Annotated in this window: 42 protein-coding genes, 1 other RNA gene and 2 pseudogenes (2 of these 45 cut by a window edge); 25 read left to right on the forward strand and 20 right to left on the reverse strand. The window is 55.3% G+C overall.

Annotated features, from left to right (window positions below; genetic code table 11):
• On the reverse strand, positions 1 to 1842 hold the 5' portion of the coding sequence (ftsH, locus tag BFP90_RS17710; protein WP_057725015.1) for an ATP-dependent zinc metalloprotease FtsH. 69 nt of this gene lie to the left of the window's left edge; 1842 of the gene's 1911 nt are visible here — the first part of the coding sequence; it begins with the start codon at positions 1840 to 1842; its stop codon lies beyond the left edge, outside the window.
• A 200-nt stretch (positions 1843 to 2042) separates the two neighbouring features.
• Complete coding sequence (gene rlmE, locus BFP90_RS17715; RefSeq protein ID WP_065892263.1) at positions 2043 to 2693, reverse strand: 23S rRNA (uridine(2552)-2'-O)-methyltransferase RlmE; 651 nt, start codon at positions 2691 to 2693, stop codon at positions 2043 to 2045.
• A gap of 105 nt (positions 2694 to 2798) precedes the next feature.
• Here rlmE and BFP90_RS17720 point away from each other — a divergent pair, with 105 nt between their 5' ends.
• Positions 2799 to 3107, forward strand: coding sequence for a YhbY family RNA-binding protein (locus BFP90_RS17720; RefSeq protein ID WP_003176146.1), 309 nt, complete (start codon positions 2799 to 2801; stop codon positions 3105 to 3107).
• Positions 3108 to 3116: 9 nt separating this feature from the next.
• Here the strand turns inward: BFP90_RS17720 and BFP90_RS17725 are convergent, their stop codons facing one another.
• From BFP90_RS17725 to grpE, 8 genes are all read right to left on the reverse strand, one after another.
• The gene (locus BFP90_RS17725; RefSeq protein ID WP_065892262.1) at positions 3117 to 3521 is read right to left on the reverse strand and encodes an MFS transporter; all 405 of its coding nucleotides are present in this window, start codon (positions 3519 to 3521) and stop codon (positions 3117 to 3119) included.
• Positions 3522 to 3549: 28 nt separating this feature from the next.
• Positions 3550 to 4026: a transcription elongation factor GreA gene (gene greA / locus BFP90_RS17730; protein ID WP_057725061.1), complete on the reverse strand. Its 477-nt coding sequence runs from the start codon at positions 4024 to 4026 to the stop codon at positions 3550 to 3552.
• 2 nt (positions 4027 to 4028) lie between these two features.
• Positions 4029 to 7250, reverse strand: coding sequence for a carbamoyl-phosphate synthase large subunit (gene carB / locus BFP90_RS17735; RefSeq protein WP_065883937.1), 3222 nt, complete (start codon positions 7248 to 7250; stop codon positions 4029 to 4031).
• Between the two features lie 105 nt (positions 7251 to 7355).
• Entirely contained in the window at positions 7356 to 8492 is a 1137-nt protein-coding gene (gene carA, locus BFP90_RS17740) for a glutamine-hydrolyzing carbamoyl-phosphate synthase small subunit (protein ID WP_057725011.1), read from the reverse strand.
• Between the two features lie 258 nt (positions 8493 to 8750).
• Complete coding sequence (gene dapB / locus BFP90_RS17745; protein ID WP_057725010.1) at positions 8751 to 9557, reverse strand: 4-hydroxy-tetrahydrodipicolinate reductase; 807 nt, start codon at positions 9555 to 9557, stop codon at positions 8751 to 8753.
• A gap of 10 nt (positions 9558 to 9567) precedes the next feature.
• Positions 9568 to 10692, reverse strand: coding sequence for a molecular chaperone DnaJ (gene dnaJ, locus BFP90_RS17750; protein WP_065883934.1), 1125 nt, complete (start codon positions 10690 to 10692; stop codon positions 9568 to 9570).
• Positions 10693 to 11010: 318 nt separating this feature from the next.
• Positions 11011 to 12927 carry a molecular chaperone DnaK gene (gene dnaK, locus BFP90_RS17755; protein WP_065883933.1) on the reverse strand — a complete coding sequence of 639 codons (1917 nt, stop codon included), beginning with the start codon at positions 12925 to 12927 and terminating at the stop codon, positions 11011 to 11013.
• Positions 12928 to 13029: 102 nt separating this feature from the next.
• On the reverse strand, positions 13030 to 13590 hold the full coding sequence (grpE, locus tag BFP90_RS17760) for a nucleotide exchange factor GrpE (protein WP_065883931.1): 561 nt from the start codon (positions 13588 to 13590) through the stop codon (positions 13030 to 13032).
• A 254-nt stretch (positions 13591 to 13844) separates the two neighbouring features.
• On the opposite strand from grpE, the gene recN reads away from it, so the two are divergent.
• On the forward strand, positions 13845 to 15518 hold the full coding sequence (gene recN, locus BFP90_RS17765; protein WP_065897592.1) for a DNA repair protein RecN: 1674 nt from the start codon (positions 13845 to 13847) through the stop codon (positions 15516 to 15518).
• A gap of 85 nt (positions 15519 to 15603) precedes the next feature.
• Here recN and fur read toward each other — a convergent pair whose 3' ends face one another.
• Positions 15604 to 16008: a ferric iron uptake transcriptional regulator gene (gene fur, locus BFP90_RS17770; RefSeq protein ID WP_003194220.1), complete on the reverse strand. Its 405-nt coding sequence runs from the start codon at positions 16006 to 16008 to the stop codon at positions 15604 to 15606.
• A gap of 98 nt (positions 16009 to 16106) precedes the next feature.
• On the opposite strand from fur, the gene BFP90_RS17775 reads away from it, so the two are divergent.
• A complete protein-coding gene (locus tag BFP90_RS17775) occupies positions 16107 to 16634 on the forward strand; it encodes an outer membrane protein assembly factor BamE (protein ID WP_057725005.1) in 528 nt (175 codons plus the stop codon).
• A gap of 56 nt (positions 16635 to 16690) precedes the next feature.
• Here BFP90_RS17775 and BFP90_RS17780 read toward each other — a convergent pair whose 3' ends face one another.
• Positions 16691 to 16993 carry an RnfH family protein gene (locus BFP90_RS17780; RefSeq protein WP_065897593.1) on the reverse strand — a complete coding sequence of 101 codons (303 nt, stop codon included), beginning with the start codon at positions 16991 to 16993 and terminating at the stop codon, positions 16691 to 16693.
• On the reverse strand, positions 16986 to 17420 hold the full coding sequence (locus BFP90_RS17785; RefSeq protein ID WP_065883925.1) for a type II toxin-antitoxin system RatA family toxin: 435 nt from the start codon (positions 17418 to 17420) through the stop codon (positions 16986 to 16988). Before BFP90_RS17785 ends, BFP90_RS17780 begins: the two co-directional genes overlap by 8 nt.
• Before the next feature lie 169 nt (positions 17421 to 17589).
• Here BFP90_RS17785 and smpB point away from each other — a divergent pair, with 169 nt between their 5' ends.
• Positions 17590 to 18072 (forward strand): SsrA-binding protein SmpB, encoded by a 483-nt coding sequence (gene smpB, locus BFP90_RS17790; RefSeq protein ID WP_003235073.1) that lies wholly within the window; start codon positions 17590 to 17592, stop codon positions 18070 to 18072.
• Between the two features lie 37 nt (positions 18073 to 18109).
• Here the strand turns inward: smpB and BFP90_RS17795 are convergent, their stop codons facing one another.
• On the reverse strand, positions 18110 to 18877 hold the full coding sequence (locus BFP90_RS17795) for a GntR family transcriptional regulator (RefSeq protein ID WP_065897594.1): 768 nt from the start codon (positions 18875 to 18877) through the stop codon (positions 18110 to 18112).
• Between the two features lie 251 nt (positions 18878 to 19128).
• Between BFP90_RS17795 and BFP90_RS17800 the strand changes: the two genes are divergently transcribed.
• The 8 genes from BFP90_RS17800 (at position 19129) to BFP90_RS17835 (ending at position 32788) form a co-directional block, all read left to right on the forward strand.
• Positions 19129 to 20823, forward strand: a complete 1695-nt coding sequence (locus tag BFP90_RS17800; RefSeq protein ID WP_065897595.1) for a lactate permease LctP family transporter — start codon at positions 19129 to 19131, stop codon at positions 20821 to 20823.
• A gap of 70 nt (positions 20824 to 20893) precedes the next feature.
• A complete protein-coding gene (locus tag BFP90_RS17805; RefSeq protein WP_065897596.1) occupies positions 20894 to 23704 on the forward strand; it encodes an FAD-binding and (Fe-S)-binding domain-containing protein in 2811 nt (936 codons plus the stop codon).
• Between the two features lie 137 nt (positions 23705 to 23841).
• Positions 23842 to 24120: a hypothetical protein gene (locus BFP90_RS17810; protein WP_065897597.1), complete on the forward strand. Its 279-nt coding sequence runs from the start codon at positions 23842 to 23844 to the stop codon at positions 24118 to 24120.
• A 93-nt stretch (positions 24121 to 24213) separates the two neighbouring features.
• Positions 24214 to 24610, forward strand: a transfer-messenger RNA (tmRNA) gene (gene ssrA / locus BFP90_RS17815).
• Positions 24611 to 24783: 173 nt separating this feature from the next.
• Positions 24784 to 25989: a tyrosine-type recombinase/integrase gene (locus BFP90_RS17820; protein ID WP_065897598.1), complete on the forward strand. Its 1206-nt coding sequence runs from the start codon at positions 24784 to 24786 to the stop codon at positions 25987 to 25989.
• Positions 25990 to 26129: 140 nt separating this feature from the next.
• Positions 26130 to 31037 carry a DEAD/DEAH box helicase gene (locus BFP90_RS17825; RefSeq protein WP_065897599.1) on the forward strand — a complete coding sequence of 1636 codons (4908 nt, stop codon included), beginning with the start codon at positions 26130 to 26132 and terminating at the stop codon, positions 31035 to 31037.
• A 480-nt stretch (positions 31038 to 31517) separates the two neighbouring features.
• Positions 31518 to 31733: a helix-turn-helix transcriptional regulator gene (locus BFP90_RS17830; protein WP_065897600.1), complete on the forward strand. Its 216-nt coding sequence runs from the start codon at positions 31518 to 31520 to the stop codon at positions 31731 to 31733.
• Entirely contained in the window at positions 31733 to 32788 is a 1056-nt protein-coding gene (locus BFP90_RS17835; protein ID WP_065897601.1) for an AAA family ATPase, read from the forward strand. The genes BFP90_RS17830 and BFP90_RS17835 overlap by 1 nt, the downstream gene beginning before the upstream one ends.
• A 178-nt stretch (positions 32789 to 32966) precedes the next feature.
• On the opposite strand, the gene BFP90_RS17840 is transcribed toward BFP90_RS17835, so the two are convergent.
• Positions 32967 to 33542, reverse strand: a complete 576-nt coding sequence (locus tag BFP90_RS17840) for a recombinase family protein (protein WP_065897602.1) — start codon at positions 33540 to 33542, stop codon at positions 32967 to 32969.
• A 227-nt stretch (positions 33543 to 33769) separates the two neighbouring features.
• On the opposite strand from BFP90_RS17840, the gene BFP90_RS17845 reads away from it, so the two are divergent.
• Entirely contained in the window at positions 33770 to 34753 is a 984-nt protein-coding gene (locus BFP90_RS17845) for an integrase (RefSeq protein ID WP_065897603.1), read from the forward strand.
• Between the two features lie 527 nt (positions 34754 to 35280).
• Positions 35281 to 35646, forward strand: a complete 366-nt coding sequence (locus BFP90_RS17850) for a hypothetical protein (protein ID WP_065897604.1) — start codon at positions 35281 to 35283, stop codon at positions 35644 to 35646.
• Between the two features lie 379 nt (positions 35647 to 36025).
• On the opposite strand, the gene mobI is transcribed toward BFP90_RS17850, so the two are convergent.
• Positions 36026 to 36487, reverse strand: coding sequence for a conjugative transfer protein MobI(A/C) (gene mobI / locus BFP90_RS17855; protein WP_065897648.1), 462 nt, complete (start codon positions 36485 to 36487; stop codon positions 36026 to 36028).
• Positions 36488 to 36902: 415 nt separating this feature from the next.
• Positions 36903 to 38273 carry a hypothetical protein gene (locus BFP90_RS17865; protein ID WP_256097483.1) on the reverse strand — a complete coding sequence of 457 codons (1371 nt, stop codon included), beginning with the start codon at positions 38271 to 38273 and terminating at the stop codon, positions 36903 to 36905.
• 492 nt (positions 38274 to 38765) lie between these two features.
• Between BFP90_RS17865 and BFP90_RS17870 the strand changes: the two genes are divergently transcribed.
• Positions 38766 to 40166 carry a J domain-containing protein gene (locus BFP90_RS17870; RefSeq protein WP_065897606.1) on the forward strand — a complete coding sequence of 467 codons (1401 nt, stop codon included), beginning with the start codon at positions 38766 to 38768 and terminating at the stop codon, positions 40164 to 40166.
• A 1048-nt stretch (positions 40167 to 41214) separates the two neighbouring features.
• Here the strand turns inward: BFP90_RS17870 and BFP90_RS28415 are convergent.
• Positions 41215 to 42579, reverse strand: coding sequence for a hypothetical protein (locus BFP90_RS28415; protein ID WP_141688983.1), 1365 nt, complete (start codon positions 42577 to 42579; stop codon positions 41215 to 41217).
• Between the two features lie 643 nt (positions 42580 to 43222).
• On the opposite strand from BFP90_RS28415, the gene BFP90_RS29260 reads away from it, so the two are divergent.
• The gene (locus BFP90_RS29260) at positions 43223 to 43543 is read left to right on the forward strand and encodes a hypothetical protein (RefSeq protein ID WP_242461034.1); all 321 of its coding nucleotides are present in this window, start codon (positions 43223 to 43225) and stop codon (positions 43541 to 43543) included.
• 671 nt (positions 43544 to 44214) lie between these two features.
• Here the strand turns inward: BFP90_RS29260 and BFP90_RS17890 are convergent.
• Complete coding sequence (locus BFP90_RS17890) at positions 44215 to 45480, reverse strand: HEPN domain-containing protein (RefSeq protein WP_065897609.1); 1266 nt, start codon at positions 45478 to 45480, stop codon at positions 44215 to 44217.
• A 1249-nt stretch (positions 45481 to 46729) separates the two neighbouring features.
• Between BFP90_RS17890 and BFP90_RS17895 the strand changes: the two are divergent.
• From BFP90_RS17895 to BFP90_RS17915, 5 genes and pseudogenes are all read left to right on the forward strand, one after another.
• Positions 46730 to 47103: pseudogene (locus BFP90_RS17895) on the forward strand (integrase); the annotation flags it as partial.
• Positions 47100 to 47375: pseudogene (locus tag BFP90_RS29265) on the forward strand (hypothetical protein). The pseudogenes BFP90_RS17895 and BFP90_RS29265, both read left to right, overlap by 4 nt.
• Positions 47376 to 47688: 313 nt before the next feature.
• On the forward strand, positions 47689 to 49464 hold the full coding sequence (locus BFP90_RS17900; protein WP_065897610.1) for a DUF262 domain-containing protein: 1776 nt from the start codon (positions 47689 to 47691) through the stop codon (positions 49462 to 49464).
• Positions 49465 to 50025: 561 nt separating this feature from the next.
• Entirely contained in the window at positions 50026 to 50796 is a 771-nt protein-coding gene (locus tag BFP90_RS17910; RefSeq protein ID WP_065897612.1) for a hypothetical protein, read from the forward strand.
• Positions 50797 to 50925: 129 nt separating this feature from the next.
• Positions 50926 to 51774, forward strand: a complete 849-nt coding sequence (locus tag BFP90_RS17915) for a hypothetical protein (RefSeq protein ID WP_065897613.1) — start codon at positions 50926 to 50928, stop codon at positions 51772 to 51774.
• A 151-nt stretch (positions 51775 to 51925) separates the two neighbouring features.
• Here the strand turns inward: BFP90_RS17915 and BFP90_RS17920 are convergent, their stop codons facing one another.
• Positions 51926 to 52630, reverse strand: coding sequence for a hypothetical protein (locus BFP90_RS17920; RefSeq protein WP_065897614.1), 705 nt, complete (start codon positions 52628 to 52630; stop codon positions 51926 to 51928).
• 903 nt (positions 52631 to 53533) lie between these two features.
• On the opposite strand from BFP90_RS17920, the gene BFP90_RS17925 reads away from it, so the two are divergent.
• The 4 genes from BFP90_RS17925 to BFP90_RS17940 all read left to right on the forward strand — a co-directional run.
• A complete protein-coding gene (locus BFP90_RS17925; RefSeq protein ID WP_065897615.1) occupies positions 53534 to 53794 on the forward strand; it encodes a DUF6124 family protein in 261 nt (86 codons plus the stop codon).
• A gap of 263 nt (positions 53795 to 54057) precedes the next feature.
• Positions 54058 to 55056, forward strand: a complete 999-nt coding sequence (gene moaA, locus BFP90_RS17930) for a GTP 3',8-cyclase MoaA (RefSeq protein ID WP_065897616.1) — start codon at positions 54058 to 54060, stop codon at positions 55054 to 55056.
• Between the two features lie 224 nt (positions 55057 to 55280).
• Positions 55281 to 56177 carry a LysR family transcriptional regulator gene (locus BFP90_RS17935; RefSeq protein ID WP_065897617.1) on the forward strand — a complete coding sequence of 299 codons (897 nt, stop codon included), beginning with the start codon at positions 55281 to 55283 and terminating at the stop codon, positions 56175 to 56177.
• A gap of 140 nt (positions 56178 to 56317) precedes the next feature.
• Positions 56318 to 57671, forward strand: partial view of an ArnT family glycosyltransferase gene (locus tag BFP90_RS17940; protein WP_065883868.1) — the 5' portion only. Its footprint extends 86 nt past the window's final position; the window shows 1354 of its 1440 coding nt (coding positions 1-1354); the start codon lies at positions 56318 to 56320; its stop codon lies off the right edge, out of view.

Here is a 57671-nt window from a genome sequence, read left to right on the forward strand (position 1 = left end):
TGAGGTACCTGAACCACCTTCCCAATCGCGAGGCTCACGAGGCGTACGCCCCGCCATGATGTCGTCGATCTGATCGGCATCAATAGTCTCGTATTTCATCAGCGCATCAGCCATCGCGTCCAGCTTGTCGCGGTTGTCGGTGAGGATCTGCTTGGCCGTGCCGTAGCACTGGTCAATGATGCTGCGCACCTCGGAGTCGATCAGCTTGGCTGTCTCGCCCGAAAAACTGGCACTTTGACCGCCACCGCCACGCCCCAGGAATACTTCGCCTTCTTCCTCGGCATACATCAACGGACCGAGTTTCTCCGACAGGCCCCACTTGGTCACCATATTCCGGGCGATCTGACTGGCGCGCATGATGTCGTTGGAAGCGCCGGTGGTGACACCGTCGAAGCCCAACGTCATCTCTTCCGCAATCCGACCGCCGTACAGCGAACAGATCTGGCTGATCAGCGCACGCTTGGAGAGGCTGTAACGATCCTCTTCCGGCAGGAACATGGTCACGCCCAAGGCACGACCACGTGGAATGATCGAGACCTTGTAGACCGGGTCATGCTCAGGCACAACCCGACCCACGATAGCGTGACCGGCTTCGTGATACGCGGTGTTCTGCTTTTCCTTCTCGGACATGACCATGGATTTGCGCTCTGCGCCCATCATGATCTTGTCCTTGGCCAATTCGAACTCTTTCATTTCAACGATGCGCTTGCCGGTACGGGCTGCGAACAACGAAGCCTCGTTGACCAGGTTGGCCAAATCAGCACCGGAGAAGCCTGGCGTACCACGGGCAATCACGGCCGGGGCCACGTCGTCGCCCATTGGCACTTTACGCATGTGGACCTTGAGGATCTGTTCGCGACCGCGGATGTCCGGCAAGCCTACCACCACCTGGCGGTCGAAACGGCCAGGACGCAGCAGCGCAGGGTCCAGTACGTCAGGACGGTTGGTTGCAGCGATGACGATGATGCCGTCATTCATCTCGAAACCGTCCATCTCCACCAGCAACTGGTTGAGGGTCTGCTCACGCTCGTCATGACCGCCGCCCATGCCGGCGCCACGATGGCGACCCACGGCATCGATTTCGTCGATGAAGATGATGCATGGCGCGTGTTTCTTGGCCTGTTCGAACATATCGCGAACACGGCTGGCACCGACACCGACGAACATCTCGACAAAGTCAGAACCGGAAATGGTGAAGAACGGCACCTTGGCTTCGCCGGCAATCGCCTTGGCCAACAAGGTTTTACCGGTACCCGGCGGACCGACCATCAGTACGCCACGAGGAATGCGTCCGCCCAGGCGCTGGAACTTGCCCGGATCACGCAGGAACTCGACCAGCTCACCGACTTCTTCCTTGGCTTCGTCGCAACCGGCGACGTCCGCCAGGGTGGTTTTCACCTGGTCCTCGGAGAGCAGGCGTGCCTTGCTCTTGCCGAAGCTCATCGGCCCGCCCTTGCCTCCGGCACCCCCTTGCATCTGGCGCATGAAGAACATGAACACGGCGATAATCACCAGGATCGGGAAGCTGGCTACCAGGAGCTGGGTCCAGATGCTCTGCTGCTCAGGCTGCTTGCCTTCCACAACGACCTTGTTGTCCACCAGGTCGCCGATCAGACCGTTGTCCTGAATGGCCGGACGAATGGTCTTGAAGCTGTCGCCATCAATACGCTTGCCGGTAATCACGTAGCCATCAACCGCCACGCGCTCGACCTTGCCATCCTTAACTTGCTGGATGAAGTCGGAATAGTTGAGGGTCTGCGGCTCGTTAGGGCTGGAGAAGTTGTTCATCACCGTCACCAGGACAGCCGCGATGATCAACCACAGGATCAGATTCTTTGCCATATCGTTCAATTAACTACCCTCTGAAGCAAGCTCCGCTACTGGCGCGCGCTTCGCATGATATTCACCGGCCTAACTTACTACATTACCTACACCACTGGCAGGCGCCGTCTGTAACCCTTTGTGAAACTTTGACTACACAATAATCGTAAAGCTTCATGACGAAAGCGATATAAAAAAACCTATCGCCCTCCTCGAATCTCTCAAAAACGCTCTTCGCTCGCCGCACCTTCAACGCCGCGAAAGCCGCGACAGAGCAGGTATTGCTCCCGGGACCTGTCCCGGGAAGAGTCGGGCTTGCGTGTTTGCACCTTGTCGAACAGCTTGCGGATGTTCTTGTGGTACTCGTCAAACCCTTCGCCCTGGAAGACTTTCACCAGGAAATCACCACCAGGACGCAGTACCCGACCCGCCAGGTCCAGCGCCAATTCACACAGGAACATGGCACGCGGCATATCGACGGCCGGTAATCCACTCATATTGGGGGCCATGTCGGAAATCACAAGGTCTACCTGCGAATTTCCCACCGCCTCAAGAATCTCTGCGAGCACGGTGTCCTGGGTGAAATCACCATGAACAAAGGTCACATCCGGGATGCTGTCCATCTCCAGGATGTCTGAAGCGATCAAGCGGCCCTGCCCACCAATCAGACGACTGGTCACCTGGGACCAGCCACCCGGGGCCGCGCCCAGGTCAATAACGCTCATGCCGGGACGGATCAATTTGTCCTTGTCCTGGATCTCCAGCAATTTGTAGCTGGCCCGGGAACGGTAGCCGTCCTTCTGCGCCTTTTTGACGTAAGGATCGTTGAAATGCTCTTGTAGCCACTTAAGGCTGGTTTTGGAACGGGCCACGGGCCACCTCGAAAATAAAACGGGTCGTGATTAACTGGGCGGTCCCGGACTCGCTCGGGTAAACTGGCCGCCGCTTTTTACAAGATCAGACGCAGGGGTCAGATTATGCCGCTCACTCAAGAGCAGAAGAAACAGTACAAATCCATTGGCCACCATCTGAAACCAGTTCTGATTGTGGCAGACAACGGTTTGACTGAAGGTGTGTTAGCCGAATTCGAACGCGCACTCAATGATCATGAACTGATCAAGATCAAGGTCAATATCCTTGATCGCGAAGCGCGCCTGGCCGCCGTTGCAGAACTGTGCAAGGTGGGCAAGGCGGACCTGGTTCAGGTTATCGGCAAGATGGCGCTGCTGTATCGCAAGAATTTCAGCGTCAACAAGCAACTGTCGAACGTTCATCGCTTCAAATGATGACAAGGGTCAGGGGCGTGCTTCGCGCGCCCCGCCACTCCATCCCGGTGCGGGCTGTATAACCAGCACCAGGCCGGAGAACCCTAGCACAAGATAGCTGAATAGCTGCCAGCGCAACGCTTGCGGCAGCCAGACATGCACGACGCAATACATTGCGCACGCATACAGCGCCATCAATAGCAGTTGGCCGCGAATATCCCGCCACAAACTCCCCAAGCCTTCAGCCTTGACCAGCACTAATGCCTGGAGGGTCACGCACGCCGCCGCAAAAGCCACCAGCAACGCACTGAGCAATTCGTCGATCTCATCGATCAGCAGCGGCGCCAGGCCAATCAAACCCAGCGCTGGCAGCACGCCAATGTGCAACAACCACAGGCCACCCACCCAAAGCATCTGGGAGAGCTGCCAAAGCATGGCGCCCGCACGAAGCGGGCGCCGTCTTTCAGATGTGACGAACTTCAACAATCTCGTACTCGATCACGCCGCCGGGGGTTTTCACAGACACCACGTCCCCTTCTTCCTTGGCGATCAAGGCACGGGCAAGCGGTGAACCGACGGAGATCTTGCCGAGTTTGAAGTCAGCCTCGTCTTCGCCCACGATGTGATAAACAACGCGCTCATCGGTCTCGACGTTGGCGATTTCCACCGTGGTGCCAAAAATCACCTTGCCGGTATGCGGGATGGTCGTGACGTCGATGATCACCGCATTCTGCATGCGGCCTTCGATATCACGGATCCGCGCCTCGACCATACCCTGCTGCTCGCGAGCAGCGTGGTATTCGGCGTTTTCCTTCAAGTCACCCAACTCGCGGGCCGTACCGATGTCCTGGCTCAGCTTTGGACGTACGACTTTGGTCAGATGGGCGTGCTCTTCTTCCAGGGCGCGAGCGCCCTGAACGGTCATCGGGTATTTGGTTATGCTCATGCCTTCAATCCTGCGTGTAGATCCTGCAAGCGACGCACGGTCTTTTCCGGACCGAACTTGAGCGCTTCGCAGATGGCTTCGCCAGCAGCAATGGTGGTGGTGCAGTAGATCTTGTGCTGCAAGGCATTACGACGAATGGAGTAGGAGTCCGCGATCGACTGGCGACCTTCGGTGGTGTTGATGATCAGGGTGACTTCGTCATTCTTGATCATGTCGACCACGTGCGGACGGCCCTCCGTCACTTTATTCACGCGGCGTACTTTCAGGCCGGCAGCCTCGATCAGCTTGGCGGTCCCGGCGGTAGCCACGACTTCAAAGCCCAAGTTGATCAGATCACGGGCCACACCCGCAACCAGTGGCTTGTCGTCATCGCGCACGCTGATAAACGCAGTACCACCGGTCGGCAGCACTTCGCTGGCGCCCATCTGGGCCTTGGCGAAGGCTTCGCCGAAGGTGTCACCCACGCCCATCACTTCACCGGTGGACTTCATTTCCGGGCCCAGGATCGGGTCCACGCCAGGGAATTTGGCGAATGGGAACACCGCCTCTTTCACGCTGTAAAAGTTCGGAATGATTTCCTTGGTGAAGCCGATTTCCTTCAGGGTCTTACCGGCCATCACGCGCGCAGCGATCATGGCCAGGGACACACCGATGCACTTGGACACGAACGGTACGGTACGCGAAGCGCGCGGGTTGACTTCGATGACGTAGATGTCTTCGCCCTGCAGCGCCAACTGCACGTTCATCAGGCCGACCACGCCCAGCTCCAGGGCCATTTTCTTGACCTGTTCGCGCATCTCGTCCTGGATGTGCGCCGGCAGCGAGTACGGCGGCAGCGAGCACGCGGAGTCACCGGAGTGAACGCCCGCCTGTTCGATGTGCTGCATGATCGCGCCGATCACCACGTCGGTACCGTCGCACACCGCGTCCACGTCCATTTCGATGGCGCAGTTGAGGAAGTGGTCGAGCAGCACCGGGCTGTCGTTGGAGACTTTCACCGCATCACGCAGGTAGCGCTTGAGCTCTTCTTCTTCGTAGACGATTTCCATCGCGCGGCCGCCCAGTACGTAGGACGGACGCACCACCAGCGGGTAGCCGATCTTGCTGGCTGCACGGATCGCTTCGTCTTCGCTGCGCACGGTGGCGTTCGGCGGCTGACGCAGGTTCAGGCGCTCGACCATCTGCTGGAAGCGCTCACGGTCTTCTGCACGGTCGATGGCATCCGGGCTGGTACCGATGATCGGCACGCCAGCGGCTTCCAGGGCACGCGCCAGTTTCAGCGGGGTTTGGCCGCCGTACTGGACGATCACGCCTTTGGGTTTCTCGACGCGGCAGATTTCCAGTACGTCTTCCAGTGTCACCGGCTCGAAGTACAGACGGTCGGACGTGTCGTAGTCAGTGGAAACCGTTTCCGGGTTGCAGTTGACCATGATGGTCTCGTACCCGTCTTCGCGCAGGGCGAGGGCGGCGTGTACGCAGCAATAGTCAAACTCGATGCCCTGGCCGATACGGTTCGGGCCGCCACCGAGGATGATGATCTTGTCGCGGCCCGACGGCGCGGCTTCGCACTCTTCCTCATAGGTGGAGTACATGTACGCAGTGTCGGTGGCGAACTCGGCGGCGCAGGTGTCAACGCGCTTGTAGACCGGGAAGATATCCAGCTTGTGGCGATGGGTACGCAGGTTTTTCTCGGTCACACCCAGCAGCTTGGCCAGACGCTGATCGGAGAAGCCTTTGCGCTTGAGGCGGAACATCAGGTCGCGGTCGATGGACGACAGGCCGAGGGTCTTGACCTTCTCTTCTTCCTTGATCAGGTCTTCGATCTGCACCAGGAACCACGGGTCGATCATGTTCATGCCGAAGATATCTTCGACGCTCAGGCCGGCACGGAAGGCGTCAGCCACGTACCAGATACGCTCGGCGCCCGGTACGGTCAGCTCGCGCTTGAGGATGCTCATGCTTTCCGGGTTGCTCAGGTCGAGCTTCTCGTCCAGGCCGCACACACCGACTTCCAGGCCGCGCAGGGCTTTCTGCAGGGATTCCTGGAACGTACGGCCAATGGCCATGACTTCACCGACCGACTTCATCTGAGTGGTCAGGCGCGCATCGGCCTTGGCGAATTTCTCGAAGGCAAAGCGCGGCAGCTTGGTCACGACGTAGTCGATAGACGGCTCGAAAGACGCCGGCATGGCGCCGCCGGTGATTTCGTTTTGCAACTCATCCAGGGTGTAACCGATCGCCAGCTTGGCCGCGATACGCGCAATCGGGAAGCCGGTGGCTTTCGATGCCAGCGCCGAAGAACGCGATACACGCGGGTTCATCTCGATCACGACCATGCGGCCGGTATCCGGGCAGATGCCGAACTGAACGTTGGAACCACCGGTTTCCACGCCGATTTCACGCAGTACCGCCAACGAGGCGTTACGCATGATCTGGTATTCCTTGTCCGTCAAGGTCTGCGCCGGCGCAACGGTGATCGAGTCACCGGTGTGCACGCCCATCGGGTCGAAGTTTTCGATGGAGCAGACGATAATGCAGTTGTCCTTCTTATCGCGGACAACCTCCATCTCGTATTCTTTCCAGCCGATCAGGGATTCGTCGATCAGCAGCTCTTTGGTCGGCGACAGGTCCAGACCGCGGGCGCAGATTTCTTCGAACTCTTCACGGTTGTAGGCGATGCCACCACCGGTGCCGCCCATGGTGAAGGACGGACGGATAATGCACGGGAAGCCCAGCTTTTCGAGAACCGCGTTGGCCTCTTCCATGCTGTGGGCGATACCGGAGCGCGGGCAATCAAGGCCGATGGACTTCATCGCCTTGTCGAAACGCGAACGGTCTTCAGCCTTGTCGATGGTGTCAGCGTTGGCACCGATCATCTCGACGCCGAACTTCTCCAGGACGCCTTCGCGCTCCAGGTCCAGGGCGCAGTTCAGTGCGGTCTGGCCGCCCATGGTTGGCAACAGCGCGTCCGGACGCTCTTTCTCGATGATCTTGGCAACGGTCTGCCATTTGATCGGTTCGATGTAGGTGGCATCGGCCATGGCCGGGTCGGTCATGATGGTGGCCGGGTTGGAGTTCACCAGGATGACGCGGTAACCCTCCTCGCGCAGGGCTTTACAGGCCTGGGCGCCGGAGTAGTCGAATTCGCAGGCCTGGCCGATCACGATCGGGCCAGCGCCGAGAATCAGGATGCTTTTTATGTCTGTACGTTTTGGCATGGGTTTGTCACTCAAATCCGCAGGTCAGTCGGCAAGCCGTCTTGAACATTCTTTGAAGAGCCTGCGGGGGCCACCGAAATTCGGGACCACCCGCAGGCCGCTCAGTCAGCGTCGCTTGGCCATCTCATTGATGAAACGGTCGAACAGCGGCGCTACGTCGTTCGGGCCCGGGCTGGCTTCAGGGTGACCCTGGAAGCTGAACGCGCTCTTGTCGGTGCGCTCGATGCCTTGCAGGGAACCGTCGAACAGCGACTTGTGAATCGCGCGCACGTTCGAAGGCAGGCTCGCTTCATCCACCGCAAAACCGTGGTTCTGGCTGGTGATCATGACAACGCCGGTGTCCAGGTCCTGCACGGGGTGGTTGGCACCGTGGTGACCGTGGCCCATCTTCAGGGTCTTGGCGCCCGAGGCCAGGGCCAGCAACTGGTGGCCCAGGCAGATACCGAATACCGGGATCTCGGTTTCCAGCACGTCCTTGATCGCCTGGATCGCGTAGTCGCATGGCTCCGGGTCACCAGGGCCGTTGGACAGGAACACGCCGTCCGGTTGCAGGGCGAGTACATCGCTGGCCGGGGTTTGCGCCGGCACCACGGTTACGCGGCAGCCACGCTCAACCAGCATGCGCAGGATGTTGTACTTCACGCCGTAGTCGTAGGCCACAACGTGATAAGGCAAGTCCGCGGCCTCGATAGTCGCGTGGCTGTCGGTCTTCAGGTCCCAGACAGTGGAGCGCCATTCGTACTTCTCTTTGACGCTGACGACTTTCGCCAGGTCCATGCCTTTCAGGCCAGGGAACCCTTGCGCTGCGGCAATCGCGGCCTCTTCGGAGATATTCTCACCGACCATGATGCAGCCGTTCTGCGAGCCTTTTTCACGCAGGATGCGCGTGAGGCGGCGCGTATCGATACCGGCGATCGCCACAACGTTGTTGGCTTTCAGGTAATCGGACAGCGACATCGTGTTACGCCAGTTGCTCGCAACCAGTGGCAGGTCACGAATCACCAGACCGGCCGACCAGACACGATCAGACTCGGCGTCTTCCGGTGTAGTACCGGTGTTGCCGATGTGCGGATAGGTCAGGGTAACGATCTGTTGGGCGTAGGAAGGATCGGTAAGGATTTCCTGATAGCCGGTCATGGCGGTGTTGAACACCACCTCACCAACGGTTTGACCGTCGGCTCCAATGGCTTCGCCGCGAAAAATGCTGCCATCAGCAAGGGCGAGTATGGCTGGCTTAGTCAAGAAGACCTCCCGTAAATAAAGCCTGAAAGGGCGATCGCAGGTTGCAAAAAAGCGGAGTGACGTATGGACACGTCACCCCGCTTCTTCACTGAATTATTCTGCGCGCTTTTAGTGGACACACTAAAGCTGTAGCTTACAGAAAAAGGCTTTTTTGGTCCACCGCTAATGAGCCTGAAAGGCAGGGGAATGCGACAGGGCGTCGCTTAGCGGGTAAAACGGGGCCCAAGCATAAGCTTGAGGCCCTGTTTAAGCTACCGATTAGTGCAGGTCGAGCACATCACGCATGTCGTACAGGCCAGGCTCGCGCCCTTCCAGCCAAAGCGCAGCGCGCACCGCGCCCTTGGCAAACGTCATGCGACTGGAAGCCTTGTGCGTGATTTCCAGGCGTTCGCCCTCAGTGGCAAACAGCACAGTGTGATCGCCGACCACATCACCACCGCGTACGGTGGCAAAACCAATGGTGTCGCGCGCACGGGCACCGGTGTGCCCTTCACGGCCATACACCGCCACTTTGGACAGGTCACGCCCCAACGCATCGGCGATGGCCTCGCCCATCCGCAAGGCAGTCCCGGACGGCGCATCGATCTTGTGGCGATGATGGGTTTCGATAATCTCGATATCCGCCTCATCACCCAACACGCGAGCCGCCATATCCAGCAGCTTGAGGGACAGATTCACGCCTACGCTGAAGTTCGCCGCAAAGACGATCGGGATATCCTTGCCCGCCTGAGCCAGCAACTGCTTCTGCTCCACCGTCAAACCGGTGGTACCGATCACCATCGCCTTGCCTGCCTTGCGACAGAACGCCAGGTTTTCCAGCATCACCTCCGGCAGCGTGAAATCGATCAACACGTCGAACTCGTCGGCCACCTGCGCCAGATGACCGGACAACGAGACGCCGATACGGCCCAGTGAGGCCAACTCACCCGCGTCCGCACCGATCAACGTGCTGCCCGGACGCACGATCGCCGCGGTCAGCCCGGACGCCGGCGAGCGCTGCTGCACGGCTTCGACCAGCGTCTTGCCCATGCGCCCGGCAGCGCCCATTACGGCTATACGTCGCATACTCAATTCCTTACAGGTCGCCGAAGAAGCGCTTCACACCATCGAAAAAGCCCGTGGTTTTCGGCGAGTGAGAGTCATCACCTTCCAACGAACTGCGGAACTCTTCAAGCAGCTCACGCTGACGGCGATTCAGGTTGACCGGCGTTTCTACCGCTACGCGACACATCAGGTCGCCGGCCCCGCCACCGCGCACCGGCGCAACGCCTTTGCCACGGATACGGAACTGCTTGCCGGTCTGCGTACCCTCTGGAATCTTGAGCTTGACCCGACCGTCCAGCGTCGGGATTTCCAACTCACCACCCAGGGCCGCGTCGACAAAGCTGATCGGCACTTCACAGAACAGATGCTTGCCATCACGCTGGAAGATCGAGTGCTCGCGCACATTGATCACCACGTACAGGTCGCCCGTAGGCCCACCCTGAGTACCAGCTTCCCCTTCACCCGACAGACGAATGCGGTCGCCGGTATCCACGCCCGCCGGCACTTTCACCGACAGCGTCTTGTACTCTTCGACGCGACCTTCGCCATGGCAGGAATCACACGGGTCGGAAATGATCTTGCCCTGGCCATGGCAACGCGGGCAGGTTTGCTGCACCGAGAAGAAGCCCTGCTGCATCCGCACCTGGCCGATACCGCCGCAGGTCGGGCAGGTGATGGGCGAAGAGCCCTTCTTGGCACCCGAGCCGTCGCACGGTTTGCAGTTGACCAGCGTCGGTACACGGATGTTAACGCTGGTGCCGCGCACGGCTTCTTCCAGGTTCAGCTCCAGGGTATAGCGCAGGTCGCTGCCACGCTGGGCCCCGCCACGCTGGCCCCCACGGCCGCCACCAAAGAAATCACTGAACACGTCACCGAAAATATCGGAGAAGTTCTGACCACCAAAACCGGCACCGCCGCCACCCATGCTCGGGTCGACGCCGGCATGCCCATACTGGTCGTAGGCTGCACGCTTGTTGGGATCAGACAGACATTCGTAGGCCTCATTGGCCTCTTTGAACATTTCTTCGGATTCTTTGCTATCCGGATTACGGTCCGGGTGGTGCTTCATCGCCAGGCGACGGTAAGCCTTTTTCAGGTCCGCCTCGCTAGCCCCGCGCTCCACACCCAATACTTCGTAATAGTCACGCTTTGCCATAAGTCTTTGCACTCTTAAGGACGTTCAGCCAGACCCTCCTGAGCCTCGCCAAACTCGTTGAGCCCCAATGCAGGCCCGGACCCAACTCACGTCAATTCAACGATCCTGGTCATTACTACTTTTTAGCCGGCCACCCGACTAAAAACGCGGTATTTACTGCTCGGAAAGCAGGAGCATTCCCGGCCACACCGCCAGCACCCGAACGCTGTCGCATACTGTAAAAATTCGCATACCCCAGACACGCCAACGCGGGAGCAAGCTCCCGCGCGGCGACATCCTACCAGTCACCGCTTGTGAGCGGTCAACCGGGCGACCAAGTTACTTCTGGTCTTTGACTTCTTCGAACTCGGCATCGACAACATCGTCGTGCTTGGCTTCAGGCTCTGCTTGCTGCGCAGCACCTTCAGCCGGCTGGCCTTGTTCGGCGTACATTTTCTGGGCCACTGGCGCGGACACCTTCGACAGCTCCTCAACCTTGGCTTCGATAGCGGCCTTGTCGTCGCCTTTGATAGCGGCTTCCAGGGCAACTACAGCGGCTTCGATTGCAGTTTTCTCTTCGGCAGTCACCTTGTCGCCAGCATCAGCGACCATTTTGCGCGTCGAGTGAACCAGCGCGTCACCCTGGTTACGGGCACCCGCCAACTCGGCAAACTTGGCGTCCGCATCAGCGTTGGCTTCAGCATCACGAATCATCTGTTGAATTTCTTCATCAGACAGGCCGGAGTTGGCCTTGATGGTGATCTTCTGCTCTTTGCCGGTCGCCTTGTCTTTCGCGCCAACGTGCAGGATACCGTTGGCGTCGATGTCGAAGGTCACTTCGATCTGTGGCACGCCACGTGGGGCTGGTGGAATCTCGGCCAGGTCAAACTTGCCCAGGGATTTGTTCTGCGCAGCTTGCTTGCGCTCGCCTTGCAGCACGTGAATGGTCACGGCGCCCTGGTTGTCGTCGGCAGTCGAGAACACCTGGGATTTCTTGGTAGGAATCGTGGTGTTTTTCTCGATCAGCGCGGTCATCACGCCACCCATGGTTTCGATACCCAGAGTCAGCGGGCTGACGTCCAGCAGCAGCACGTCTTTCACGTCACCGGCCAATACCGCGCCCTGGATAGCAGCACCCATGGCAACCGCTTCGTCCGGGTTCACGTCTTTACGTGCTTCTTTACCGAAGAACTCGGTGACTTTCTGCTGCACCAGCGGCATACGGGTCTGGCCACCGACCAGGATCACGTCATTGATCGCGCCAACGTCGATACCGGCGTCTTTCAGTGCAATGCGGCATGGCTCGATGGTGCGCTGAACCAGGTCTTCAACCAGTGCTTCCAACTTGGCGCGCGAGATCTTCACGTTCAAGTGCTTAGGACCGGTAGCGTCTGCAGTGATGTACGGCAGGTTCACGTCGGTGGACATGCTCGACGACAGTTCGATCTTGGCTTTCTCAGCGGCTTCTTTCAGGCGCTGCATCGCCAGCGGGTCACCCTTGAGGTTCATGCCGCTTTCTTTCTTGAATTCGTCAACGAGGTAGTCGATCAGACGAATGTCGAAGTCTTCACCACCCAGGAACGTGTCGCCGTTGGTGGCCAACACTTCGAACTGGTGCTCGCCGTCAACTTCCGCGATCTCGATGACGGAGACGTCGAAAGTACCACCGCCCAGGTCATAAACGATCACAGTGTGGTCGCCTTTGGCCTTGTCCATACCGTAGGCCAGGGCCGCTGCGGTAGGTTCGTTAATGATACGTTTTACGTCAAGACCCGCGATGCGGCCGGCGTCTTTGGTTGCCTGGCGCTGGCTGTCGTTGAAGTAGGCCGGAACAGTGATGACCGCTTCGGTCACGGTTTCACCGAGGTAGTCTTCGGCAGTCTTCTTCATCTTTTTCAAGACTTCAGCCGAGATCTGCGGCGCGGACATCTTGTTGCCGTTCACTTCAACCCAGGCGTCACCGTTGTCGGCCTTGGCGATTTTGTAAGGCACCATCTTGATGTCTTTCTGTACGACTTCTTCGTCGAACTTACGACCGATCAGACGCTTCACCGCGTACAGGGTGTTGTGCGGGTTGGTAACGGCCTGACGCTTGGCCGACTGACCAACCAGGATCTCGCCATCGTTGGCGTAAGCGATGATCGACGGCGTGGTACGCGCGCCTTCAGCGTTTTCGATAACTTTGGCCTTGCCGTTTTCCATGACCGAGACGCACGAGTTGGTGGTCCCCAGGTCGATACCGATAATCTTGCCCATGTTTGACTCTCCCGAAACTTGAATTTGGTTGCCGCAGCAGTTGTGGCTAACTGCGGTAGCACTTAATCGCTTGACTTATAAATGGGGGCCTTGCGGCGGATTTCAAGCCTGCTCATCAATAGAAGGCGAAACGGGTGCGGGAGCCTTGCTCACCACCACCATCGCCGGGCGCAACAAGCGACCGTTGAGCAGATAACCCTTCTGGAATACCTTCAATACGCTGTTGGGCTCCAGGTCGTGGCTTTCCTGCATCGCCATCGCCTGGTGGTGCTCCGCGTTGAACGGCTCACCGCCGAGTGGATCGATGGCTTCCAACTGATAACGCTTCAGGGTGTCCTGGAACATTTTCAGGGTCAGTTCGATCCCCTCGCGCATCGGGCGGATGTTTTCGTCATCCGGATTGGACAATTCAAGGCCACGCTCCAGGCTGTCAATAATCGGCAGCAGGTCGTTGGCGAATTTTTCCAAGGCGAATTTGTGAGCCTTTTCTACGTCCTGCTCGGCACGGCGGCGGACGTTCTGCAGATCGGCGGCAACACGCAACGACTGATCCTGCGCTGCGGCCAATTGCTCTTCGAGCACTTGCACACGAGTACCCAGCTCATCACCGGCAGCCGAATTGGCGTCTGGCGTTTGCGTATCCTGCGTCTGTTCGTCAGCCATAGCTTTCTCCTTTCAAAATCATGCGCGAACTCAACTCGCGCTTCTGTTCCGGTATATGGGGCCACAATTTTCAGGTTCAAGGGCGCGGACGTTACCAAAAGTCTTTCGCATGTCTCGGATCATTTCCTGCCCCTACATTCCTTATTGAGCTAAAAAAAGCACCCGATCAAGCAAATCGAGCTAAGCGCCAGGATTGTCAGCCTCAAACAAAACACTGTATAAATAACCAGACCTAAAGCCTGGGAGCGGCCGTCATGCTCGTGCACCTGTCCGTACATAACTACGCCATCGTTGAACATCTGGATCTCGAACTGGATCGCGGCATGAGCGTAATCACAGGCGAGACCGGCGCCGGCAAGTCGATCATGCTCGACGCCCTGGGCCTGACGCTCGGGGACCGCGCCGACAGTGGCGTGGTGCGCCCCGGCGCCGACAAGGCCGACATCCTGGCCACATTCGATCTGGCGGATATTCCCGAGGCCGAGGCCTGGCTGGCCGAGCGCGACCTCAATAACGAAGGGCCGTGCATCCTGCGCCGGGTGATCACCGCCGAAGGACGCTCACGCGGCTACATCAACGGCACGCCCTGCCCCCTTGGCGACTTGAAAGCCCTGGGTGAACTGTTGATTGATATCCACAGCCAGCATGAGCACCAGTCCCTGCTGAAAACCGACACCCATCGCCGCTTGCTGGATGAGTACGCCGGCGCCACCGAACTTGCCCGCCAGGTCCACCTGGCCGCGCAACGCTGGCGCCAGACGCGCCAGGAACTGGAACGCCTTTCCAATTCCGGCGACGAGCAACGCGCTCGCCACCAACTGCTCAGCTATCAACTCGAAGAGCTTGAAAGCCTGGGCCTGGGCGAGACCGAACTGGAACAGCTTGAACAGGAACACAAGAACCTGACCAACGCCGAGACGCTGCTGGGTATCTGTCGCCAGGTGATCGAGCAATGCAGCGAAAGTGATTCCGGCAATGTGCTTAACGCACTGACCGCGAGCCTCAATCGCCTGTCCAGCGTGACTAACGCCTCCGGCTCACTGAGTGAAGCCACCACCCTGCTGACCAGCGCGCAGATCCAGGTGGAGGAAGCGGTGGGTGAATTGAACCGCTTCCTCGATCATTTCGATGCCGACCCGGCGCGCCTGCAGGTAATAGAAGAGCGCCTGGACACTATCTACACCCTGGCGCGCAAACATCGAATCCAGCCAACCGAAGTGGCGGCAATGCAACAAAAGCTGCTGGATGAAATCGAGACCCTGAACGCGAACGACGAGTCCATTGAGCGCCTCGGCGAAGAACTCGCCTCCTTCGCCCGCCATTATCAGGAAAAGGCTCGTGAGCTGAGCGACCTTCGCCAACAGGCCGCTACCCGCCTGGCCGGTGCCGTGGAACAGGAAATCCAGCGCCTGGGCATGCCCGGCGGCCGCTTCACTATCGAGCTGCACGCCAATACCAGCCATGAACTGCAACCCCACGGACTGGAACAGGTGGAGCTGCTGGTCAGCGCCAACCCGGGGCAACCGCTCAAAGCCCTGGCAAAAGTCGCCTCCGGCGGTGAGCTGTCACGGATCAGCCTGGCGATCCAGGTCATCACGGCGCAAACCTCGCGCGTACCGACTCTGGTGTTCGATGAAGTGGACGTGGGCATTGGCGGACCGACTGCCGAAATTGTTGGCCAGTTGTTGCGCCGCCTGGGCGATCGGGGCCAGGTGCTGACGGTGACCCACTTACCGCAAGTGGCGGCCCAGGGGCATCAGCATTTGTTCGTGCACAAAGTGCGGGGCAGCGATGCGACGCGCACGGCCGTGTCCAAGCTGAACAAGTCGGAGCGCGTGGAAGAAGTGGCGCGGATGCTCGGCGGTATTGATTTGACCAAGGAGTCCCTGGCGCACGCGAAGAAGATGGTCGTAGCAGCGAAGGCCTGAGCGAGCATTTTCCCTCTTATATAAAGCACGAAGGCGACCCTGGGGTCGCCTTCGATCGTTGCGCAGAGCAAATCTGCGTCGTTTTTTACTTTTTCTTACGGATGTACAGCACCAGATTATGGTCGACCAAATCGAAGCCATGCTCCTCAGCGATCTTATGCTGCAGCGCTTCGATCTCAGGGCTGGTGAACTCGATAACCTCATTGGTATCCAGGTCAACCATGTGGTCGTGATGCCCGCCGTCGGCCAATTCAAACACTGCATGACCGCCGTCGAAATTATGACGAACCACCAGCCCTGCGGCTTCAAACTGGGTCAGGACACGGTAAACCGTGGCCAGGCCGACGTCTTCATTAGACTCCATCAGCGCCTTGTAAACGTCCTCGGCACTCATGTGGCGTTGCTCAGCAGAATCGAGCATTTGTAGAATCTTGACTCGGGGCAGAGTCACTTTGAGACCGGCTTTGCGTAGTTCGCTATTTTCAACCATGGTTAGCTTTCTCGCGGATGCTGCTTCGCAGCTTCTCTTAATACGGGTATGATCGGCGTTTACGTTGTCCCAGCCAAGATAGTGGAAGTCGCCCACCGATGCAAAACACCAAGCTCTTGCTAACCAGTTTCACCTTTGTGGGACTGCTCGCACTCGCCGGTTGTTCATTCCCCGGGGTTTACAAAATCGACATCCAGCAGGGCAATGTCGTCACGCAGGACATGATAGACCAGTTACGTCCGGGAATGACCCGACGGCAAGTAAGGTTTATCATGGGCAATCCCCTGCTGACCGACACTTTCCATGCCGATCGCTGGGATTATCTCTACAGCCTCCAGCCTGGCGGCGGTGAGCGCCAGCAGGAGCGCGTCAGTGTCATTTTCAATGGCAATGACCAGCTTGTCAGCCTGTCCGGTGACTTCATGCCCGGCGTAAGCCGCGATGAAGCGCTGTTGGGCAAGGACAGCGGCACCAGCGTGACCGCCCCTGCGCAGGAAGCCGAGAAGCCGAAATCCGAGGTGCCGGCCAAGCCAGGCTCCTTGCTGGACCAGATCCAGAAAGACGTCGATGGCGTGGAAACCGTGCCTGTCCCGACGCCACAGCCTCTGGACACCAGCCCGCAGTAACAAAGCAACACTCAACAAAAAGCCCGGCATGCCGGGCTTTTTGTTGTCTGAAGGATTTATGAGTTTTGCTGCCTGGTCTTCGCCGCCCTGGCCGCACGCTGCCGGCGTATTTCCTTGGGATCTGCCAGCAACGGCCGGTAGATCTCAATTCGATCACCTGGCTGCACAACACGCGCATCAGGGTCCGAAACCACCTTGCCGAAGATCCCCAGCGGGCAGTCAGCCAGCATGCATTGCGGAAACTGCTCAGCCATTCCCGACATTTGCACCGCCGCCCTCAGGCTCGTGCCCGCCGGAACCTTCACCTGCAATAAAACCTGGCGATCAACGGCGGCATGCACCACTTCAATCTCAACCATGCAGTTGCTTGGCCCGCTGGCAGAACGCATCCACCAGCGTATTCGCCGCCTGATTGAACAAAGGCCCCAATGTCGCGCGGACGATCGGCCCCGCGTAATCGAACGACAGATCCAGGCTGATCTTGCAGGCCTTGTCCGTCAGCGCCTTGAATACCCAGACCCCATGCAACTGGGTGAACGGGCCTTCCTGCAGATTCATCTCGATGGATTTTCCAGGCACCAGCACATTGCGCGTAACAAAATGCTGGCTAAGCCCACCCTTGGCTACGCCGACGCTGGCAACCATGTACCCGTCATCGCCCTCCAAAACCTCGGCAGTGGAGCACCACGGCAGGAATTCCGGGTAACGCGCGACGTCGTTGACCAGGTCATAGAGCGCCTGTGCGGGATACGGCAGCAGGGCCGAACGTTGAATATGCGTCGTCATGTGAGCGTTATTTCCACAGCTGAGCGGGCAAACATCGCGAAACAACAGCCAGATCCGCGAGAGAAAAAAACCAGAGAACTGCCCGCATTGTCCGGGATTCGTCCAACACGCTCAAGCACGCAGGTTGACCGTAGCCGACACGCTCGCAACTCCCTATAATGCCGCCCCTATGGCTAAACAAAAGAAACACCCAACAGGGACCATCGCGCAAAATAAAAAGGCGCGACACGATTACTTCATCGAACATCGGTTCGAGGCTGGTCTGGTCCTGGCCGGCTGGGAAGTAAAAAGTCTGCGTGCCAGCAAGCTGCAGCTGGTCGACAGCTATGTGCTGCTCAAGGATGGCGAGGCGTGGCTGCTGGGCAGTCATATCACCCCGCTGACCACCGCGAGCACTCATGTAATTGCCGACCCGGTGCGCACGCGCAAGCTGCTGCTCAATGCCCGCGAGCTGGAAAAACTCGCTGCGGCAGTGCAACAGAAAGGCTACGCCTGCATCTGCTTGTCCTGGTACTGGAGCAAGCACCTGGTCAAGTGCGAAATTGCGCTGGGCAAGGGCAAGAAGGAATACGACAAACGCGACACCGAACGCGAGCGCGACTCCAATCGCGAATTGCATCGCGCGGTGCGTAACAAAGGCAAGGAAGACTAACCTTGTGACGATGCAGCTTCGGGCGACTCGCCCGAGGCTACATGCCTTTACGTCGCTCCGCCCGAGCCACGCGCTGAACCTCCTGACGAACCTCCTCCAGCACTTCCTGCACATACAGCAGGTGACGCGTTGAGATATCCCGCGCCTGCTCGGCCCGCCCTTCAATAATTGCCAGGTACAAATCGCGATGCTGGCTGATCAGCATGTCGCGGGTCTCGGTGCGCTGTTGATACATGCCGCCAATGTTTGTCACCACGTTACGCTTGAGCAGATCAAACAGCCCGCGAATGGTATGCAGAAGCACGGCGTTATGACTGGCTTCGGCAATGGCCAGGTGAAACCGCGCATCTGCCGCGCCCTCCTCCACTCGACTCACCTCATCGACGCGCGCGTAGCAATCCTGCAACGCCTCGAACGCCGCCGTCAGCCGCTCACGGTCCACTTCCGTTGCCCGCAATGCCGCGTAATAAGCACAGGAAGCCTCAAGCGTCTGGCGAAATTCCAGCAAGTCCCGCTGCGCTTCAGGATTGTTTTCCAGCAGATGCAACAAAGGGTCACTGAAGGTTGACCCCAGGGATTCCACCACATAGTTGCCACCGCCCTGACGACTGACCAACAACCCTTTGGCCGCCAGCTTCTGAATCGCTTCTCGCAGCGACGGGCGCGACACACCAAATTGTTCAGCCAATGCGCGCTCGGCCGGCAAGCGCTCGCCCGACTTCAGCGTGCCCTCAAGGATCATGCCCTCGAGCTGCTCGACAATATCGTCAGACAAACGGCGCTGACGCACCTGATCAAACCCCATAACCCGCTCTCCACCATCCCGACCACGCGCCGGGCTCTCTATTCTGGCCTATCGCCGCGCTCCCGGCACCTATCAGAACGCCTCGGATTATCCCGATCAGAACGCCGCACACCCACTCGTACGACCAAAGTTTCCTGGGCGGCAAATTGACACACCCCTGCCAAGCCTCTTAATCTAGCCCACAGCGACTGTAAATTGGTATTACCAATTATCCAGAGCGTATAAACAACAACAATCAGGGGCCACCCCATATGCAAACCTGGCAACAGCTCTACAGCCCTCTTGGCAGTCTCGGTGTATCCGCACTGGCCGCCGTTATCCCCATCGTATTTTTCTTCCTGGCCCTGGCTGTATTCCGCCTCAAGGGGCACGTGGCCGGCAGCATCACGCTGGCGCTGTCGATCCTGGTGGCGATTTTCGCCTTCCAGATGCCGGTGGACATGGCCCTGGCCGCCGCCGGCTACGGCTTCGCCTATGGCTTGTGGCCGATTGCATGGATCATCGTGGCGGCGGTATTTCTCTACAAATTGACGGTCAAGAGCGGCCAATTCGAAGTGATCCGCAGCTCGGTCCTGTCGATTACCGACGACCAGCGCCTGCAGGTACTGCTGATCGGCTTCTGCTTCGGCGCCTTCCTCGAAGGGGCGGCCGGTTTCGGTGCGCCCGTGGCAATTACCGCCGCGCTGCTGGTCGGCCTGGGTTTCAACCCGCTCTACGCCGCCGGCCTGTGCCTGATTGCCAACACCGCACCGGTCGCCTTTGGTGCGCTGGGTATCCCGATCATTGTGGCGGGCCAGGTCACCGGCATCGACGCCTTCAAGATCGGCGCCATGACCGGTCGCCAACTGCCCCTGCTGTCACTGTTCGTGCCGTTCTGGCTGGTGTTCATGATGGACGGCCTGCGCGGCGTTCGCGAGACCTGGCCCGCAGCCCTGGTGGCGGGCCTGAGCTTTGCCGTCACTCAGTACTTCACCTCCAACTTCATCGGCCCGGAACTGCCCGACATCACCTCGGCACTGGCCAGCCTGATCGCCCTGACTTTATTCCTCAAAGTCTGGCAACCCAAACGCAGCGCCGGCGCGCAGATTGCCGGCGCCACCTCGAGCACGGCGGTTACCGCCAGCGCCGGTGGCTTCGGTTTGCCGCGCAACACCCTGGTTTCGCCGTACAGCCTGGGGCAGATTTTCAAGGCGTGGTCGCCCTTCCTGATACTCACCGTGCTGGTGACCATCTGGACCCTCAAACCCTTCAAGGCGATGTTCGCCGCAGGCGGCTCGATGTACAGCTGGGTGTTCAACTTTGCGATCCCGCACCTGGATCAACTGGTAATCAAAGTCGCGCCGATCGTCACCAACCCCGCCGCCATACCGGCGGTATTCAAGCTGGACCCGATTTCAGCAACAGGCACCGCGATTTTCTTCTCCGCGCTGATCTCGATGGCGGTCTTGAAAATAGACGTTAAAACTGGTCTTACCACTTTAAAAGAGACCTTCTACGAGCTGCGCTGGCCGATCCTGTCCATCGGCATGGTGTTGGCCTTCGCCTTTGTCACCAACTACTCGGGCATGTCCTCGACCATGGCCCTGGTGCTGGCCGGCACCGGCGCGGCCTTCCCGTTTTTCTCACCGTTCCTCGGCTGGCTCGGCGTTTTCCTGACAGGCTCGGACACCTCGTCCAATGCACTGTTCAGCTCGTTGCAGGCCACCACCGCCCACCAGATCGGCGTCAACGACACCTTGCTGGTGGCGGCAAATACCAGTGGCGGCGTGACCGGCAAAATGATTTCGCCGCAATCGATCGCCGTGGCCTGTGCCGCGACCGGCCTGGTAGGCAAGGAGTCCGACCTGTTCCGCTTTACCCTTAAACACAGCCTGTTCTTCGCCACGATCGTCGGGCTGATCACCCTGGCACAGGCGTATTGGTTCACCGGTATGCTGGTGCACTGAGACTTGCACGCAACAGGGTAAGAATCGACGCCGGACAACGGTTCCGGCGTCAGCTATTTCTGGAGGACCGATGAGCCTGCCTGCCGCATTCCTGAGCGACGTCGCACAACTGATCCCGAAGGATCGTCGTTTTGACGATCCACTTTCCACCCTCGCCTTCGGCACCGACGCCAGCTTTTACCGATTGATCCCACAGCTGGTGATACGCGTGGAATCGGAAGACGAAGTGGTCACGCTGCTGCAACTGGCCCAGCGCGACCGCGTCGCCGTGACCTTTCGCGCGGCGGGCACCAGCTTGTCCGGCCAGGCCATCAGCGACTCGGTGCTGATCGTGCTGGGTGATCAGTGGAATGGCCGCGAAATTCGCGAGCAAGGCCTGCAGATCCGCCTGCAACCCGGCGTCATCGGCGCTCAGGCCAACGCCTGGCTTGCGCCATTCGGGCGCAAGATCGGGCCGGACCCGGCGTCGATCAACGCCTGCAAGATCGGCGGCATCGTTGCCAACAACGCCAGTGGCATGTGCTGCGGGACGGCGCAAAATACCTACCACACCCTGGCAGGCATTCGTCTGGTCCTGGCCGATGGCAGCCGCCTCGACACCGAAGACCCCGCCAGCATCCAGGCCTTCCGCCACACCCATGGCGCGCTGCTGGAACGTCTGGCGACACTGGGCCGGGAGACGCGGGCAAACGCCGAACTGGCGGCAAAGATCCGCCACAAATACCGTCTGAAAAATACCACCGGCCTGTCACTGAATGCCCTGGTGGATTTCGATGACCCGCTGGATATCCTCAGCCATTTACTGGTGGGGTCCGAGGGCACACTGGGTTTTATCAGCGCCGTGACCTACGACACGGTGATCGATCACCCGCACAAAGCCTCGGCACTCATCGTATTCCCGGACGTCGAGACCTGCTGCAACGCGGTCACCGTGCTGAAAACCCAGCCGGTGTCGGCCGTTGAGCTGCTGGACCGGCGCAGCCTGCGCTCGGTACAGAACAAACCGGGCATGCCGGCGTTCGTACAGCAACTATCGGAAAATGCCTGCGCGCTGCTGATCGAATCCCGCGCCGCTTCTCCTTCATTGCTGCATGAACAACTGGCGCTGATCATGGCCTCACTCGCCTCTTTTGCGGTGGAGAAGCAGGTCGACTTCACCGAAGACCCGCTGGAAAACGCCCGGCTCTGGGCGATTCGCAAGGACACCTTCCCCGCCGTGGGCGCCGTACGCAAAACCGGCACTACCGTGATCATCGAAGATGTCACCTTCCCGGTCGAGCAGCTGGCGATTGGCGTCAACCGTTTGATCGAGCTGTTCGAAAAACACCACTACGACGAAGCCATCCTTTTCGGACACGCCCTGGAAGGCAATCTGCACTTCGTCTTCACTCAAGGCTTCAACAGCGCGGAAGAAGTCGCACGCTATCAAGCGTTCATGGACGACGTTGCGCAGCTGGTGGCGGTTGAGTTCGGTGGCTCGTTGAAAGCCGAACACGGCACCGGTCGCAATATGGCGCCGTTCGTCGAACTGGAATGGGGCAGCGATGCCTATCAACTGATGTGGCAGCTCAAGCGCCTGCTCGACCCCAACGGCATCCTCAACCCGGACGTGGTGCTCAGCGAAGACCCGCAGATTCACCTCAAACACCTCAAGCCCCTGCCCGCCGCCGACGCGCTTGTGGATAAGTGCATCGAATGCGGGTTCTGCGAGCCGGTATGCCCGTCGAAAGGCCTGACCCTGAGCCCGCGCCAACGCATCGTGATCTGGCGCGACATCCAGGCCAAACAACGCGCCGGCGTCGACACCACCGAATTGGAAGTGGCCTATCACTACCAAGGCATCGACACCTGCGCCGCGACCGGGCTCTGCGCCCAACGCTGCCCTGTAGGCATCAATACCGGCGACCTGGTGAAAAAGCTGCGCAGCCGCGACGCCGACCGTACGAAAACCGCTGAATGGCTCGCCACCCATTTCGCCACCGCACTGCAAGGCGCGCGCTTTACCCTGCACGTCGCCAACGGCGCACGCATGCTGCTGGGCGCCCCGCGCCTGGCGAAGTTATCGGCCACCGTCACCCGGCTGTCCAAAGGGCAAGTCCCGCAGTGGACCAACGCCATGCCACAGCCGGAAAAAGCCATTCGCTTCAGCCCCGCCGTTACCGACGAGCGACCACGGGTGGTCTACTTGGCGGCGTGCGTCTCACGCGCCATGGGCCCGGCGGCGGGTGATAAAGAGCAAATGTCGCTGTACGACAAAACCCGTGGCCTGCTGGAAAAAGCCGGTTACCAAGTGGTCTTCCCCGACCACCAGGACAACCTGTGCTGCGGCCAACCCTTCGCCTCCAAGGGTTATGCCGAACAGGCCGAACACAAGCGCCAGGAACTGATCGGCGCCCTGCTTCACGCCAGCCGTGGCGGCCTCGACCCGATCTATTGCGACACCAGCCCGTGCACCCTGCGCCTGACGCAAGACCTGGGCGAGACACGCCTGGACCTCTACGACCCCGTACGTTTCATCCGCACCCACCTCATGGACCGCCTCGACTTCACGCCGCAGGAAGCGCCCATTGCCGTCCACGTCACCTGCAGCACCCAGCACCTGGGCGAAAGCCAGGCGCTGATCGACCTCGCCCGACGCTGCGCCAGGACCGTCGTCGTCCCCGAAGGCATTCACTGCTGCGGCTTTGCCGGCGACAAAGGCTTCACCACCCCGGAACTCAACGCCCACTCACTGCGCAGCCTCAAGGACGCGGTGCAACACTGCAGCGAAGGCATCTCCACCAGCCGCACCTGCGAGATCGGCCTGAGCCTGCACGGCGGCATCGATTATCACGGGCTGGTCTACCTCGTCGACCGCGTCACCCAGGCCCGCGCCCATTAAGCCTGCAAAATAAAACAGAACCCCTGCGCGCCGGCGTAGTCATCTGCATAGGCCTCGACAAACGAGGTTCATCAGTGATGTCGCTGGCAGCCCCTCAACGCCAGCAGCGTCGAGCCCTTTGCGCAAGGAGATACCCTATGAAGCGTTCCGCTCTTGCTGGCTTGTTCATTACCGCTGCGATGCTGGCATCCCCTGCTTTTGCAGCCGGCGATAAAGACCTGTGCCAGATCAACCTGGACAAAATCAACAACGGTAAAGCCCTGCTGTCCACCGACACCAGTGGCAAAAGCGGCGAAATCGACACCGCCGTCTCCCAAGCCAAGGCCGCCCATGCGGCAGGTGATGACAAGAAGTGCATCGAAATCACCTCCAAGGCCCTGCAAGACCTGCAGAACAGCGAGAAAGGCGGTCAGTAAGCGATAGGGCCGACCTTCGGGTTGGCCTTTCGTGAAGGTTTGGCGTACACTGCACAAGCTTGTCACTCACTAGAAACAACGAGTTACAAGCACGGGGCCGTTTAGGATTCGACGCCGGTCGCGAAACTTTAGGTGCATGCCGAGTTGGTAACAGAACTCGTAAATCCACTGTTGCAACTTCTTATAGTTGCCAATGACGAAAACTACGGCCAGGAATTCGCTCTCGCTGCGTAAGCAGCCTTAGCCCTGAGCTTCTGGTACCTTCGGGTCCAGCAATCACCAGGGGATGTCTGTAAACCCAAAGTGATTGTCATATAGAACAGAATCGCCGTGCAGTACGTTGTGGACGAAGCGGCTAAAACTTACACAACTCGCCCAAAGCACCCTGCCCTTCGGGTCGCTGAGGGTTAACTTAATAGAAACGGCTACGCATGTAGTACCGACAGCGGAGTACTGGCGGACGGGGGTTCAAATCCCCCCGGCTCCACCATTTAGTCTTCCCAGGAAGACCCAGAAAAGCCGTAAAGCCTAGAGAAATCAAAGCTTTACGGCTTTTTTCTTGCCCGCGTTTTCCCACCTGATCCCAGGGCATCCCACGGTTGACGGGGGCATATATGGGGGCATAAAACGCTCATCAGCTCGCTCGGAGAGGATGTGCCCCCAATGCCCCTGAAAGATACCAACTGCCGCAACGCCAAGCCCCAGGACAAGCCCTATCGGCTATACGACGAACAGGGTCTGTACCTTGAAGTGCAGCCCAACGGAGGTCGCTACTGGCGCTTGAAATACCGTTTTCTGGGAAAGGAAAAACGCCTGGCTCTTGGCGTTTACCCAGAGGTCGGCCTGCAGGAGGCCCGTCGCAAACGTGATGACGCTCGTGTTCAGCTTGCCGGCGGACAAGACCCTTCGCTGCAAAGACGCATGGCCAAGGTGGTCAGCCAGGTCGATCACCAACACACCTTTGAATCGGTCGCTAAGCAATGGCTCACCATTCGCGAATCATCCTGGGATCCGGAGTACACCCGCACGGTGCGACAGCGCCTTGAGCTCAATGCCTACCCCTGGTTGGGAAAACTCCCAATCAGCAGCCTCAGTACACCCATGCTGGTCGAAAACCTGCAACGCATCATCACGCGCGGGGCTCGCGAGACTGCGCGTCGTGTTGCCCAGATCTACAAACAAATTTTCGAGTTCGCCGAAGCTGCCGGTATCACCCCACCCAACCAGATTGGGAATCTCTCTCGTACGCTCCCAGCCAAGCGAGTGAAACACTTTGCTGCCGTGACCGATCCTGAAAAACTCGGGGCACTGCTCAAAGCACTGGATAGCTATAGCGGAACGATGCCTGTTTGTTGTGCGTTGAAGTTGGCCCCACTGCTGTTCTGCCGGCCTGGAGACCTGCGGCACATGGAGTGGTCCGAGGTCAATCTGGATGCTGGCGAATGGTTGATTCCCGGCCACAAGATGAAAGGACTCACTGCCACCAAACAGGATCGCCCGGATCATTTGGTTCCCCTGAGCCAGCAAGCAATCGCTGTTCTACGCGAGCTGAAACCACTCACCGGCAGACATCGGTACGCCTTCCCCTCAGCAAGAGGAGGCGACCGGCCGATGTCCAACAATGCAGTACTCAGTGCGTTACGCCGCATGGACATCAGCGGCGACGAAATGACAGGGCACGGCTTTCGTGCGACCGCGAGAACCATAGGCGCTGAGGTGCTGGGGTTTCGTCCCGACCTACTTGAGCACCAATTGGCGCACACCGTGAAAAGTCCACTGGGCAGGGCATATGACCGCACCACATTCTTGCCGGAGCGCCGTGAAATGATGCAGATCTGGGCCGACTTTTTGGACTCGATGAAACGCTGAATGCGATCGCACCCATCAGCCAGCGAGCCTTCAAGCTAATACGAGCACTATCTTATCGCTCCAGTACTGGCTGAATTGCTAAACTGCGTCGATTTGGCGCCTGTAATGCGCCAGGCGCAGTCCAAAAGGAATTCCTACCGATGTCAGCCTTATCAGCTTTGCTGAATACCTACCGCAGCGCTTCTGTCACCGAACGCGAAAAAGGTACTTACTTCGAAGAGCTGATTTGCACTTACCTCCGCAACGAAGCCACCTACCGCGACCTTTACGACAAAGTATGGACGTATGCGGAGTGGGCGAAGGAACAAAGCCTCAGTGGCAAAGATGCGGGCATTGATTTAGTGGCTCGCACTCAGGGCACCGGCGAGTACCACGCCATCCAGTGCAAGCTGTACGCCGAGGATTACAAAGTCCAGAAGAAGGACATAGACAGTTTCTTCACCGCCTCGGGCAAAGCGCCGTTCTCGCACCGCGTCATCGTCGCCACCACCAACAACTGGAGCGAGCATGCCGAGGACGCGTTGCAGGGCCAGCAGCCTCCGGTCAGTAAAATCGACCTGCAAGCCCTGGAAGACAGCCAGATAGACTGGGCCAAATACCAGCCCCATCAAGCCGTCGCGCTCAAGGCCAAGAAGCAGCTGCGCGAGCACCAGCAAACCGCGCTGAATGCCGTTGCCGCTGGCCTAAAGGACGCCGAACGCGGCAAGCTGATCATGGCCTGCGGCACCGGCAAGACCTTCACCAGCCTGAAAATTGCCGAGCAGCAGGCCGGCAAGGGCAAGCGCGTACTGTTCCTGGTACCCAGCCTGTCGCTACTGTCGCAGACTCTCACCGAATGGACGCAGGAAAGCGCAACCCCGCTCCACAGCTTTGCCGTCTGCTCCGACAGCGACGTTGGCAAGAAGCGTAAAGCAGAGGATGACGCGGTTCAGGTGTTCACCCACGAGCTACGCTACCCGGCCACCACTAAGGCAGATCGCCTCGCAGCGGAAATGCTCAAGCGCCATGATGCCGAGCACATGAGCGTGGTGTTCTCCACCTATCACTCCATCGACGTGATCAGCCGTGCCCAGGCTGATCATGGCCTGGCCGCTTTCGATCTGGTGATCTGCGACGAAGCGCACCGCACCACGGGCGCCACCTTTGGCGACGATGACGAAAGCAACTTTGTGCGCGTTCACGATGCCGACTACATCCGCGCCACCAAACGTCTGTACATGACCGCCACGCCGCGCATCTACGGTGACAACGCCAAGCTCAAGGCCGAGTCCGGTGAAGTCACCCTGTGCTCGATGGATGACGACACGCTCTACGGCAAAGAGCTGTTCGTCATCAACTTCTCCGAGGCCGTTCAGCGGGGCCTGCTCACCGATTACAAGGTGCTGGTACTCACCGTCGAGGAGAGCACCATCAGCCGGCGCCTTCAGGAGATGCTGAAGGACGAAAACAACCAGCTCAAGGTAGACGACGCCGCCAAGATAGTCGGTTGCTGGAAGGCGCTGGCCAAGCAGGGATTGGCCGAAAACCTGGTGGGTGATGATCAGCCCATGAGGCGCGCTGTAGCTTTCTGCCAGGTCATCTCGCCCAACTACAAGGGCACCAAGCACAAGGTCAGCTCGATCAACATCGCCAGCATGTTCCAGTCGGTGGTGGAGGCTTATCAGGAGTCAGAAAACATCGATGAGGCCTCACGCATCATCTGCGAAGCCGCACATGTCGATGGCGGCATGAACGCCAGCGCCAAGGAAGCCAAGCTCAACTGGCTTAAGGAAGAACCGCCAGCCAATACCTGCCGCATCCTCAGTAACGTGCGCTGCCTATCTGAAGGTGTGGACGTACCGGCGCTTGACGCCGTGCTCTTCCTCACCCCGCGCAATTCCCAGGTCGACGTTGTGCAATCGGTGGGCCGGGTGATGCGCAACGCACCGGGTAAAAAACGCGGCTACGTGGTGCTGCCCGTGGTCATTCCGGCCGGCATGGAGCCCCACGAAGCGCTTAATGACAACCAGACCTACAAAGTGGTCTGGCAGGTGCTTCAGGCACTGCGTTCGCACGACGACAGCTTCGACGCCATGGTCAACAAGCTCGACCTGATCGGCTCTGACCCGCGCAAGATGGAAGTCATCGCCATCACCGACAAGGCCGATAAAAAGGCCAGGAAAACAAGCGGCACCAGCAACGGCCAGGCAGGCAAAGGCCAGTACGGCATTGGTGAGAAACGCGCTAAGTACGATGTCGAAGGCCAGATGACCCAGCAGGCGGAGCTGGCCTATGAGGTGGGGGAAATCGAGAAGGCCATCTACGCCAAAATCGTCGACAAGTGCGGCAACCGCCATCACTGGGAAGACTGGGCCAACGACATCGCCAAGATTGCCCGTACGCATATCGACCGTATCCAAGGCATTTTGGAGAACCCTGAATACACCAAGGAGAGAGCGACTTTCGAGGCCTTCGCTGCTGAGCTGCGCGATGATCTCAACGACAGTATCAGCGATGGCGAGATCATCGAAATGCTTGCCCAGCATCTGGTAACCAAGCCAGTGTTCGATGCACTGTTCGAGGAATACAGCTTTGCAAGCCACAACCCTATGTCCAAGGCCATGCAAGGCGTACTGGATGCGCTACATGAGCACCACCTGGCTAAGGAAGCCGACACTCTAGAGAAGTTCTACGCCAGCGTACGTCAGCGTGCTGCCGGTATTGACAACGCCCAGGGCAAGCAGAAGATCATCGTCGAGCTGTACGACAAATTCTTCCGCAACGCCTTTCCCAAAATGACAGAGCGATTGGGAATTGTTTATACGCCAGTCGAAGTGGTGGACTTCATCCTCCACAGCGTTAATCACCTGCTACAACAGGAGTTCGGCCAGACGCTGGGTAGCAAGGGCGTTCACATCATCGACCCCTTCACCGGCACAGGCACTTTCATCACCCGCCTGATCCAGTCTGGCCTGATCAAGCCGGAAGAGTTGCCGCACAAATACAGGCACGAGATCCATGCCAACGAACTGGTGTTGCTGGCCTACTATATTGCCGCCATCAATATCGAAGCGGCCTACCACGGCGAAGTAATCGACGAGTACACGCCGTTTGAAGGTATCTGTCTGACCGACACCTTCCAAATGTATGAGAAGGACGACTTGGTAGACGCGCTGCTGGAGGACAACAGTGCCCGACGCAAGCGGCAGAAGGCGCTGGATATTCGGGTGATTGTGGGCAACCCACCGTACTCCATTGGGCAGGGTAGCCAGAACGATAACAACCAGAATATCAGCTACCCAGCATTGGATCAGCGCATTGAGGAGACCTATGCTGCACGCTCCAGCGCCACTCTCGCTAAAGGGCTGTATGACAGCTATATCCGCGCCATTCGCTGGGCCAGCGACCGTATTGGTGATGCCGGCATCATCGGCTTTGTCACCAATGCAGGGTTTCTAGAAGCCAACACCGCCGGCGGATTGCGCAAGTGCCTGGCCGATGAATTCTCTAGCCTTTATGTGTTCCACCTGCGTGGCAACCAGCGTACCAGTGGCGAAACCTCACGCAAAGAAGGTGGCAAGATCTTTGGCAGCGGCAGCCGTGCCCCCATCGCCATATCGCTGCTGATCAAGAACCCCGACGCACAGAGCCACGGTCGAATTCACTTCCACGATATTGGTGACTACCTGAGTCGTGAGCAGAAGCTGGAGAAACTCGCTGGCTATGCCAGCGTGGGTGGTATCGAGCAGTGGCGGCTGATTAGCCCAGATGAGCACGGGGATTGGTTAAAACAGCGCGATGAAAGTTTTGCCGACCATATTGTGTTAGGTGATAAGAAGGGCGATGGCATAAAACTGTTCGATAACTTCTCGTTGGGCGTAGTAACCAACCGGGATGCCTGGGCCTACAACGCTAGTCGGGGCAAGCTGGAGGCCAACATGACAAGCATGATTGATTTCTATAATGCTGAGGTGACGCGTTTCAATTCGATGTACCCAGAGCTGGACAAAAAGAAGCGTGAAGCGGTCTTGGACGACTTCATTGATACCAACCCCGAGCGTATTAGCTGGACGCGTGGTTTGAAGCAAGAACTGGCGAAAAACCGCTCTTTTGGATGCGAAGCTACCTCCCTGACGCCTTCGCTTTATCGTCCATTTACTAAACAATGGTTATATTTTAACCGCACTTTCAATGAGATGGTGCTTCAGATGCCGAGGATATTTCCGCATGCAGAAGCGGAAAACTTGGTAATAAATACAACATCGGTAGGCGGTTTTTTTTCTGTGCTCATTGCCAATACTCTGCCAAGTAAGTTTGTTGGCGAGGATGTTGTCCAATGGTTCCCGCTCTACCTCTACGACGAGCAAGCCCAAGCTACTGATAATGAAGGGGGTACTGGTGACTTGTTCGCTCGAGGTAGGGTTGAGTCTGGCCTAAAACGCCGCGACGCCATTACCGAGGCAGGGCTGGCACACTTCCGGAGTGCCTACCCCGCCGAGCAGATCAGCAAAGAAGACCTGTTCTATTACGTCTACGGCATCCTGCATTCGCCGGATTACCGCGAACGCTTTTCCGACAACCTTAGCAAAGAACTGCCACGCATCCCGGCAGTAAAGAAAGCCGCCGATTTCTGGGCCTTCAGCAAAGCCGGCCGCGCCTTGGCTGACTTTCACCTTAACTACGAAACAGTCGAGCTGTACCCTCTGACCATCGAAACCAAGGGCCAGCTCACCAATGCCGATTACCGGGTAGAGAAGATGAAGTTCGCCAAGAAAGGCGAAAAGAGCACGGTCATCTACAACACCCGCATCACCCTAAAGGGCATTCCTGAAGCGGCCTGGGATTACGTGGTCAACGGCAAGGCCGCACTGGACTGGGTGATGGAGCGCCAAGCCGTGCGCACCGACAAAGCCAGCGGGATCGTCAACGACGCCAACGACTGGGCCGTGGAAACCATGGGTAACCCTAAGTACCCACTAGAGCTGTTCCAGCGCGTGGTCACTGTTAGCCTGGAAACCCAGAAAATCGTCAAGGCGCTGCCCAAGCTCGATATCGCTACAGATAACTAGTTGAGCCCGATAAACGCTGAGCACTCAGATAGCCACTGCCCTGGTTGGGCCATCCTTTCCCAACCAAGGCAGTGCACCCGCTGATTGCCAGCCCGGAACTCTCATGTTAAAAAGTGTCCGTCCCAAGCGATCCCTATTGATCCGCAACGGTCCGCCACGTCGCCCTGGTAACGACGTTAAAAACTTTCGCCTCGTTCGCATCCGCTGAACGGGCCGCATCAGCTGCCATTGGTTGATTTGCGTATCTGGTCAGAACTCTCTCAGTCCGTTCTGCCCCTAGAAGCCTTACGGCCCTAGAACTTCTGTAGCCCACAACGACCTCCGACGCTACCGATCATAAATCTCGGAAACGCGCATATACCCTATGCGTGTGGCAAATGCCCCTGCTCGCTATATAGCCAGCCGATACCCGTCTTTTACCCTTTTTAGCAGTAGTGCCGGAGGACGCTGCCCCACGCTTCAGAACCTAGGACTCAACCTATGGAAATGCACGTTAGCAACTCTGACGACGTCGGCGACGATGACAAAATTCTTCGTTTGCGCGATGTCGAGGCAATCGTCGGCCTAAAACGCTCAACGATCTATCGCAAAATATCGGAAGGCCTTTTCCCGCGCCAACGCCTGTTGTGCGGCTCCAGCGTCGGCTGGCGTAACAGTGAAATCCAGGCTTGGATTCGACAAAGGGAGGCGCTGTGATGCAGCGCCGAACACCTCAACAGCCGGGCTGGATGGTAGAACTCACAGCGGCAGTCGATATTCCAGTGGAAACAATCCAATGGATTTGGCCAGGCTGGCTGCCAAGGGGAAAGCTATCCATTCTTGCCGGCGCTGGTGGATGCGGCAAAACCACCTTGTCGATCTCGCTGGCCGCCACACTCAGTAGAGGTGGTGACTGGCCAGACGGCAGCAAAAGTGAGACCGCTGGCAACGTCGTAATCTGGAGCGGCGAGGATGGTATAGCTGACACCATCATTCCTCGTCTCACGGCTGCAGATGCAGACCTAAGCCGCGTGCACATTATCGAAGGGCTCAGGGATCAGAGCGGGAACAGGCGACAATTTGATCCTGCAGCCAACTTTGCCCTTTTGAACGAGGCAGCCGCACGGATTGACGGCGTTTCATTGCTGATTTTCGACCCACTGATAAATCTCATACGGGGGGACATGCACCGAGCAAACGAGGTTCGGCAAGGGCTACAAATGGTAGTGGATTTTGCAGAGCGGCATTGTTGCGCTGTCCTCGGCATATCTCACCTGAGCAAAGGTACGGCCCAGTCCTCCGCAGCTAATCGTGTAATCGGCAGTCAGGCATTCTCCGCGCTCGCTCGCACTGTACTGGTGGCAGAGAAGGATCAGAATTCAGAGGCCAGGGTGCTTGTCCGAGCCAAGTCCAACGTTTCGATTGATAGCGGAGGGATCGAGTATTTCGTTGAGCCCATCGTTATAGACGAGCAGTTGGAGACAACCTGCATCCGGTGGGGAGATGCCATCGAAGGAAGCGCTGAAGCCATTCTCGCTGCTATCGAGCAAACGGGTAACGCTAGACCCGCATCAGCTACTCAAGAAGCGCGCAGCTTTCTTGAGGAGACGTTGCAAGCTGGGCCTGTTGCAATCAATGCGTTGATGGCTTTAGCTGAAGAACGTTGCATTTCTTCGGCGTCAATTCGCAGAGCCCAGAAACAGCTAGGTATACGTTCACACAAAACAGGTATGCAGGGCGGATGGGCATGGGAGCTTCCCACCGCTCCCTGAAGGCGCTCAACGCACGTCGAAGGTGCTCAATACTCGTGTTGAGCATCTTCGTTTTCATTGAACGCCTTCGACTCGCGAGTCCGGCACACGTAGTACGCCAGAGATATCCTTCACTTGCCTGCTAGGTCATAGCGCCCAAAATTTTCTGGGCAACTTCAGCGGAAAACAACACCACCACTTAAACGACCGCAGATGATTTCGGCGAACCGACGTAGCGGTAAAGCGTTGTTCGAGAAACGCCATACCGTCGGGCAACATCGGTTACCTGTATCTCAGGATCTCTGAGAAGAGCTCGTATCTCACGCACCTGACGATCATCCAGCGCAGGCTTGCGTCCACCTTTTCTCCCACGGGCACGAGCCGCAGCCAGTCCTGCACGAGTTCGTTCTCGAATGAGGTTGCGCTCAAACTCAGCCAGGGCAGCGAACACGTGAAAAATCAGCTTGCCGGCAGCGCTGGTGGTTTCGATTCGTTCAGTTATGGATTCGAAGGCCACCCCTTCCTGCTCCAAGCTACTGACAATCCCAACCAAGTCAGGCAAAGAGCGACCAAGGCGGTCCAGTCGCCAGACAACCAGAGTGTCGCCATTACGCAGAGCTTTAAGGCAATGCCCCAGCTCCGGCCTGTCCGCCGACTTGCCGCTAATGGTCTCCTCGTAGACTGTTGAACACCCAGCCAGAGCAAGTGCATCTCGCTGCAGGTCGAGGTTCTGATCATCAGTCGACACTCGGGCATATCCAATCCGCTTTCCCATACGTTTTTCTCTCGCTGATTTCGGTACAGGAAAAGTGACAGGAAAGCGGTAAATCCCAAGTCCAAAAGATCAGCTGGAATATGTGTGCCGTAAACGACCGTCTACGGGATGGATGCGCTCGTCAATTTCAGGCGCTAAATGCGACCGAAAACGAAGCCCAGGATATTTTTTCTCGCTCAACATTTCCTTTAGCAGCTCAGCACCTGAGCTGAATGGAGAAATGACCCATGAAGCAGAGTTTCCACTCACATTTTGATCGGGACTTGACCAAGGCCGGCTCGGCGGTACTCGGGGAGGCAGTCCGACGCGGGCTACTTGGGCAACACGAGGCCATGATCCACGACCAGCAATGGGCGCAGTTCTGTGTTTATGCCAGGGACTCTCATGAGGTGGATATCCTGGAATTCGTCAATAAAAAACTTGTGAGGGAGTACGGGGAAGAGCTGTACATCCAGGCATACCAAGGGAACCTTCCGCAGCAAAACGTAATCGCTCTGCTTGAGACTGTACATTCAGTAATGAGCTTCGCAAGTGATGGACGCTGGAAGGGCTCAGCGGCTGATGCTGGTAGCCGGCTTGGCTTTCCAAGCCATGCACGGATTACGGTACCTCGCGGTCTTGACCGAACTAGGTTTGAAGCCGCGATGGTAGATATTCAGGCTCTCCACTCAGAGCAGCTAGCAACATTGATCAGATTGGTTCGATACCTCGGCATGTCAATGCTAGACGCTTTTTTCTTCGACGCAGAAGATGCTCATAAAGAAGCCGAGGCGGAAAACATCTTTTATGCGTTCAGCAAAGATAAGCGTGAGCATCGGATCATTAATATTTCTGATCCTGAGCAAATTGTCATTCTGGATAAGGCCGCAGCATTTCAAAAACGACATGGCAGCAGGCGCCCGAAGCCTGCAGCTTGGCGTACATGGAAATCAAAGAACCTACCTGCAGCGCAAGAGCTTTTACTTTCTCACGGACTAAACATTGATGACTGTCGCGCAGCATATGCCTGCGAGCTCTACCAGCGGTCGTCTGGTCACCACGCCCCGATTCTTGGAGGAAAAGCACCCGATGATGAGGATCTGGAGGCTCGGAATGACGTCGCCTACGAGTTAGGGCATTTGCATATTTGGGAAACTGATGCGTACGTCGGTGCCAGGGCCTACATGCGGAAAGAGCCTGCAGGCACCGGGCGCAAAGCCGTCACACAGTAGATTTGGGATTCGATCAAAAGCCCTTAACCTTTAGACCTCAAATCAAAGGAGTAAGGGCATGGATCGTTTTGAGCTGCTTGTATATGCCGTGCTTGCCGTCGTCAGTGCGCTGACCATCGCAGGCGCTATTGGCTACATGGTCGCAGCGCGTCTGGACAAAAAGCGTGGCGACGACTGAGTCTTCAGCGGTACGGCCAGCTACCTGCAGCAAACTGCCCGCTGCCTCTTTTGGCAGCGGGCGCTGATCCAAATCCAACGGCAGAGCACCCTACCGCTGCGATACGCAGTATTTTCCCAAGCCTGTGAGGTCATGGGATGACTTCGGAAGGGCTGTCAGTTTCGGCACCCTAGCGAAAGTGAGCAAAACGCCGAAGCGTTTAGATCAGCTACATGCACGCACGCCATGTGGCGAGCTAGCTTGCCCAGCAAGATAAACTCGTGCGCCGACTCGCTGACAACAGCTGACCTTGGGTTTTCAGGAAGCTACCGGAGAGTGTCTAGCGACCTCATCTATCCGGAGCACCACCATGGAATTTCGTCACCTCGGTAACGGGCAATACTTCCCACCTATTGCACCAAACGGTCGGGTTTACGCTGTACCTCTTGGGCAGGAAACCCAGGTAGAAATTTTTTGCCTGACCCCAGTAGGCATCATGGGCGCGGGCATCCAATCGCACTGGTCAGAAATCGTTGGCTGTTACTACGACGACGAAACATGGGAGATCATCCCGCGCAATTACTCGGGACGAGGAATGCGCTTCCGCAGAGGCCTATCCTGCATCATGGTGATCGCAGGCAATGAGGCCCTCACGACACACATCCAGGGCTACCCCATCCCCATGTGCGTAATTAACCGCATTGCATTCGAGCAGCAGCGTTGCAGTGAGAGATAGCGCGTTACCGCCACCACCCGCTACGCGACACACGTACCAGCTGGAACGGCACCTACCAATGTTTATTTTATGAAAGTGAAGCCTTTCACTACTAATACAAACGAAAGCTGGCCGGCTGACTTTGTCGTAAGCGTCACTGCTAATAGCAAATACGGCCTCCGCCCCCGCCTGCATGGGCCTGCTGGCTGACAACGAGTAGATTTAGCGCCCTACACTGCTTATAGCCCGAACCCGTCGCCTTCCCTGATCAAGCGCAGCAATATATCTCGCCATAGTTCACTGCTGATACGAGAAAGCCCCGCCAGACCAAGCTGCACGGGGCTTTCGGGATTTACAATCGGGTCAAATCTGTTCGGCACTGCTTATAGGTACTCAGCCGCTACCCTGCCGAATAGAGGTCGCCATGATTAAGCGCTTGGTATCTAGACAGCTTCTTCTCATAAGCAACCAACGTCCGACGTAGCTGACGATTCTCGCTCGCAACGCGGCGAATCTCCGCAAGCCGCCCCTCAACTTGCAGAACGAGGTGACGGTATGGATATTCAACAAACTCAAACGAGGAAGACCGGTATTTATGTTTGCCATTCCCCTTGGCAATAGTCAGGGGCGCGAATTTGTTTTTTTGTCCTTGCAGCGGCACCAGTTTGCACCAGTAGATTGAATACGCATTCGGGCTCACCTGCTTGATTGATACGCCAGCCACAACAGATTTGACCCCGGTCTTTTTGTACAACTTCATGGACGCATCCACATAGCTTGCTACCAAGCATCTCGCGTCCGCAAGCAACTGCTCGTACTGCTGATCCAGCAGGATGACTATCGTTTGTGCGTCTTTGCTCATGACGAAGGCTCTCTTCTTTGTAAGAGCCAAATAGTGACTGATCACTGAGCACCCGGGATTCAATTTCAGACCGTTCTACCGTCGGAAATCTACGGAAAGTGGGCGGACTGGCTCAGGCTGTGACCCAGCTTCGCATCAGATGACCGACGGATGACGACATGTCAGTCGCAGAAAAACATAACGTGCAAAGGATGCACGATAGATGACGACGGCAGCCTTGACCCTATGCGAAACAAGGTCGACATGTTAGAAGCAGATGACAGCGAGCGGGCGTGTATCCCTACCAAGCTACAACTGGCCAATTTCTGCCAGTTACGAAAGGCAGAAATCGGCCAGAAGTGGTCACTCGCCTGAAGACAAGAATGCGCCTCCATTTGAGTTTGCTGGAGTGAGCTCCGCTCGATAAAGTTGACCGTTATATATTGCCCGTTTTGTCTTTGCTCGGAAAAATAAAAGGAGCTGCGGCTACGTCAAATTTATCTATTGTAATAGTGATCTTATCGTCATCGGAGTCCACATCACCAGTTACGTCAAGGTTGCTGATCATAAATCCATTTTTGAGATTACTGGCAAATGGGTTCGCGTGGTTCGTAGGTTCGTTCCATCCGTGCGCCCGAATGAACTCTTCAGTAGATATCTCCCCTGCGAGAAGTCGAAGCAGCCCTCTAGATGAGATTGTGACCTTATTTCCTTGCATAGAATATCTTCCTAATTGATCGTATCCAACGCCTGGAGTTTTCAGCAGCGAAGCAGAATGATAGGCGGGACGTAATGGCCTCGGTAAGTTTGGTAACGCGACATGCAACGCTGCGGTCAATGATTCAATTGATTCATTCGTAGCTCGGTGAGAGCGAGCCAAAAGAGGAGCAAAAATTAGCTCGTAGCTCATCTGATATTCTGGTGGACTACCAAATGGTTGATGCGGCTCATCTATGGCGACTAGCAACACAGCATCAATACTACTATTCTGACGAAGAAAGTCTTCTGCGACTTCTCGCGCGCTATAGGTATATAGTGATTTCCCTCGATTTCCGCGTCTAATTAAATCGCAACCGCCATCACAGGCGATGATAATACGAAGAGAGTCATCTGACGCGCCATTTAGCTGCTTAACTTTACCTTTTAGCGCACTAAATAAAGGGTTGATACTTTTTGATGTGGCTACAGTGTAGCTAGTATGGCTGCCACCACCATTCTCCCAATTCGGATCGTAGATGATTTTAAGGCTGGTGTTGTTTTCGGTACGATCAAATCTGGATTTTATTGCAGGGGCTTCTCTGATGCTATAAAACCATGGTTCAAGCTCTGTTTTGATGAAGCTACTCATCTCAGTTTTTTCAGGTAGCATTAGGCGCATTTTGCTTCTATGGCGAGGCCCTGTAGTTTCTCCACGCACATCTATCCAAAAATTTCCGGGGCGCAATCCAAACTTAGATGCAATTCGAAGAATTTCTTCGCTTATATATTTTAGGGGGTTCTGAGCGTCAAGCCCATCATCTGATATTGTGGTGATATCACCGATGATCGTTAGTGTGCCACCGTCTTGCTTATTTATCGTCCAGCGGATGTCAGGGCAACGTCCATTTGGCAACGCCTGCTCGTGCTTGAGGTGTCCCGCCTGGGAGAGCCCATGCAATATTACTAACTCCCACATTACATGCAGTCGGGTGGCGTTCGTAGCGTTGAGTCTGTTGATGATTGCCGTGAGCTGAGTGGGGCTAAGGGTTTTCGCAAGGTCATTGATGCGAGCTTGCATTGCTCTACGTGAAAATACGAAATTAGTCACTCATTCCCTCCTCGGGGCGGTCATCATCCATCGGCGGCATTGTGACATTGCACTCGACGAAGGGCAGCCTATTGGTCGAAAGCAGGCGATCAGAAGCTTCCGCTTATGGCCGATAGCGTGCTGTCAAAGTTTGTATGTTGCCCATCATCAGGATTCGCTGAGCGCCTCTCGATGCCACGTCGTCTGTTAGCACTAGTAATGCGAGGGCTAGGGAGGCCGCTTTCACCAAGAGCGGACTGACGGCAAGGTTAGCTCCTGTGAAAGTCGGCCCGTATTAGCTCACGATCTTTTAAACCGGTTACGACCATCAATCGGTTCAGTTGGACGGCAAATATAGCAATTAGCTACTATGTCGCCGCATTCATAAAGCGACTCCGCTTCAATCGCTGAACAAAACCTGCCCTGCCCCAAGCCGACGGCTCGAAGTGGTATAGCCTCCATCGATTCAAAACCAATTTTCTGCCTATCCACGAATGCGACAAGGACTGTTCAATGCACCACGATAAGGACGATCCTAAAGGCTACTACGCAGTCTTGGGTCTAACATCGATCGTCAGCGCCGAGCAGATCAAAACGGCATACCGCAGACGCGCCATGGAGCTGCACCCTGACCGCAACCCTGGCAACAACACGACTCAGCAATTTCAGTTTTTGAATGAGGCATACGCAGTGCTTTCGGACCCGGCTTCCAAAGCCGATTACGATACTCAGACCACTCGTAGCAGGGCCGTAGAACCCGAGACGTCTAAAGTACCAGATCCCATCGTGTGCTCCGTCTGCGCCAAGGTATCAGCCCAGCCACGAGTAGTGGTGTTCCGTTCCGTGAAGAGCTTCCTCTTACTCACAATTCGTAAACCCATCGTTGGCGTGTATTGCAGTCCCTGCGCACAAAAGCAGTCTCTCAAGGCGTCAGCAACCAGTTGGCTGCTTGGATGGTGGGGATTTCCATGGGGCCCGCTGTATACGGTTCAGGCATTGGTCACCAACATGTTCGGTGGATCACATCCACCGCTGGAGAACGCCAGAATGTTGGGTTACCAAGCATATTACTTCTACTCAACCGGTCGTCCAGACCTAGCACGGTCAATCGCCCAAAACGCGATAACGTACTGCAAGAAGATCCCTAAGACGCTTGGCCGCACTGAGGCAGGGATCAACGAAAGAGATAGCCTGACCAGCAACCTTGAAGCCTTCATAGACGAACTTGGCGGCGACAAAGACAATCGTTTGAAGAGTAGTTGGGGTTTCATTCACAGCCGATTCTTCATCCATCTCGGCGCTATCGCTACAGTGGCTGCGGTGATCATTATCACGGTAATGAATTCGTCCGGAACGCATTATTCCGCTCCGCGTGGTCCGATGCCGTACTCCGCTCAGGCCGTTCCATCGGTTACAGCTTCTAACGGCTCAGGCACCAACGCAGCTCAACGCCCTATAAGCGTTGCAAATCAGCGCGAGGCGGCCGCGAAGAAGCCGGCCTACGTGCGGCCAAAAAACGCGCCCAATGGCCGCCCATGGCCCCGTACTGCCGGTTACCTAGTAGATGAGCCACAAACGCACAAAGCCGGCCATTCAGAAGTAACCATCGACAATGGGCAGAACAACTCAGACGTGTTTCTAAAACTCGTCTCCCTACAAGGCGCGGTAGCCAGGCCGGCAAGGCAGATTTACATTCCTGCACGAAGCCGCTTCACCATCAAAAATCTCACTGCTGGTGCTTATGACGTTCGGTATCGCGACCTGACCTCTGGGGGCCTTTCACGCTCCGAATCAATGACGCTCACTGAAACCACCACCAGCCGGAACATCCAATACAGCGCAATCACGCTCACCCTCTACAAAGTTGCTAACGGCAACACTGCGACATACGGCCTTTCAGAGGACGAGTTCTAGATAGATTTGGAATAGGTGCAAGACATGGCCGTCCGGTTCAGCACCAATTGGCGGGTGCTGTGCGCCTCGCCTGATTACTTGGCGCGATGCGGTGAGCCCCAGAAGCCTGCTGATCTGGATAACCAAAAGCTCATCGTGCTGATGACATCCGCAGGCCCATTGAACATCTTTCACTTTGTGGTGGACGGCCATGGTGGAATCACACCGTGCCCATGAGCCAGGCGTGGGAAATCAATGATGGCGCACTCGCGCGTAAATGGGCGTTGGCCGAGCATGGCATCGCACGCAAAACCATTTGAGACGCGGCGGCCGATATCCGTGCCAGAAGGCTGAAAGTCCTGTTGCCGGAGTTTTGTGTTCGAGAGGCCGACGTTTAAGCAGTGCTACACGGCAATCATTACCGGGTTGCGGAACCTTCAAGATCAAAGGTCTCAACGTTTTAGCGCAAACGAGTTACCTCGGTGGTTTGTACGGAACCTTGCTCGGAGTTACGACGCGGCCACTTTGAATTCGTGGCAGGACGACTTCCGCGTAGTAGTGATCCAGCGGCCAGTTGAAAAAGTGTCGTGGCCGCCTAATAGCAGATCGTGCAAGACTCACTCGATGCGTGAGACCCGATTAAGTGCCCTTTCAACTTTCTGCATTGTTGTCGACGTTCGCTTGGGGTCGATTTATGCCTGTAGCCACCGTCAGCTTTTGGCCGTTCTGTGTCTGTCATGACGGGAAAAGTCGTCACTCTAGGAGCCGTCGGCGGCGTTTTGGGGGTCGCAGGACTACCCAACCTCAAGGACATCAGAATTAAATATACAGAGTTCAAGGCGGAGGAAAATGCTCGGAACAGCGCACCTACCGGAATGCTTCTCAAAAACTTGAGATAAGCTTACCTAGGCGAAGGACAGCTACGGGTTGATTGCGATAGACATAAACGAGACGGACATAAACGGAACGGATTTATTGCCTGAAAGTAAATCCGTCCCGTTTCCGCGGTTTTGTTTTTCACATTTCCGGTTATAAAACCAAGAGAAGGCTAACAAATAAAAACCAGAGGTCACTTGCTCACTTTTCGATCTTTTGAAATAATCGAAAAGAAGTGCCACTTCGAATTACCAATCTCAGAATCACGGGAATCTTCGATAGAGACTCTCCATCTAAAAGCACCTAATTCTACGACCTCAAAAACCATTTTATTATCTTGAGTAACATAGCGGCCCGCCGCATGAGACGCTGGAAGCCACTTACCGTCACCAGAAAGTTTTTCGACCATCACAATAGACTCAGCCTGTTTTTTGACTTCAGTCCAAGACAAAATCACTTCTCCCGACGGAGCAGATAGAGACGCACCATCTTTAGGTGAAAGAATCTCTACCCTTTCTTTTGAATCTATGTATTCCTTGTAGAGTTCAGGAGAAAAGTAGGTGACAACACCTAAAAGTAGAGTACTTACAATGCTCATAGTCCATGTGCGCATAGGTGACCACTCCTTTTTCATCGGAGGATGTACGCATGTTGCCGGCTCCGCAACAGACAGATCAACTGCTGTCTCAAACAACCTTTTTAACTTAAACTCATCTGCAATCAGAACCCATGTTTTATAGGCCGTAACGCTTTTAATAAATACAATGTCGGGTGAAGAAATCAGGATCTTAATAAAATCCAGTTCAATCTTGTCCAGATCGCGATATTTACCGCTAGAAAATATTTCAAAAAGCGCTAAGCCCACTTCAAAAAGGCAATGCACGCTTTCCATTTTTCTTTCGTTATTTCTTTCATCACCGAACTCATAGGCATATCTAGCAAATATGCCCTGGCGGTCGATGAGGATACTGTTTTCATCGACCTGATGATCGATGTTTTTCTTCAAAATATCTTCAATTATTCGAGCTCTGGGATTTCTATGACGAGTTAAGGCCTCAACAGCCACCACATCCGAAATAGAAGCTTCACCTAGGCTCTTTTCATAAACTGCCACTGGATAAACTTTTGGAGAAAAACTTTTATAATCAGACCTTCCGTGTCCGAAGCAAATCACAGAACAAACAGCTTTAACTAGATTGTGAAGCCCCGGATGAGACTCCATATCTTGCAGTACTAGAAGGCTGGTAGCGACTCCTTCACGCTGTACAATCAACTTAGAAACCAGTAAAACAACAACCCTGGCTGAGTAAGTATGTATATTTATATTAATTGCTTCTGGCGCGCCAGAACCATTGTCATATTTAAGGGGGAATTTTTTCCCTGAGAAGCCATTGTCGCGCATGGCTGGCTTAATGGCATTATAAAAAACTATCGTTGGATCTAAGGTCTTAGGTGCTATCGGAAAAAATGAAACCCCGCCCATCTTTCTGACAAACATTTTTCCTTGTAGCACATTAAAAAGGCTACAGCTACTTGTATACTCAATGCCGTTTTGCATAGGTTCAACAAGCACCTTCCAAGACAGATGTACCTTAGAAATAAGTCATACCTTCTAAAAAATGGGTCAGGGGGGGAGGACTCGAACCACCTTCTAAGAAACGCCCAGCATACGCTTGCGTCCCCCCGATTTTGCGACGCAGTTTACATGCATTTTGCCAACGAAAGCGAAGTGCTTCTGAGCACAGGAATCGCATTTGACCTTCAGGTTGCGGAAACGACCTAAAAATGCGGAAACGATCACCACCATACAGGGGCTTTCGCTGCGTCCGAGCTACGCCAGTGAGCGAGCCCTGCCATATAATCCGCACCTTTCCATAATCAGGTAAGTGCCAATGAGGGTTGTCGCTGTAGTTGTCGGGGTTCTCGTTCTCTGTGCCTTGTCAGCATTTGCTGGGCTGACAGCTGGTATAAACCTAAACCCGCAGTCAACAGTGCGATTCGTTCCAGACTGGGGAAGTGTTGGGGATTGGGTGTCGGGAGTGGGCGCGCTGTTGGCGGTTATCGCTAGCCTGTACATGGTACAACGAAGCGAGAGATTCCAGCTGGCCAGAGACAGTGAGCAGGTTATGTTGACCCAAGAGCCAAGTATGGCATGGCTCACGCTCCACATAGCATGCAAGGGACTGAGGAGCTGCACGGTAATGGACCTCAGAATAGGTCACGGTGGAAAATGTAGCTCATTGAAGCATGCGCTTTCGGATCGGAACAGAGGGGTATTTCCAGCCCGTCTTGAGCCGGGAGAGATGGTCCAACTGGATTGGAGTGGTAGAGATCTCATCCCAACGCTACAGACAATTTGTCATCTTGGTCTGAAGAATACCGAAGGGCTGTATTTTGAAGTTGTGACCGGCATTTCCGTGCATCGTTTTGGCCTCGACACCATGACACTCGAAGAACTGCAAACCGGGGCCGACGCCTTCGACGTATCCCTTACAAAGCGCGAAGACGGACTACCATTTTGAGAGTCTCATAAACAGGAGGAGGCTTACCAAAATCAACCCGAGCCGTGGTTCGAGCATGGGCTCATAACAGAGCTGACCTGGCACGCCTATACGGCCTCATTGGGGAACAAATCGATCGACTCCACATTTGTACAGGTGACATCCACATAGGGGAAACATACGACCACGGATGTGTGACGGAATCACCGGTGGAGTCGCAGGCCTCTATACAGATATGGAATCAATCGTAATGTTCGGCGAGAATTCCCGCATGTGCTGTGCCTTCATAGATCAGCGCGTGGTTCGTTACTTTTCAAATCGACGTGATTGGATAGACCAGTTACCAGCGGAAATTGAAACATGGCGGGCGCGCTTCGCTCACAAGGAAATTGTCTTCGAAATATTCAAATTGGATGAAGAGATGTAGCCGTTCAGGGCGCTTTCGGACGGCTTAGGATGGCTGACTTACGTCGGAAGCGGCCAAGGATTGAGCATCCGCAATTGGCCGACTGCGGCCCATCGTGACAGGCAGCATTCGGCCATAAGCAGACATTTAGAGTCGGCCATGAGTCGGTTTCTGTCGTTCCTTACCTAGCATTTGAAACGGGGGAGCGTAGCTTCTCTCTTTCATTTCTCGAAGTGAACTTCAGAATGCACGTGAGTAACCACATGCAGTGCCTGAAGTAACGAGTTCACTCGCTGCTGGTGGAAACGCCTAGTCTTAAATCACGAAGATGATCGAAAAAACGATCTTCGATGTTGCCTTGGCCTGACGAATTCAATTTATGATAAAGTCGGAAAGTATGCAGTATGGTTTTGGCTGCAATCGTTTCGGTCTTCTTAATTAGTTCTACATCAATATCGATTTTGCCAGTGTGAACAAGTGCAGATCGAGTGTCGTATATTTTTTTTATATCTTTATAAATGCCTACTCTCTCTTCGCGAGGGTAGCAGAGTAGCGCGATATACTCAGCGAGCGTAATTCTAATGGGTGTATGCTTGTCTCGGGAAAATATGGCTTCGATTGCGATAACATATGAGATAAACCCCAGTACTCTGTCGGTGCCGTTCAGCGCACGCGAAAAGAAATTAAGGGCGCTTTTGAGTCTTGCGAAAAGTTTGTCATTGTGGCTTGTGATCATGTTGGAGTAGACGCTAAATTCCTCATCCAGAGAATCATAAAAGCCGCTATCCGGACAGAGGTTAATCCTAGTGGATACGGTAAGTGGGGAGCGCTCTATTCCTCCTGTCACTTTATTTATGAGGAACACATGGTTTGTATCAATTTCATTGCTTGCCCATCCACCACCTTTACAGCCCGCCAAAACTCCATATACCTCAAGTAAGTTTGTAAAGTATTTCAGCTTCCATCTTCCATAGTGAAACGCTGCATCCTCCGCCCCATGCACCTCAAACATTATTAGCGGGCACTTATTAATTGATCCGCTCCCTTGGTACGTCTGGTGCTGATGATCAGTTCTAGAGACGCTCGTGAGCTTGAACTCAGCTTGAAGTATTTTTTCTAGGCTCTCGAATTCATGAGACTTTGTTTTTACCGTGAATGCTCCGAATTTGAGATCAAGATCCTTATCTTTGCCAAGCGGGAAGTCACGTAGAGGATTGTTGAATATGTAAGGAAAAACCGCAACCCAGTCACGGCGATCGTTTGTGGATTCAACGTAGTCGCTGATGGCTGTGGCAGCTTCCTCGGGGTCATGTATTCCATAATTGACAATTACTGAATGTATGAGGCCCATAAAAAAATCATAATCTAGGTGTTTAGCCGCGTATGTTGTTTTTGTAAGGGCTTTGAGTAAGGGCTCATCAAATTCGAAAATTTCGAACGCCCCCTGGTAGTCCTCATTGCCCTCGTTCGCGAGTGAGTCGATGTACCTTGGAATCAAATGCTCTAGACGTTTGCTAACTGCCGCTATGTCAATTTTCTTATCTTTAGCCATTTTTAATCTTCTATGATTTTTCTAGTTGGCGGGAGGCTAATTTATAAATATTTTCGCTGTCTTCCTAACCTCCCGCGCCCGGCTCATACGCTCGGGGTAGTAGCTGTTTTTTCGGTCGTCGACGGGACCGGCCGGTGTCTCAGTGAAAAGGTCATCAGTGACAGGATCGACAGCCATGACGCTTTCAACGGGGCAGTCGGAAATTATCCCGATTCAAAGCCATCTTTGGCCTGATTGATATCCATTGCAAGGGGCCACTATGGGTCGTTAGCTGTACTTGGTCGAGAGTCCGCTTCTGGCCCAGAGTGTGTAAAAACGCTTCGCCAAAATTGAAGTGTCCGCGTCTACGTTAAATCTGAAATTTATCGGCACGTCTGCAGATGTGGATTTCGCGTAGAAACGCGATTTCCAGTCCAGTTTTGAGCACCTGACGTGCTCAAAAACGTTTTTACACAGCCTCGGCCGATTGCTGCCTTCCACAGCACGATCACCGGTCAGCAATCAGCAAACCAGTTGTAAAAATGGTATCCCGCGGTAACCGACACAGCACATGTGCCAAGCGTCAATAGAGACCACTGTCCTTCGACACCAAGCCACCACTGCACCTTGAACAGAAGAGCCCCCACCAATACGCAGGCCAGAACACCAAGAGCTAGGCCTACCAACGCGAACAGCCGAGCCCCTAACGCTGGATTTCCGCCGTGCCAGTTCTCACTCAGGCAAAAGGGGCAATGATTGGACGAAGGCGAATACCCCCAGAAACCACGGCTATATGACGCTCTCGGAACCATCGCTTTGCCACAGTTGTGGCAGGTAACCATCGAGTGTCTCATACCGCACCTCAGCTCAAATCGTCTTAGATGAGCCCATGGTGTGCTGCCGCTGAAAAAACCCAACTGCGTGACCTGACATCTACCCAGCAACCGGTCTGAGCTGGGCATCAAACCCTTCTGGCCAGCTAACCGAGGTTGTGCTGTACACGACCGACTCTATTAAATGCTCCCGGTGGTTGAATGGCCTCGCCCGGTCGCAAACGAGATTCAGGACGCCAGTTCAACTCCTTAAATAGCCGCTCATCGGAAATACGTGCACGGGGGCATTTATGGGGGCACTTAATAATTAGTCTTTAAATAAACTCTTTTAAAACAATAACTTATGCATAAATCTTTAATCCCCCCGGCTCCACCAATTCAACATCTAAAGACGTCCGCGGACGTCTTTTTTTGTGCCTGGAATCCAGTGCAATCAAGGCGCTTCCGCGCCGCGATGGGCTCTGGCCAATGAAGCGGTGAAAACGGCACTGGCGTTGGCTCGTCATGCGTCGCCGCCCGCAGTCGCAACTTGCTGACCCGAGACGAAAGCTACGCCGCGTTCCTGCAACAGACCGTGCTCCCCGCCCGCGAAACGCTGCATGAACACGGACTGAAGGGTTTCCATGAACTGCGAGCGGCCTACGCCTGCGAACGTTACGAGCAGCTAACTGGCCACGCCGCACCGGTCAATGGCGGTCACTGCTATCGCATGGACCGCGACCTTGATCAACAAGCGCGACAACAGATCAGCGTTGAACTTGGGCATAACCGGATCGATGTGGTGTCGGCCTACATTGGAGGTCGAGCGTGACTAAGCCCTTCGATATAACGCTGTTCCTTAGTGGCGTACTGACCGGCTCGAAGGCCACTCAGCAACACCACCTATGGCAAGCCCGAAGCATGCAAGCGGCCATTCAACAGCGATGGCGGCGAGATAATCCCTGGACTTGACAGCTCAAGCATATACGCTGGTTTTTCACTAAGCACCTGAAAGACCGTTCCGACGCCACCCGGTATTATTATCGACTCACCATCTTATTGATCTGGAAACGATTAGGGAATGACCGAGAAATGCTGATCTGACGCTCGAATCGTGAGTAGGCAGCCTTCCAGGCTCGCTTGTCCGTCTTCATCTATCTCAACGTGGATATTCTCTTGCGGATAAATCTGCTCGAAAATCACCGCGGCAATGGCAAAAAACAACCAGACCGGTTAGTCGTGACAGGCCGAAAGCGGCCACAACTTAATGGTGCAGCAATCGAGGAATAACGACCTCAGATTTGCCGACAGCACCACCCTGCCTTCGCCGCCCTGCTTTACAGTAGGTAGAGGCATCTGCTTAGATAAAAGCACTTTGATATCATGACGCTACTTCCCTCCCCGCCGAGATACCCAAATGGAAAATGGACAAAAGAAACTCAAGGAGCTTTTCGATGGAAGAAAGGTATTCAGCATTCCTGACTATCAACGGGCATACGCGTGGGACAAGACCCGCCAGCTCCCGGACTTCCTTGAAGACATAGAGAACCAGTCGCTGGGCCGCGATTACTTCCTGGGCACCATCCTGTTCCAAGAGCGGGATGAAAAGATGCAAGGCTATGATGTCATTGACGTGGTGGATGGCCAACAGCGCATCACCACTATCATCATCTTCATGAAAGCCTTGCTTGACGAACTGGTGAATCGACTGGGCGCCGAGGAGTTCGTGGACAAAGGGCTCGATCTGGTCACGGAAACCTACATCAAGAGTCGGAACCGCAGCAAACTCAACGCCATTTCTCCCGACAACGACTTCTTCCAGGACTACATCCTCGAAGATCAGGATGGTGCGGACTACATCACGACACCGTCACAGCGCCGGCTGTACAGCGCCAAACGATTCTTTGCCGAAGCGCTGGCGAAAAAGTCGGTCGACGAACTGCTGGAGCTGAAGACCAAGCTGGACTCGCACACCAAAGTCCTGACGTACTCTGTGAAAGACACGGCGGAAGCAACGCTTATCTTCGAGACCACCAATGATCGTGGTAAAGGCCTGACCCACCTGGAGAAGATCAAGAGCTTCCTTATGTACAAGACTTACCTGGCCACCGGTGAGGACGTCGACATCCACCTTCGCTCCATTCAGGAGCGCTTTACGGAAATCTATCGGGAACTCGAGCAATTCGATGAAAAACTGTCGGAGGACTCGGCGCTCCAATACCACTGCATTGCGTTCGAAAAGTGGAGCGACAAGAGCGACTATCAGCAACCGGTCAACTACATCCGCAACAAGATCAACCCGCTCATCAATTCCAACAAAAAGGATGAAGCCCTGAGCTTCATCGATCGCTTCAGCAAAGAGCTGAAGGAAAGCTTCACCATCCTCAGGCTGCTGATGCAGTCGCAAAGCGAGGGCTTCAGAGACCTTGTCTGCCTGGACCGCCTCGGCACCTTCTACCCGCTGCTGATCAAGGCTTACAAACTGGACACCTCGCCCACCAAGGCTAACTTCGACCTGACCTGCAAGTACCTGGAGATGTACAGCTTCCGTGTCTTCTCGATTCAACAGGCGCGTTCGAATACCGGCCAGCCGGCACTATTCGGCGCGGCAAGGGATTTTGCGGGTAAATTCACCCCGTTGTTCGACAAGCTCACTGCCCTGCTCAACCACCACAGTTCCAACAAGTTCTTCAAGGAAAATCTGCAGTACACCAACTTCTATGAGTACATGCACTCCAAGGACATGAGCTATCTGTTCTGGAAGTATGAAAACCATCTCCGCCAGACAGAACAACCCATCTGCGCCGATATGTCGGAGCGTGAGTACAGAGACGCCACTAGGCGCACCAACCTGACGATAGAACACATCGCTGCGCAAAACCCCGAAGCGCTGGGTATTGTCCGCAACGCCTCTATACTTCCGACCCTGAATGAAACGTTCCTAGAAGACCATATCAACCGGCTCGGCAACCTGACCTTCGACCCCGCCTCCGCCAACTCGTCGAAAGGCAACAGCAACATCCAAGTGAAGAACTCCAATTACTTCAAGAAGGCCCCCTACAAGACCCAGAACGAACTGGACAGTTTCATTATCAATGGCAAATGGGGTGCCAACTCCATCGACGCACGCGGGAAGAAAATCATCAAGTTCTGCCTGCAACGCTGGAATCCCGAATACCTAGAGCTCCCATGATCCTGGCGGTGGACGTCTACGTTTATTGGCGTGTACCGCCGAAAAATCTTTGCGCCCCGGTGGCGCCCTCAGCGCCGGGCCGTACGCAATCCGTACGCAGCCAATCACTCCTGACAACGACCAGGGCTCAGGCTCGTGAAAATCTCGCAGCTAAACCTGCCGATCGCGAGGGACCGCTTTCGACCCGATTTTGTTGAAAAAATCGGCCATTGTTTGCGTATCAAAATAGTATGCGTCCGAGATTGAAATATTTACTTTTGGCAGAGGCCTTCGGACTCGGACTTCACGTAGCAGCGTGCAAACAAGGCGTTTTCACTAGTCAATGATCAGGCAGCTTGGGCAGACCGAATTTTTCAACAGAATCGGCTGTGGACATTCCTACGCTGAGGCCGCCCCAGTCTGGAAGCAGTCTTCAAGGCGACAACTCGATTTGTATTCCCGAGCCAAGATCAGTAGCCCGAGTCACTCGATGAGAAACGAAGGTACACAGTTGCTCAAGCGCAAGCCTTACGCCATCATGAAGATAGTTTAGTAGGTTAAGCAGTTTTCCAAGGAAGAATGATGAGCATAATAGATAGTAGCACCTTCATAAGAGAAGTAAGAAAAAGCCCTCAGAATTTTTTCTTGATACACTACTCCTGCCAAAGTTTGTATGACGATAATGACGCACTTTCTCCCCGAATCACTTCTATTGCAATTAGTCATTATGCAACAGGCCAAGCTGTAAGTTTTTCAACGCACTCAATAGCTGAAGAGCTGCATATCGCCCGTGAAGACGTCATACAGAATTTTGACGCAATCGAGCTAGAGCTACTTTCAGGTTTTTATCGATTCGTTCGAGATCGCAGAGATAAGTATTGGGTCCATTGGAATATGCGCAATTTAACTTACGGATTTGAGCATTTAGAGCATAGATATCGTGCATTAGGTGGTCGCGACGCTTCGGTGATACCTGTTGAGCGCCGACTAAATCTAAATGACCTCATCTCAGATCGGTATGGGTCAAACTATGCTAGTCATCCAAAAATGAAGTCTCTGATGGAGCTGAATGGAGGTATCCCTAGACACTTCCTGAATGGCGAGGAGGAAATTGCGGCTTTTGAAAACAAAGAATTCATTCGAATGCATAATTCGACACTTTCAAAAATCGGTTTTTTTAGCTCCATAATGAAAAAACTAATTAGCGGAAAATTGCATACCGCCTCGCGTGGCTTTGGAGTCATGATTGATAAATTATTTGAGGGGCGCCCCTTAAAAACAATTGGATTTCTGAGCATGCTTATTGGTATTTCTGTGGGCTTATGGCAAACATACCTATGGCTATTTGCCTGAGGAGTTCGCAGCAATGTTCGCTTAAATAGCAAAGAAAACACAAAACGCAATTTAATTAAAATAACAATCGCCTGCATCCATACGTAAAAATCATTCCTCTCTAACCGGGTCAATGCTCCAAGGTTATCTATGAATGACAAAGATTTAAAAGTTACAGATTACTGCGCCTGCTTTATTGATTTGCTGGGACAGAGGGACGCTCTCAAAGGCCAAAATTTAATGCGCTCGTTTACGGACGCGGGCAGTCAAGAGGCGTTCATGCCTGAAGTACGTAAGTCAGTAGGTGCCATAGCATCCTTACAAAAAAACGCCGAGTTTTTCATGGCTGAAACAAGTAGCCAAACAAGTTTTAGAGACAATTTTGGACCCGACGACCAGAAGCTTTATGATGAGATGAAGTCGCCGAGAGCAAAACAGCAACGCTGGTCCGATGGTTTGGTTTTCTATCATCCTGTGGATTCCGAACACTCTAAATGCCCGATGAATGCAGTTTATGATATATTCATGCTCGCCGGGACCTTGTGCCTGCTAGGTTTAGCAAATCGAAATCCAATCAGAGGCGCCATAGAAACCTCATGGGGTGTAGAGCTTCACGACAATGAGCTTTATGGCGCAGTGGTTGCAAACAGCTATATTCTCGAAAGTAACGTGGCGCAATATCCTAGAATAGTTGTCGGCCAGCACACATTGGACTATCTTAATCGTCAACTCCAAGAAACCACGAACGGTGTGGACAAATATAAGCTATACAATCACAACTTGGCTGTAAAATGCATAAACATGACCGCCATAGACCGAGACGGCTACCCCTTTATTGATTACTTAGGGGAAGAATTTAAAGCCAGCATTTTACGTGACGCAGGCAAATACTTTTATGAGCAGGCTTTTGAATACATTTGCTTGCAATACGACCTGCATAAATCAAATAAAAATAGCAAACTGGCCATTCGCTATAGCTGGCTCAAAGAATATTTTTAAGCAATCATAGATTATGCATCTAAAACAGGATAAAAAAGAGATAATAAAGGTGATGAATTTATTTTTTGAAAATAAATTCGTTTCCTTTATCAGTCCCGTCCCAGCAAGCTACGTTAGCCATTTTATCTAGTTGTTAGGCTGACACGATGTTTCACAACTGCATTACACGCACCTTTCTTTTCTCTTTTTTTGAGTCGCGCCAAACCTCTACGCGAAATTGTTGGCCAATAGGTGGTTCTGGCCTAGGGCGCGGTGAGCGCGGCTGGCGCTTTTTATTGTTGATTTGTAGAAACACATCTTGCTCAAAAGCGTTTAGAGGCAAGTTTAATTGCTTTGCTAGTAGAGGCGTATTTTCGAATGAATTTTTCATTTCATCCATGAAGTCTGGCTCGGATTTCGCTTCGTCGCCGAACATCACTTCAGCCTCAAGCATTGCTTGCTCAGCCGTAATTTTTCCTTGCTGAATTTTAAAGAACAATTTTTGCAACTCACCTAGAGAACCATTATGCTTTTTAATTCTTGGTTTAACTTTACCAGAAGAGAAAGGCATGGTCGCATGAGTAGCCAGAAAATCGCCTATTGAGCTTATTTGGCCTTGTATTGTTTGAAGTCCAGATATGAACGATCCGTATTGGCCTATACCAATATAAAGTGCGCAAAGTGCTGTGGCAATTTTCGCCCCACCTTTTATTGAACCCTCTTCAACTTCAAGCGCAAGCGAGTAATCTGGAATTTTTAATACTTGCTCGACATACGCCTCCCACTCATCGAACAACTTAGTCGAATATCTTTCGAACTCAAGCCGTGGCAGGCTCGGTACGTCAATATAAAAATCTGTGGCTCCGAGATCGATCATGTTCCATCCATGTACTGCATTGACTCACCCTAGCTAAAATCAGGCGACATGCTATGTCGCATCCAAACACGACATAGGCGACTTGATCCTTTTCGAGCATTTCTAGCTTTAGGCTATCGTTTTGCCATCATAATGTCCACTGACTGCTCCCAGCCGATTCTGTTGAAAAAGTCGCCCCGGCGTGGCTGCCTATACATTGATCAGTGAAAAAGCCATTTTTACGCGTTGCTACGTCAAATCTGAGCCCTGAACCTTTTGCGCAAAGAACGGATTTCAATCTCATACGCGTACTTTTCTGCCGTGGAAACCGAACCCGACTTTTTCAACAGAATCGGCCGATTTCTGCCTGTGTGCAGTTCACTGCCAATCATTGTTACGAAGCGTGCTGGTCAGATCGAATGCAAGCGGGAGGTCAAGTGGAGTGCAGTATTCCAATTGGTATTCCAACGAAAAATTAAAATAATTATTAATTTTATAAATCAATAACTTAACGAACTGATTCAAATTACCCCAGCCCACCAATTCGAAGCATCGACAAAACTCGCCTAGTGCGGGTTTTGTTGTTTCCGGCGTTCAAAAAGCCCAGCAAACAGGCCCTCAGAATTTTCCTTCAACATATCGCGCCTTCAATGAACTGGCACAACCCCCTCCACCACGCTAACTTTTCCACGTCGCTGCTCATCAGCGATCGGCTTTGACAGGCCGAAAAGTGTAACCTTTCACACCCCTTGGCAAGACGGCATGCTCTACGCGTTCCGCCTCGTTCATGGTGGCTGTGCGTGGGGCATCTTCGGGTGCGCCGGGTTCCTACACTTCCGGTCTGTCAACCCGCGTACAGCTGCCACCCAATCCTGTTTGACAGCAGGGGGCGGCGGCTTCTTAAAACAGTGTGGGAGCTTCATCATGAAAAAGATCACCCCCAATCCCCCAACAACCCTGTTCACCCTCGCCCCAGGCATCCCCGCCGAAACCCTGCTGGTCCAAGCCAGTGAAACCCTCGCCTCGCTGAACGTCATGACCACCGATCTGGCCTTTGAACTCGAAGGCTCACACCGCCACAAGCTGCTGGCGGCTCAGCAACTGGTCGTGCTGGGTGAGTTGTTGCTGGAGCGGATGCTGGAAACTCAGGTATTCACTGTGCAGACATCTGGCGAGAATCCATAGAAACCGACAGCACGATCACTCCGTACCTGCGGCGAGCGAGGCGCCCTCGCCGCAGGACGGAATCGAACCTTGACTGACCAAGCCCTTCATCACCCACTACCGCGCCCCCCCCTAAAACCATCAGCCACACCCCATAGACCCCGTCGATCACTCAGTTGCTAATACTGATTAGACGTACGCTCAAAACAACTCTAGCCTCGCGTAGATAACGCGCCCATTAAAGCGCCAGGGTTATGCGCCCGACGCCGCCGCCGAGGTTTCTCATGACCGATCAAATCCTGATGGATAGCTTTTCGCGCCGGGTCGACTACCTCAGGATGTCCGTCACTGACCGTTGCGATTTCCGCTGTGTGTATTGCATGGCCGAGGACATGGAGTTCCTGCCGCGCCAGCAGATTCTGTCGCTGGAAGAGCTGTATCAACTGGCACACAGTTTCGTCGCGCTGGGCACGCGCAAGATCCGTCTGACCGGCGGCGAGCCCTTGGTTCGTCAGGGCGTGGTGGAGCTGTGCCGACGCATCGCCGCGCTCCCCGGTCTGCGCGAGTTGTGCATGAGCACCAACGGTTCGCAACTGGGCAAGCTGGCCGCTCCGTTGTTCGATGCGGGGCTCAAGCGCTTGAATATCAGCCTCGACAGCCTGGACCCCACGCGCTTTCGTGAACTGACGCGCACCGGTGACTTGGCCAAGGTGATCGCCGGTATCGATGCCGCGAATGCTGCGGGGTTTGAGCACACCAAGCTCAATTGCGTGGTGATGAAGGGTCGCAATGACCATGAGGTCAACGACCTGGTGGCCTTCGCCATCGACCGTGGTCTGGATATATCCTTTATCGAAGAAATGCCGCTGGGGGTGATCAGCGAACACAGCCGTGCCGAGGCGTTTTATTCCAGTGCGCAGGTGCGCGAGCGTATCGCCGAACGTTACACGCTGATCGACTCTGCGGAATCGACGCAGGGGCCTTCGCGTTACTGGCGTCTGGCCGAGGCGCCGCATATTCGCCTGGGCTTTATTTCGCCCCACAGTCACAACTTCTGCGCGACCTGCAACCGTGTGCGCCTGACCGTTGAGGGCCGGTTGCTGCTGTGCCTGGGCAACGAGCATTCGGTCGACCTCAAGGCGGTGCTGCGGCGCTATCCGGGCGAACCGAAACGCCTGGAGCGTGCGATTGTCGAGTCGATGAAACTCAAGCCGTATCGACACAACTTCACCCTCGACGATGAGGTGCAGGTGGTGCGCTTCATGAACATGACGGGCGGCTGATCGACCCGGTTTCAACCCCTTGCCATCCTGCGCACGGCAGGGCTGCTGCCCGTCCTTCAAGCCATCGACTGTGTACTGAACTGAAAAATGCCTGTCTAATCGTCAAGGCTGATCGGGCTATCCAGCATTGTCTGGCGGCCGGTTATCGAGTGCGTTGGCCAGTTCTGAGGAATCGGTGATTCCACTCTGACAGACCTTTCACTTCTTCCCTGGCAGGCACCTTGATGGACATAAAACAACTCAAATTCCTGATTGCGCTGGAGCAGACCCGTCACTTCGGCCAGGCGGCTGCGCGCTGCCATATCACCCAGCCGACGTTGTCGATGCGCCTGCGCAATCTGGAGGAGGAGTTGGGCCTGGAGTTGGTCACCCGGGGCCAGCGTTTCGAAGGTTTTACCGAGGCCGGTGAGCGTGTGCTGGCGTGGGCCAGGACCTTGCTCGCCGCCCATGACGGGTTGTTCGCCGAGGCGGCCGCGTGTCGCGGTCAGTTGGTGGGTAACTTGCGCCTGGGCCTGGTGCCGCTCAGCGGGTTCAACCCGATCAGCTATATCCAGAGCCTGTCCCACACCTTTCCCGAGCTCAAGTTCAGCCTGACGTCGATGAGTTCGGACAACATCATCGAGGCGCTGGGCACCAATCAACTGGATCTGGGTGTGTGTTACCTGGACCACGTTAACGCCAACTACCTGGATTTTTTCGAGCTGGGCGAGACGCGTGTCGGCCTGCTGTACGACACCCGTCACTTCCATTTCGAGGGCAGCGAAATGAGCTGGGAAGACGCCGCGCAATTGCCCCTGGGGATGATCAGCACGGGCATGCACTATCGAAAGTCCATTGACCTGAGTTTCCGCAGCCGCGGCCTCGCGCCCCAGCCCATGCTCGAAAGCGATTCAACCTATCAGCTGTTCCAGGCGATCCACGAAGGCTTCTGCTGCGCAATCATGCCGCTGGACAGCGGCCTGGAAAGTCCGATCGAGAACCTCGCGTTCATCAACCTGCCGGACGCCAGCGTGCTCGCGCCACTGGGCATGGTGATGCGCAAGACCGAACCGCGCTCGGCCATTGCGGAAAAGTGTTTTGCGCAGGCCAAGAGATTATTTGCTGCCAAGGACGCGGATTAGCGTGTCAGGTACGTAAAGCTCTCGCCGCCTGACCGCACAAAAACCCTACACTCGTTCACGAACCGTTAAGAAACCCTTCCCTATACTAGCCGGCAGCCATGCCCGCTCCCCCGAGCGGTCCCCTGCCCGGTAGCCACTCAATGACGCGTCCCGTTCCCCTGCTGCTCCTGCTCGTTGGCTTGCTGTTTTTCTTCGCCCTTGGCAACCATGAACTGCAAGGCTCCACCGAGGCGCGCGTCTCTGGGATTGCCATGGCCATGCACCTGGACAATGACTGGGTGGTGCCGCGTCTGTTTCGTGAGCCTTTCCTGGAGAAACCGCCACTGAGTCTTTGGCTGGACGCCGGGGCGATTCGTCTGTTTGGCGCGAGCACCGGGGCCGTACGCCTGGCATCGGCGTTTGCCGGGTTGTTCAGCGTGATGCTGCTCTACGGGATGTTGCGCCGGTTCGGGCGGCCCACAACGCTGGCATTCAGCGCCGCGTTGATCCTGGCGACCATGGCCAGCTATTGGGGCAATGTGCGAGGAGTGGGTGAGGATTCGTTGCTCGCCCTGGGCGTGACTGCAGCGTTGCTGGGGTTCTATCAGGCAATGCGCCCCGAGTCCGAGCGCCAGGGTTCCAGCGCCTGGGCGTGGGCATTGTTCACGGCGGGGATGGTCATCGCCACGCTGAGCAAAGGTGTGCTGGGCCTGGCGATGCCGGGGATTGTGATTTTTGTCTACCTGGCGTGCACCAGCCTGATGGATAAGCGCCTGCGTATCGGCGACTGGCTCAAGCCGGCGCTGTTCACGCTGCTGGCGCTGGTGCCGCTGCTGATCTGGTTGGGGTTTCTGTTTCAGCGCGGCGGTATGCAGGCTGTCGGTGACGTGCTGTGGACCAACAGTGTTGGGCGCTTCAGCGGCTCGTTTGTGGAAGCCGGGCATTACGAGCCGTTCTATTACTACCTCGTTAAACTGCCTGAGGCCTTCCTGCCATGGAACATCCTGGTGTACCTGGGCCTGTGGCACTTTCGCAAAAGCCTGGTGCGCAACCGCTACCGTCTGTTTTTCAGCGTGTGGCTGGTGGCGCAGTTCACCCTGCTGACCCTGGCCTCGAGCAAACGCACCGTCTATTTGATGGCGTTGACTCCGGCGGCCGCCGTACTGGCAGCGGAATATGCGCGGGTGCTGCTGGAGTGGGTCAAACAACACAAACCGGCACTCTACCGCTACCACCGACAGATCATCGGCGGTGTATTCACCCTCGCTATCGCCTGCTACCTCAGCGCCGCCTTCTGGTTCGCCCCCAAAGCCGATGTGCGCCAGTCATTCGTGCCGGTGATCAGTCAGGTGCAGACACTGCAGGACGAAGGTAAAGAGGTGGCGCTGTTCCAACCCAATGAACGAATCGCCGGCGCCAGTGTGTTCTATCTGCAGGCCTATTTGCCGATTCTGCAGACCGAGGCCCAATTGCACGCCTTTCTCAGCGCCAAACCCGGCAACGTCGCGCTGCTGG

Source organism: Pseudomonas sp. 24 E 13 (genome assembly GCF_900004715.1).
Classification (GTDB): domain Bacteria; phylum Pseudomonadota; class Gammaproteobacteria; order Pseudomonadales; family Pseudomonadaceae; genus Aquipseudomonas; species Aquipseudomonas orientalis_A.

Bases quoted from the DNA above. Each gene is read 5' to 3' on its own strand.
- BFP90_RS17920 (WP_065897614.1), bottom strand. From the start codon at position 52,630: ATGATCGATCTCGGAGCCACAGATTTTTATATTGACGTACCGAGCCTG.
- BFP90_RS17900 (WP_065897610.1), top strand. From the start codon at position 47,689: ATGGAAAATGGACAAAAGAAACTCAAGGAGCTTTTCGATGGAAGAAAG.
- fur (WP_003194220.1), bottom strand. From the start codon at position 16,008: ATGGTTGAAAATAGCGAACTACGCAAAGCCGGTCTCAAAGTGACTCTG.
- BFP90_RS17805 (WP_065897596.1), top strand. From the start codon at position 20,894: ATGAGCCTGCCTGCCGCATTCCTGAGCGACGTCGCACAACTGATCCCG.
- BFP90_RS17925 (WP_065897615.1), top strand. From the start codon at position 53,534: ATGAAAAAGATCACCCCCAATCCCCCAACAACCCTGTTCACCCTCGCC.
- BFP90_RS17810 (WP_065897597.1), top strand. From the start codon at position 23,842: ATGAAGCGTTCCGCTCTTGCTGGCTTGTTCATTACCGCTGCGATGCTG.
- BFP90_RS17720 (WP_003176146.1), top strand. From the start codon at position 2,799: ATGCCGCTCACTCAAGAGCAGAAGAAACAGTACAAATCCATTGGCCAC.
- BFP90_RS17780 (WP_065897593.1), bottom strand. From the start codon at position 16,993: ATGGTTGAGATTGAAGTGGTGCATGCCGCCGTTGATCGCCAGGTTTTA.
- BFP90_RS17775 (WP_057725005.1), top strand. From the start codon at position 16,107: ATGCAAAACACCAAGCTCTTGCTAACCAGTTTCACCTTTGTGGGACTG.
- BFP90_RS17835 (WP_065897601.1), top strand. From the start codon at position 31,733: ATGCAGCGCCGAACACCTCAACAGCCGGGCTGGATGGTAGAACTCACA.
- BFP90_RS17830 (WP_065897600.1), top strand. From the start codon at position 31,518: ATGGAAATGCACGTTAGCAACTCTGACGACGTCGGCGACGATGACAAA.
- BFP90_RS17890 (WP_065897609.1), bottom strand. From the start codon at position 45,480: ATGGCTAAAGATAAGAAAATTGACATAGCGGCAGTTAGCAAACGTCTA.
- carB (WP_065883937.1), bottom strand. From the start codon at position 7,250: ATGCCAAAACGTACAGACATAAAAAGCATCCTGATTCTCGGCGCTGGC.
- dapB (WP_057725010.1), bottom strand. From the start codon at position 9,557: ATGCGACGTATAGCCGTAATGGGCGCTGCCGGGCGCATGGGCAAGACG.
- BFP90_RS17795 (WP_065897594.1), bottom strand. From the start codon at position 18,877: ATGGGGTTTGATCAGGTGCGTCAGCGCCGTTTGTCTGACGATATTGTC.
- BFP90_RS17910 (WP_065897612.1), top strand. From the start codon at position 50,026: ATGAGCATAATAGATAGTAGCACCTTCATAAGAGAAGTAAGAAAAAGC.
- BFP90_RS17840 (WP_065897602.1), bottom strand. From the start codon at position 33,542: ATGGGAAAGCGGATTGGATATGCCCGAGTGTCGACTGATGATCAGAAC.
- recN (WP_065897592.1), top strand. From the start codon at position 13,845: ATGCTCGTGCACCTGTCCGTACATAACTACGCCATCGTTGAACATCTG.
- mobI (WP_065897648.1), bottom strand. From the start codon at position 36,487: ATGAGCAAAGACGCACAAACGATAGTCATCCTGCTGGATCAGCAGTAC.
- BFP90_RS17825 (WP_065897599.1), top strand. From the start codon at position 26,130: ATGTCAGCCTTATCAGCTTTGCTGAATACCTACCGCAGCGCTTCTGTC.
- BFP90_RS17850 (WP_065897604.1), top strand. From the start codon at position 35,281: ATGGAATTTCGTCACCTCGGTAACGGGCAATACTTCCCACCTATTGCA.
- smpB (WP_003235073.1), top strand. From the start codon at position 17,590: ATGGCTAAACAAAAGAAACACCCAACAGGGACCATCGCGCAAAATAAA.
- BFP90_RS29260 (WP_242461034.1), top strand. From the start codon at position 43,223: ATGGACCTCAGAATAGGTCACGGTGGAAAATGTAGCTCATTGAAGCAT.
- dnaK (WP_065883933.1), bottom strand. From the start codon at position 12,927: ATGGGCAAGATTATCGGTATCGACCTGGGGACCACCAACTCGTGCGTC.
- BFP90_RS28415 (WP_141688983.1), bottom strand. From the start codon at position 42,579: ATGCAAAACGGCATTGAGTATACAAGTAGCTGTAGCCTTTTTAATGTG.
- dnaJ (WP_065883934.1), bottom strand. From the start codon at position 10,692: ATGGCAAAGCGTGACTATTACGAAGTATTGGGTGTGGAGCGCGGGGCT.
- moaA (WP_065897616.1), top strand. From the start codon at position 54,058: ATGACCGATCAAATCCTGATGGATAGCTTTTCGCGCCGGGTCGACTAC.
- BFP90_RS17725 (WP_065892262.1), bottom strand. From the start codon at position 3,521: ATGCTTTGGCAGCTCTCCCAGATGCTTTGGGTGGGTGGCCTGTGGTTG.
- BFP90_RS17915 (WP_065897613.1), top strand. From the start codon at position 50,926: ATGAATGACAAAGATTTAAAAGTTACAGATTACTGCGCCTGCTTTATT.
- BFP90_RS17845 (WP_065897603.1), top strand. From the start codon at position 33,770: ATGAAGCAGAGTTTCCACTCACATTTTGATCGGGACTTGACCAAGGCC.
- BFP90_RS17820 (WP_065897598.1), top strand. From the start codon at position 24,784: ATGCCCCTGAAAGATACCAACTGCCGCAACGCCAAGCCCCAGGACAAG.
- grpE (WP_065883931.1), bottom strand. From the start codon at position 13,590: ATGGCTGACGAACAGACGCAGGATACGCAAACGCCAGACGCCAATTCG.
- BFP90_RS17870 (WP_065897606.1), top strand. From the start codon at position 38,766: ATGCACCACGATAAGGACGATCCTAAAGGCTACTACGCAGTCTTGGGT.
- BFP90_RS17800 (WP_065897595.1), top strand. From the start codon at position 19,129: ATGCAAACCTGGCAACAGCTCTACAGCCCTCTTGGCAGTCTCGGTGTA.
- BFP90_RS17785 (WP_065883925.1), bottom strand. From the start codon at position 17,420: ATGACGACGCATATTCAACGTTCGGCCCTGCTGCCGTATCCCGCACAG.
- BFP90_RS17935 (WP_065897617.1), top strand. From the start codon at position 55,281: ATGGACATAAAACAACTCAAATTCCTGATTGCGCTGGAGCAGACCCGT.